The organism is Pseudomonadota bacterium, from assembly GCA_016195085.1.
Classification (GTDB): Bacteria; Pseudomonadota; Alphaproteobacteria; order SHVZ01; family SHVZ01; genus JACQAG01.
The window spans coordinates 55103-111096 of the sequence record JACQAG010000038.1; the positions used below are offsets into that span (position 1 = coordinate 55103).

A 55994-nucleotide genomic window follows, 5' to 3' on the forward strand; every position below is an offset into this window, starting at 1 on the left:
GGCATGACCGGGCTGCTGCCGAAGGCGGTCATCTCCATGTATCTCTGCTTCTTTCCGGTGACGATCGGCATGGTCAAGGGCTTGCGCGCACCCGACCCGCTCGAGCTCGACCTCATGGCGACATATTCCGCCTCCCCTCAGCAGGTCTTTTGGAAGCTCCGCTGGCCGTCCTCCCTCTCCTATCTCTTCGCCTCCCTCAAGGTCGCAATCGCCATCAGCCTGGTGGGCGCCATCGTCGGCGAGCTGCCGACAGGCGCCCAGGAGGGTATCGGGGCGCGGCTCCTGAGCGGCTCGTATTACGGCCAGACCGTGCAGATCTGGGCGGCGTTGCTGATGGCCTCGCTCCTCGGCCTGGTCCTCGTCGCCGCGGTCGGCGGGGCGGAACGCGTGACCCTCTCCCGGATGGGAGGGCGGCGATGACCCGTCCGAGCATCGCCGCTTCGCTCGCTTTGCTGGCCCTTTCCTTCGCCTTTCCCGTCGGCGAGGCGGCGGAGCAGTCCATAGGCTGGGGCTCGCAACCGGAGCTCCTGCTGGCCGCGCTTGTCCCGGTTGCGGCCGCGATCGCGCTTGCCGCCTTTCGCCGGCAAGCAGCGGTGATGGGCGGGCTCGCGGCCGGCGGTGCCGCGATCGGCGTGGTGGCGCCGCTGGCGCTCTTGCAGGCCGGTGCCACCGTCGGCTGGGCGCCGGGGTTCTGGCTCTATGTCGCCGGTCTCCTCGTGCTTGGCTGGCAGGCGCTCGAGCATCTATCGGAGGCAAGAGCCCCCGCTTGGGTCGGCACGCTCTTGGTGCCGGGCCTCTTTGGCCTCATGGTGCTCACTCTCTGGCAGGTGCTGGTGGATGCATTCGCGATCCCCGCCGTCCTGCTGCCCGGCCCGGCCAGAGTGGCGCAAGCGCTCGCCGGCAATCTCGGCCTCTTTTGGCAGGACTTTCGTCAGACCTTCCTCAAATCGGTGCTGGCGGGATTCGCCTTCGGTTCCGGCGGCGGTTTCCTCGTCGCGATCCTGGTGGAGCGGAGCCCGTTCCTTGAGCGCGGCCTTTTGCCGCTGGGCTCGCTGGTGAGCGCCATACCGATCGTCGGCGTGGCACCCATCATGGTCATGTGGTTCGGCTTCGACTGGCAGTCGAAGGCGGCCGTGATCGTGGTGATGACCTTCTTTCCGATGCTGGTGAACACCTTGGCCGGCCTCCATGGCGCGGGGGCGATCGAGCGCGACCTCATGCGCTCCTATGCGGCCGGATACCGGCAGACCCTCTTCAAGCTCCGGCTGCCCGCAGCACTCCCCTTTATCTTCAATGCGCTCAAGATCAACTCGACCCTGGCGCTGATCGGCGCGATCGTGGCCGAGTTCTTCGGTACGCCGGTCGTCGGCATGGGGTTCCGCATCTCGGTCGAGATCGGCCGCATGAACCTCGACATGGTGTGGGCAACCATCGCGGTTGCGGCACTCGCGGGCTCGATGTTCTATGGCATCTTGGCGCTCCTGGAGCGGGGGCTGACCTTCTGGCACCCCTCCTACCGCGAGCAGGTTCGGTGAGAGATTTCGGTTACGAGGCACAGGGAAGGACAAGCACATGAGAAAATTCGCGATCTTGGCGGGCGCGGCGGTCGCGTTCGCCAGCCTCCAGGCGGAGGCGCAAGACAAGCTGACTTTGCAGCTGAAATGGGTGGCGCAAGCGCAGTTCGCCGGGTACTTCGTGGCGAAGGACAAGGGCTTCTACAAAGACGAGAAGCTCGACGTCACCATCAAGCCGGGCGGCCCCGACGTCGCCCCCCCGCAGGTGATCGCCGGCGGCGGCGCCGACGTGGTGATCGATTGGATGCCCTCGGCCCTGGCAACCCGCGAGAAGGGCCTGGCGCTGGTCAACATCGCCCAGGTGTTCAAGCGCTCCGGCATGATGCTGACCTGCCGCAAGGACAGCGGCATCAAGACGACGGCGGACTTCAAGGGGAAGACGCTGGGCGTGTGGTTCGGCGGCAACGAGTATCCGTTCCTCTCCTGGATGGACAAGCTCAACTACAAGATCGGCACCGACATCACCGTGCTGAAGCAGGGATTCAACGTCGATCCGATCCTGCAGAAGCAGGCCGCCTGCGTCTCCACCATGACCTACAACGAATATTGGCAGGTGATCGATGCCGGCATGAAGGCGGACGACCTGCAGGTGTTCAAATACGAGGATCAGGGTGTGGCCACCCTCGAAGATGGCCTCTACACGCTCCAGCCCAAACTCAACGACCCGGCCATGGTCGAGAAGCTCGCGCGCTTCCTCCGCGCCTCGATGAAGGGCTGGGACTATGCGATCAAGAACCAGGCCGACGCGGTCAAGATCGTGCTCGACAACGACACGACCGGCGCGCAGAAGGCGCCGCATCAGACCCGGATGATGGGCGAGATCGCCAAGCTCGTTGCCGACCAGCCGAAGGGCCTGGGCTATCTCGAGCCCGATGACTTCGAGCGCACGGTGGCCGTGCTCTTGAAGGGCAGCTCCGATCCGGTCATCACCAAGAAGCCCGACGGCGCCTGGAGCCATGCGGTCTGGGACAAGGCGTTCAAGAAGTAAGGCTGAAGACCCTCACCCTCCCACGCTGCCGCGTGGGTCCCTCCCTCTCCCGTGGTACGGGAGAGGGGCCCTCCGACTCCCTCTCCCGCCCGGGGAGGTCAAGGAGGGGGTGATCCTCACCCCCTCCTAAAAGTCCACCCCCAGCGGGAGAGGGCCGGGGTGAGGGTCGTTTCTTTTCGTTACTCCGCCGCCCGCCGCGGCACCGCGCGGGGCGCCTTCAGGCGGGATTGCTTTTGCACCGCTTCGAAAACCGCCGGGAAGGTCGGCCGCGGAATGTGGCGGCCGGCGCCCTTTTTGGCGTCAAGCTTGCCGTCGGCCCACACCACCTCGCCCTGGGAGATCGTGCAGGCGGCAATGCCCTGCACGGTCAGCCCTTCGAAGATGTTGGCGTCGACCTTCTGGTGATGGGTCTTGGCCGAGATGGTGCGGCTCGACTTCGGATCCCACAGCACGATATCGGCATCGGCACCGAGACTGATCGAGCCTTTGCGCGGATAGATGTTGAAGATCTGAGCGGCGTTGGTCGAGGTCACGCGCACGAATTCGTTTGCCGTCAAACGCCCGGTGTTGACCCCGTAATGCCAGAGGATCGCCATGCGATCCTCGATGCCGCCGGTGCCGTTCGGGATCTTGGTGAAGTCGTTACGCCCCGCCGCCTTCTGCGGCGCGCAGAAGCAGCAATGGTCGGTGGCGGTGGTCTGCAGATTGCCCGATTGCAGCCCGCACCATAAGGCCGCCTGGTGCTCCTTCGCCCGGAAGGGCGGGCTCATCACATGGGCGGCCGCCACGTTCCAATCGGGATGCTGGTAGACCGAGTCGTCGACCACGAGGTGGCCGGCCAGCACCTCGCCGAAGACCCGCTGGCCCTCATTGCGGGCCCGCGTAATCGCCTCCAGCGACTCCTTGCAGGAGTTATGGACGATATAGAGCGGCACGCCCAAGACCTGGGCGATGCGGATGGCGCGATTGGCGGCCTCGCCCTCCACGGCGGGCGGTCGCGACAAGGGATGACCTTCCGGACCGGTGATGCCGGCCTTGATCAGCTCCTTCTGCAGATGGAAGACGAGCTCGCCGTTCTCGGCATGGACGGTGCAGAGGGCGCCCAGCTCCCGGGCCCGGGTGAAGCTGTTCACCAGCACCTCGTCCTCGGCCATGATGGCCCCCTTGTAGGCCATGAAGTGCTTGAAGCTGTTGACGCCGTGCTGCTTGGTCAGGATCCCCATGTCGCGGTGCACGCTCTCGTCCCACCAGGTGACGGCGACGTGGAAGGAATAGTCGCCGGCCGCCTTCTCCGCCCAGCCGCGCCACTTCTTGTAGGCGGCCAACAGATTCTCCTTCGGAGCCGGGATGACGAAGTCGATGATCATCGTGGTGCCGCCGGCAAAGCCCGCCGCGGTGCCGGAGAAGAAGTCCTCGGAGGCGGTCGTGCCCATGAAGGGCAGCTCCATATGGGTGTGCGGGTCGATGCCGCCCGGCATCACCAGGAGCCCGCCGGCATCGACCACCTTGGCGCCGGACGGAGCGTCGATCTTGGGCGCGATCGCCTTGATCAGGCCCTGATCGGCCAGCACATCGGCCCGATAAGTCTGGTCCGCGGTGACCACCGTCCCGCCGCGAATGAGCGTCGCCATGTCTCCGCCTCCTTCGTCTGTCTGCGTGTCTTGCTCTTACTTATTGTCATGCCCGGACTTGATCCGGGCATCCATCCTAGCGTCGTAAGATGGATTGCCGGGTCAAGCCCGGCAATGACGAATTTTAGGATCCTAGGGCTTCCGCCGGTCGAGCTGGCGGGCGAGCTCGGCCTCGTTCGCGCGCATGAGCTTGCCATCGCGCACCAGCACCGCCCCGTCGACGATGACGTCGCGCACGCAATGGGGGCCCATGGAATACAGCAGGTTGGCGGCGAGGTCGTGGCGCGGATTGGCCGAGAGACGCTTCAAGTCGAGGACCACCAGATCGGCGCGCTTGCCGGTCTCGATGCTGCCGACGACGCGATCGAGACCGAGCGCGCGGGCCCCCTCGATCGTCGCCATCCTCAGCATGGAGGTAACCGGCAGGGCGGCCGGGTCGTCGGCCTTGAGCTTGCCGACCAAGGCCGCCAGCCGCGTCTCCGCCAGCACGTCCATGGCGTTGTCGCTGGCGGCCCAATCCGTGCCGATGCCGATGGCAACTTTACCGGCGAAGCGAGAGAGCTGGATGGTGCGCCCCTCGATCTTGATGTTGCTGCCGGGACAATGGGCGATCGAGATCTGATGGCGCGGCCAGGCCTCGATCTCCGCCTCCTCGAGATAGAGGCAATGAGCGGCGACGACATGCGGGCCGGTCAAGCCATTCTCGAGGAGGGAGGCGAGCGCGCCGGAATAGCCGCGGGCGCGGAGCTGAGCCACCTCCGCCTCGTTCTGCGCCAGATGCACGAAGACCCGGGATCCGAGCCGTTCGGCGGCACCGGCGCAGCGGCGCAAGAGCGCATCCGAGCAGGTATTGGGCGCATGGGGCGCGATGCCGGCGCTGATGCGGGCCGCGGGGCTCGCCCCCCAGCGCTCGAACACCGCATCCGAGGTACGCCAGTCCGCAGGCCCCTGGCCTTCCGTGAGCGTCGGCCCCAGGACCGCGCGAATGCCCGATTGCTCGATCGCCACGCCGATCCGGTCCATATAGCCGAAGCGGTCGGCGATGCAGGTGACGCCATGGAGCAGGAGCTCGTGGCAGGCGATGCCGGCGGCGAAGACATAGTCCTCGACGCCGAGCCGGTCCTGGCGGGGCAGCGTGTAGTACTCGGACCAGAAGCTGCGGGGCTTGTCTTCGGCCACACCGCGCAAGATGCCAGCGCAGCAATGGGTATGCGCATTGACGAAGCCCGGCACCACCAAGGCATCGCTGCAGTCGATCACCTCCGCCTCGGCGGCACGCTCGCTCCCGGGCGGGGTGATGGCGATAATGTCGGTGCCGTCGATGTGGAGGTCGGCCGCATCCAGGAACCGGTCGCCGGCGTCCATGGTGAGCACGGCCGCACCCGACAGCACCAGCGTCATATCGCCTTCGGCCGGTCGGCGACCGCGGGATGATCGTCCTTACTTACATAGTTCGGCCCGACCCCGCCGGGAGCGCCCCAGCCGGTGACCTCTGGACCGAAGAACTCGGCATTCACCGCCTTGAACGGACGCTCGGCTTCCGGCAGATCGTCCTCGTCGTAGATCGCCTCAACCGGGCAGACCGACAGGCAGACACCGCAATTGATGCACTCATCGGGCTGGATGTACATCATGCGCCCGCCCTCGTAGATGCAGTCGACGGGGCAGACATCCTGGCAGGCGCCGTCCTTGACGTCGATGCAGGCCGAGGCGACGACGTAGGTCATGCGCCTACAGGCCCCGCCATTGTGGCCGGCGCTTCTCCTGGAAGGCGCGCACGCCCTCCTCCTGGTCGGATGATTTGAGCGCGGCCATGAGCTCGGGCAGGCGCAGCGCCTGCGCCTCCTGGGGAGAGAGCTTGCTCCCGGCCTTGACCATGCGCTTGATCGCCCTGACCGACAGGGGCGCGCAGGCGAGGATGTCGTCGACCCAGCGCCCGACCGCTTGGTCCAGCTCGGCCGCCGGCACCACCTCGTTGACCAATCCCATGCGGAAGGCCTCCGCCGCGGCGATGCGCCTTCCGGTCAGCAGCATCCCCATGGCCAGGACATGGGGGATGCGGCGCGGCAAGAGCGCGATACCGCCATCGAGCGCGAGGCGCCCGACGCGCGGCTCCGGCAGGCCGAAGCTCGCATGCTCGGCGGCAACGACGATGTCGCAGCCCAGCACCATCTCGAAGCCGCCGCCGACGGCATGACCGTTGACCCGGGCGATGACCGGTACATTGAGCGTGTCGCGGAGCGCGATGCCGCCGAAGCCGCCCGGGCGCGGGGCCGCCCAATAGTCGAGGCCGGAGACGCCGTTCGCCGCCTTCATGTCGGCCCCGGTGGAGAAGGCGCGCTCGCCGGCACCGGTCAGCACCACGACGCGGACGACGCGGTCGCGCTCGATCTCTTCCCAGAGCCGGATCAGCTCCGCCTCGGTCTCCTGGTCGACCGCATTCATCCGCTCCGGTCGGTCGATGGTGATGCGGGCGACCCCGGCTTCGAGCGCGTAGCGGACGCTCACGACAGCACCTTCTCGGCGGTGAGGCGGTCGATGCCGGCCGCATCGTAGCCGAGCTCCCGGAGGATGGCGGCGTTGTGCTCGCCCAAACCCGGCGGCGGGCATCGGAGCTGGAAGGCCGAAGCGTCCATGTGCAGCGGCGTGCCGATGAGACGCATCGGTTCGTTGCCGCCGCCGGTACTCGGGCGATCGAACGCCACCACCATGCCATTTGCCTGGGTCTGCTCGTGGTCCAAGGCCTCGGGCAGATTCTGCACCGACGCGCAGAGGAGATCCTGCTCCTCCAGGCGGGCCAGCCAATGGGCCGTGGTGTTGCTGGCGAAGCGCTCGCCGAAGCGCCGCTGCAGCTCGGATTTGTGCTGCATCTGGCCGGCGAATTTCGCAGTGCGCGGATCGGCGGAGAGATCCGGCAGGTCCAAGGCCTTGCAGATGTCCCGGAGCGGGTTGGCTTTGAAGGCCCCCACCAGCACCAAGGCGCCGTCGGTGGTGGCAAAGACGCCGGTCAGCGGGAAGGCGCCCCAATTCAGCTCGCGGCGGCGCTGCAGCCACATCGCCGCCTCCTGCATCTGCATCGCCAGCATGGAATCGTAGAGCGAGACCGAGACCTGCTGGCCCTTTCCGGTCTGACCGCGTTGCAGGAGTGCCAGCAGGATGGCTTGCACCAGATGCATGCCGGCGGAGTAGTCGGCGAGTGCCGTCGCATAGATGGAGTGCGGCAGCTCCTCGTTGGATTTCCGCGCCATCACCCCCGACAGCGCCTGCGCCAGAACGTCCTGACCGCCCTTGTGCGCGAGCGGCCCCGCCTGGCCGAAGCCGGAGCCGAAGGCGCAGATGATGCGGGGATTGATCCGGGCAAGATCGGCATAGCCGAAGCCCATGCGTTCCATCACGCCGGCACGGAAGTTGTTCACCACCACGTCGGCGGTCTTGATGAGATCGTAGACGATCCTCTTGCCGGCCTCGTTCCTGAGGTCGATCGCGAGCGAGCGCTTGTTGCGGTTGAGGCTGCGAAAGACCGGATTGTCGAGGCCGTCGGGGTCGTCGGCGATCGAGGTGCGCGACAGGTCGCCGCCGCCGGGCCGCTCGATCTTGATCACGTCGGCACCATAGTCGGCCAGCATCTGGGTAGCGCAGGGACCCATCATCACCTGGGTGAAGTCGATGACCCTGACGCCGGCGAGGGGCTGCGCCATGCCGTTTGACGGATGCTGGCTCATGCCGCCCTCTCCGCCTCCTCGGGGCCGGCATTGGCGGCCGGCACGTCCCCGGGGTCGGCACCCTGGGCCTTCAGCTTCGCCTGCAACGCCTTGACGTCGACGCGGTCGACGGTGATGCCGGCGGCGAGCGCCATGCTGGCCGCGAGCCCGGTTGCCTCGCCCATCGCCATGCAGGGCGGAATCTCCCGGGACATGCGCTGGGCGGCCGACGTGGCCGAGTAGTGGCGCCCGGCGACCAAGAGCTGCGCCACGTTGCGCGGCAACAGCGTGCGATAGGGATAATAGTAGTCGCGCCCGCGGGCGACGCTGTCGCGGAAATGCCGGCGGTTCATGACGTCTTCCTTGGTCATGACATAGACGCCGTCCAAGAGCCGGGTCTGGCGGATGCCGAGCTGGGGTGCCACGTCGATGACATAGGCATCCCTGAAGCCCGGCAGCTTGCCGCGCACGAACTCCACCAGTGCGGCGATGCGGTGCCTGCCCTCGAAATCGGCCCGGGTAAGATCCTCGATCTTGAGCCCGTCATAGCCGGTCATGTGCGGGCAATTGCACCAGACGATGCCGGGCAGCGGCGTCTTCAGCCACCACTTGTCCCAGGAGCCGCCGAGTACTTTCTTGGCTTCGCGGTCGATGGCATTGAAGGCTTCCGGCTCGCCATACTCGAAGCGCTCGGCCTCCTCGGTGTCGACGCCGCCGAGGCGAAACACCGTCGTCACCATGAAGCTGCCCACGGTAAAGGGTGCCCCGGCCGAGGCGGCGACATCGAGGTCGCCGGTGGCGTCGACGACCACATCGCCCATCACCGCCTGGCGTCCTTCCTTGCCGTCGACGACGACGCCGGCAATGCGTCCATCCTCGACGATCGCCTTGGAGAACCAGCTATGCAGCCGCAGCTTGACCCCGGCTTCGGCGATCATGTCGTTGGAAACCCGCTTGAAGCCATCGGGGTCGAAGGCGGCGGCATAGCAGATCGGCTGCGGCTTCGCCCGCGAGGTGAAGTCGAACACGCCCCAGCGCGACCATTTGCGCCACATGGCGGGATCGGAGCGGCGATCGGATTCCGGCGGCGCCACGGCGAGGCCGAGGCGGTTGAGGCGATCGATGAGCTCGGCGCAAAGCCCGCGGACGCTGATCTCGGCGCCGTTGCACATGTCGTCGAGCACCAGGACCATGCCCCCCGAGGCGAGCCCGCCCAGATAGGGATAGCGCTCCAAGAGAACGACCGAGAGGCCGTTGCGGGCACCGGAGACGGCGGCTGCGATACCCGCCGGCCCGCCGCCGACCACCACCAGATTGGCGCGGGCCGCGACGGGCACGCGCTCGTTCGTCCGTTCGATGATGCTGTCGCTCGCTGTCATTGCTGGACTCCTTGTCCCCTAGTCGGTTCGACGCCTCAGCCGGCGGCGGGCACGTTCCATCGGACGACGCGGCGCTCGATGTAGGAGATCACCCCGAAGAACAAGGCCGAGAAGGTCGAGCCGACGACGATGGTGGCGTAGAGCAAGGCCGAGTCGAAGTTGTAGGTCGCCTGGATGATGAGGGCGCCGATGCCGTTGTTGGAGCCGATCCACTCGCCGACGATGGCGCCGATGACCGCGGTGGAAGCGGCGATCTTGAGCGCCGAAAAGAGATAGGGCAGCGCGTTCGGCACCCTGAGCTTGAAGAAGATCTCGCGCTGGCGGGCCGAGAGCACCTTCATCAGCTCGAGCGCCTGCGGGTTCACGTCGCGCAGGCCCCTGGTCATGTTGACCAGGGTGGGGAAGAAGCAGATGAGCGCCGCAATGGCGATCTTCGGCTCCATGCCGTTGCCCAAGAGGAGGACCAGGATCGGCGCCTTGGCCACGACCGGGATGGTGTTGATCATGACCGCGATCGGGAAGAAGGCCTCTTCGACCAGCTTCTTCTGCACGAACACGGTGGCGATCAGGATCGCGGTGAGATTACCGAGGAGAAACCCAAGCACGGCCTCGATCGCGGTGGGCAGCAAATTCGCCATCAACAGATCGAAGCGGGCGGCCAGCACCTTCAAGACCGCCACCGGCGAGGGCGCGATGAACGGCCTGATGCCGAAATACGCGACCGCCCACCACCAGATGAGGAGGAGTGCGATCACGGCGGCGACCGGCAGCAGGCGCTCGCGCCAGACCAGCAGGCGCTGCCGGGCCTGGAATTCCGCCTGCGCGGCGGCGTCCTCGACGAAGGGCAGGCTCGGGTCCAAAGTGCGGTCGGTCATCAGCAGGTCTCCAGCACGCGGCGCAAATGGCCCACGAGGCGCACGAACTCGTCGGTCTCGCGCACCGGCAGCCGGCGCGGGCTCGGCAGCTCGACGGCTACCAACTCCCGCACTCGGCCCGGACGCGCGGCCAAGAGCAGCACCTCCTGGGCGAGGAAGGCCGCCTCGTAGATGGAATGGGTGACGAAGATCACCGTGGTGCCGGTCGAAGCCCACACATCCAGGAGCTCCTCGTTCAGGCGGTCGCGGGTGATCTCGTCAAGGGCGCCGAAGGGTTCGTCCATCAACAGGAGCTTCGGCCCCGAGACCAAGGCGCGGGCGATGGCGACCCGCTGGCGCATGCCGCCCGACAGCTCGTGGGGATAGGCATGCTCCCAGCCGGAGAGGCCGACCATCGCCAGGAGCTCGGTGGGCGAGCGGGCCCCCTCGCGGGCCCCGCCGCCGCCCACCTCCAGCGGCAGCATCACGTTCCCAAGCGCGGTGCGCCAGGGCAGCAAGGCCGCGTCCTGGAAGACGAAACCGATGTCGCGGTTCATCCGCGCCATCGCCGGACGGTCGCCCAGCACGCGGAGCGAGCCCGAAGACGGCTGCACCAGATCGGCGATGACGCGGAGCAGGGTCGACTTGCCGCAGCCGGACGGCCCGAGCAAGGTCAGGAAGCTGCCCCGCTTCACCGTGAGGCTCACATCGCTCAACGCCGTGACCGAGCCGCGCTCGGTCACGAAGCGCACGCCCACCCCCTCGCACCGGACGGCGTCCTCGACCGGGGCGGACGGGGCGACGCGCGCGCCCGCGATCGCTTCAACCGAGGGACTCATCGCGAGCGGATCCCGCAATAAAACATGCAGCCCCCTCTGACTCCCTCTCCCTTGGGGAGAGGGCTGGGGTGAGGGGCAGACGTGCCGCGAGCCATCTGCCGCCAGACCTTGCGCAACCGCTTCCCCTCACCCCGACCCTCTCCCCAAGGGAGAGGGAGCCCGAGGAGCGGACCCCAAGGGAGAGGGAGCCCGAGAAATGGCATGCGCCGCTATCCCAGCTTCGGCCGCGCGTCCTTGGTCGCCTCCAGGATGCCGGTGGTCATCACCTCGGCCAGCTTCGGCGGCCCCGCCGAGAACTGCTTCAGCTGGTCGTAGAGGTCGATCTGCTCCTGCCAGACATTGGGCTCGAAGGTGCCCCACCCTTTCATCTTGGTCGAGCCGGTGAAGACGAACTTGTTCAGGACAGGCACGGCTTCCAGCTCGTCCGGCTTGACCAGGTTCGGATACTCTTTCAGCAGGAGCTCGACCGATTTCTCGGGGTTTTGGTAGGCGTAGGCCCAGCCGCGCGCCGCAGCCCGGGTGAAGCCCTGGACCATGCCGGGGTTTTTTTGCAGCGTATCCTGGGTCGCATAGTAGGGCAGCGCGTAGAGCTTCACCCCGTGATCCCAGAGCCGCATGGTGACGAAGTTGTTGCCGAGTGCGCGCAAGGTCGTGGTGTTGGTGATCCAGCCGGTGACCGCGTCGACCTGGCCGGTCATGACCGGCGTCAGCTCCGAGCCGATGACCACGACCTCGACATCCTTCTCGGCGATGTTCTGCTTCTTCAACAGGGCGGTGAGCAGGATCTTGCCCGTCGCCTGGATGCCGATCTTCTTGCCGATCATGTCCTGGGGCGTGCGGATCGGCTTGGCGGGCAGCGAGAAGAACGCGTAAGGATGCTCTTGCGCGCCCACGGCGAAGCATTGCACCGGGATTTTCTGCGAGGCCGCCAGCATCAAGGACGGGCTCGAGGAGACCTGGCCCAGCTCGAAGCGTCCGGAGGCGACGATGGCCACACCGTCGATGTTGGGTCCGCCCGGCTGGATGGCGAGGTTGATCTTCTCTTCCTCGAAGTAACCCAGCTGCTTGGCGACGATCTCGCCCAGCTGATTGTCGCCGGCGAGCCAACCCAGCTGCAAATTGACCGTGGCGGTCTTGGCCTGGGCGTGGACGAAGCGCGGCATGCCCGCGAGCGCCAGCCCGGTCGCCGCCCCGGCCGTCTTCAGCACCGCACGACGCGAAAGCCGATTCCTCTTGATCATCGGTGACTCCCCTGTTCGGAAGAGTGATGGGTCGATTGGGCTCGACCCGAAGAGACGACCGCCTCGCGCCCGCTTCTGCCCGGCGTCATAGGCCAGCGCCCGGGCTTTCGCCCGGGGGCATTGTGCGGGCTCGGCCATGCTCTCGAAAAGCAGAGATTTTCGCCTGTGGTGATGCTATTTTGGCATCATCTGGGGAGTGCCGGAACGCCATGCATGCCGCGGTGCTGCGCTATGTCGACGAGGTCGCCCGGCTGGGCTCGATCCGGCGGGCGGCGGCGCTCCTCAACATCGCCTCCTCGGCGGTCAACCGGCAGATTCTAAAGCTCGAATCCCAAATCGGCACGCCCTTGTTCGAGCGGCGGCGGAGCGGGGTCAAGCCGACGGCGGCCGGCGAGGCGCTATTGCGCCACATCCGCGAAACCATGACCGATTACCAGCGCACCCGGGCCGAGATCGCCGGCCTTTCGGGCGCGGTCACCGGCGAGGTCAGGATCATCGCGCTCGAATCTCTCCTCCTGCGGTTCATGCCGCTCGCCATCGAGGAGCTGTCGGCCCGCTATCCCGACGTCACCTTCACCGTGCTCTCGGTGGATCCGAGCGGCATCGCCGAGGAGCTGCGCTCGGGGCGCAGCGACTTTGGCGTCTTGTTCGTGGACAAGCGCCATCGCGGCATCGACGTGGCCGCCGAGATCCGCACCTCGATCGGCGCGGTGATGGCCCCCAGCCATCCGCTGGCCGGCCGCCGAAGGCTGACCTTGACCGACTGCGCCGCCTACCCGGTGGTCATGCTGCATGACCGCTGGCTGCTGGATGCCATCATGGCGACCGAGTTCGCCAAATCCGGAGCCCGCCTCAGCCCACGGATCATCTCCAACTCGACCGAGTTCATGCGCCAGGTGATGCTGGCCGGGCTCGGCATCGGCTTCTTCACCCCCGTCGGCTTCATCGAGGAGATCCGCCGCGGCCAGCTCGTGCATGTGCCCTTGGCCGAGCCCCGGCTCGGCGACAGCCAGATCGGCATCCTGGTGCCCAGGGCCAAGCGCCTGTCGCCGCCGGCGCGGCTCGCCCTCGAGCATATCGGCCGGCGCCTGAAAGAGTTTGCGGGCGAGCTCGCGAGCGCACGGCCGACGCCCGCCGACGTGCCTCGGAGCCGCGCCAGCGCAACGCGGCGCCCGATGGCGAAGCTCGCCCGACCGGGGGCACCCTAGTCAACGCTGCCGTCGGATGCCGCAGGGGGCAAGATTCGGCGCCGCTTCACGCCGTGGCCCTCTGCGACAATCGGCAGCCGTGTAGAGCCTGCGGCCGCCCGCCTATAGTCTAGCGATCGCGTCGGCGATCGGCCGTATCGGAACTGCCGCCGTCGCCCATACAATCCTTGGGGGGGACCAATGGGCAAAAAGCACAAAAAGACCAAGCACGACAAAAGAATTGGACGGCCGAAATCGGGCAAGCCGGCGGCGGTGGCAACCCAGGTGCAGGGCGAGCTGGCGCGCAACGTCAAAGAGAAGGCCCGGGTCGAGGAGGCCTGGAAGATCATCGGCCGCCCCGCGCGGCGCAAGCCCGCAAAAGGGTACAAATACATCGACGAGCTCGTCCATTTGCAGTTCGAGCTGATCAAGCTGCAGGAGTGGGTTCGCGTCCAGGGCCTGAGGGTGGCGGTCCTCTTCGAGGGTCGCGACGCCGCCGGCAAGGGTGGGGTGATCAAGCGCATCAGCGACTCGCTCAACCCGCGCATCTGCCGCATCGTCGCCCTCGGAACGCCAACTGAGCGCGAGCGCGGTCAGTGGTATTTCCAGCGCTACGTCGCGCAGCTGCCGGCCAAGGGCGAGATCGTGCTCTTCGACCGCAGCTGGTACAACCGGGCCGGCGTCGAACGGGTCATGGGGTTCTGCACGGACGAAGAATACGAGGAGTTCCTGCGCTCCTGTCCGATGTTCGAGGACATGCTGATCAGGTCGGGCCTTCATCTCGTCAAGTATTGGTTCTCGGTCAGCGACAAGGAGCAGGAGAAGCGCTTCCGCGAGCGCGTGCGCAATCCCATCAAGCGCTGGAAGCTCAGCCCGATGGATCTCGAGTCGCGCAAGCGCTGGGTCGAATACTCCAAGGCGAAGGACATCATGCTCGAGCACACGGACACCAAACGAAGTCCGTGGTGGGTCGTCGACGCCGACGACAAGAAACGCGCCCGGCTGAACTGCATCGAGCATCTCTTACAGCGGATCCCCTACCGCGACATGATGCCGGTTGAGATCGAATTGCCGCCGCGCCAATCCGACACGGGATACAAGCGGCCGCGCAAGTCGACCCAACGCTTCGTGCCGTCGCTCTATTAGCCCTAGGAGCGCCGCCGCCGCTTCGGCAGGAGGATCGCCATGGCATCCGAAGTCGACCGCGCCCCCGGAGATGAAGACGGGACGCAATATGCCCATGTCGATCGCCAGCTCGCGGCGAAGAGCTACCGGGCGCTGCACAGCCGGGCACGGACGTGGCCTCTCACCATGCGCCCGGCCAACCGCTGGGACTGGTTCATGGCGGCTCTGGGTACGGCGATCCTGGTCGCCATCCTCATCGTCAATCTGATCTAGACCCTGCGGCTCCCCTATTGATCGGCGGCCGGCCGGGGTCTATAAGCCTGCGCTCCGGCACGGGGCGTAGCTCAGCCTGGTAGAGCGCTTGCTTCGGGAGCAAGAGGCCGGAGGTTCGAATCCTCTCGCCCCGACCATTCCTCGCAAGGACCCTTGCCGGCCCAGCCGGAGCGTCATGGGCCGCAGGGGCCCTTCGGCATCACCGAACGATCGCGTGCCACCGCCCAGGTCTATCTATGCTGCTCGCCGCGGGACCAGACGGCTGATCTGCTTCCCGACGGCATCGCGAGCCAGCTCGAGGTCATACTGCGCCTGCATGCCGATCCAAAACTCGGCCGTGGTGCCGAAGTACCGCGCCAGCCGCAGCGCCGTATCGGGCGTGATCGCGCGTTTTCCGCGAACGATCTCACCGAGCCGAGCTTGGCCGATCTTGAGCGCCTTCGCCAGCGCGTACTGGCTCATACCCAAGGGCTCCAAATAGTCACCCTGAATGACCTCGCCCGGATGCACTGGCGGGAACGCCTTACGACGCTTATTCGTCATGGTAATCGCAGACCTCGACATCGTAGGCGTCTCCATCGTGCCAGCGAAAGCATACCCGCCATTGGTCATTCACCCGAATGCTGTACTGGCCCCGTCGCCTGCCCCTTAGGGCCTCCAGCCTGTTCCCGGGTGGTGATCGCAGGTCACCGAGCAAACGAGCATTGTTCAATTGCAGCAACTTCCGGTTCGCGACCCGGAGAATGTCGACCGGAACGCCTTTGGCGGGTTGGCGCCGCCAAGCTGCCTCGGCTAGGAGGTTCGCGAAGGATCGGATCACTCCGAGATAATACTATCGGCTCCCGATAGCATTGGCAACATGACCATCGGCTGGGAAGCGACCTTCGATCCTCGTCTCCGGCACGGCGCGCAGCTCAGCGTTCCGGCGGCAAGATCTCCTGCACGCACACCTCGCCGATAAGGTGCTCGCGGCGTATGTCCTTGAGGTGAGCGCGCTTCTGCTCGGCCGTCAGCGAGGCTCCGACCCCTTGCGTCATCGCCAGCACCACCGAGCGGTCGCTCATATCGAGCCAGAAGCTGCGCCGGACCAGCTTGCCTTCGCCGTCGCGGACGAAGGGATCGTTGGTGCCGGCGCTTAAATCGGGTTTGTAGAATTCGGGCATGGGCTCTTCTAGCACGGTTGGCGCGTCCTCACCTCAGCTCCAGTCGATATAGGGGCCGAGGCCGCGTTTCTTGATTTGGCCGCCGATGATCGCCCGCTGGATCTCCGACGTGCCCTCCCAGATGCGGTCGACGCGAATGTCGCGGTAGAGGCGCTCGACCGGGTTCTCGCGCATATAGCCGCGGCCGCCCAGGATTTGCAGCGCCCGGTCGACGACCCGTCCGGCCATCTCCGAGGCGTAGAGCTTCGCCGCCGAGGCGCGGGCATGCACCAGCTTGCGGTCGAGGCCGCGGTCGATCTCGGAGGCCACGCGATAGACCAGGCTCTTGGCCGCCATGATCTCGACCGCCATGTCGGCCAGCATGAACTCGATCGCCTGAAACTCCCGGATCGGCCGGCCGAACTGCTGGCGCTCGGCGGCATAGGCGTTGGCGGTCTCGGCCGCGCGGATCGCCGCCCCCAGGCAGTTGGCGGCGATCTGCAGACGCGCCTCGACGAACCAGTCCTTGGTGAGCTCGAGCCCCTCACCTTCCCTGCCTAAGATCCTGGATTGGTCGAGCTCGACCTCCTCGAAGAGGAATTCCGGGTGCTCGAACACATAGGTGTGCATGAATTTCGGCACCCGCTTGACGCTGACGCCGGGCAAGGACTTGTCGACCAGGAACAGGGTCGGCCGGTTGGCGTCGCCGTCGACATGGGCGTGCACGATGAGGTAGTCGGCAACATCGCCGCTGGTGACGAACCACTTCTCGCCGCTGAGATAGTAGCGGTCCTGGCGCCGTCGTGCCGTGGTCTTGACCTGACGCGGATCGGAGCCGGCTCCGGGCTCGGTGATGGCGTAGGCGCCGCGGCGCCTGCCTTGGCAGCTTGGCACGAGATAGTCGCGGACCTGCTCCGGCGTGCCGCGCTTCAGTGGCAGCGCCGGGTGCCAAACCACCGCCCAGAGCGCGCCGGTGGCCTTGCCCAGCTCCTCGTTGACGAGCGTCTGCTGCAGGATGGAGAAGCCCTGCCCGCCATGCTGGCACGCATGGTTGACGGCATTGAGACCATGATCGATGACTGCCTGCTTGAGCCTGGCCTTGGTTGCTTCCGGCAGGTGGCCATTCAGCTCGAGCTCCAGCTCGACCGGAAACAGCTCGGTCTCGGCGAACCGGCGCGCCCGCGCCTTCAGCTCCAGATCGGCCTTGTCGATGCTCAGATCCATCATCCTCTCCCCCAGTACCGACTTTCGCAGAAAGTCGGTACTGGTCGCTTCAAATGAGCAGCTGATTCACGCGCAATTTCGCGAGTCGGCCACGACCCGCGAAATTGCGCGATCAGGTGCTTACCGCGTTCGGCACCACCAAGGCGTCCACCACCACGGCACCCTTCGGACCGGCGATAACCGGGTTGGCATCGATCTCGGCGACACGGTCCCCGAAATCGGCCGCCATCGCCGAGAAGCTGGCGATCAGCCGCGCGAGCCCATCGACATCGGCGGCCAGGCGACCGCGGGCACCGGCCAGCAGCCGCATGAGCGGCTCCAGCCGTTCCAGCGCGCGGCGCGCGGTCGCTTGACCGAAGGGTGCCAGCTCATGGGTCACGCACCCGATCACTTCGGCCAGTACGCCGCCCATGCCGATGACGACCACCGGCCCGAACTGCGGATCGAGCTTCATGCCCAGCATCACCTCGACCCCGGGCGCGGCCATGGCGGCGATGAGGACACGGGGGCCGAGCCGCTGGGCCATGTCGTCATAGGCGGCGCGAAGCCGGGGGGGATCGGCGAGGCCGAGCCGGACACCATCGGCATCGGTCTTGTGCATGATGCCTGGTGCCGCGGTCTTGAGCGCCACGGGATATCCCAGCGCCGCCGCGGCGGCTTCAGCCGAAGCGGCGGTCTCGGCCAGGCGAAAATCGATGGTCGGGATGCCGTAGCTCGCCAGGAGGGCCAACGACTCCGCCTCCTCGAGCGGAGCGTACTGCGTCCATGGCCGCCCCGCAGTCTGTGCTGCCGGAGGAGCCAAATCATCGGCGCGCGACAGGTAATCGCGATACGCCAAGAGATGGCGGATCGCCTTCAAGGAGGCGGTCGTGCCGTCCAGCACCGGGATGCCGAGCGCATCGAACTCCCGCACGATCGCATCGTGGCGAAGCTGGGTGTAGCTGGTGGCGATCGCCACCGGCTTGGTGGTCGCGCCGATGAGTCGCTTGTGCGCCTCGAGATAGCCCTCATGCACGTAGTAGCCGGTTCTGAGGTCGGCGAAATGCACCAGGAGGGCGGTGTCGGGATCGTCGTGCAGCGCCTTCATGCAGTCATGGAATACGCCGACGAAGTCGCGGCCGGTGCCCCAGGCATCGAGCGGATTGCGGGGCTCGAGCCCGTGATCCAGCCTCGCCGCCAGTGCGGCCCGTGTCCCTTCGCCGATCCCAGCAAAGGGAATGCCGTTGTCCGGTGCCAGGTCGGCGATCATCTCGCATTCGCCGCCGGAATCGAGAATGGCGCCGAGGCCGCCAGGAGCCGCCGGACGTCCTTGCTGGAACAGGAGCAGGCTCGCCGCCAGCTCATCGACGGTATCGACACGCAGCACGCCGTAGCGGCGAAAGAGCGCGTCATGGGCCGCATCGTCGCCGGTCAAGGCGCCGGAATGGCCGAGCGCCATGCGCTTTGCCGCCTCGGTGCGGCCCACCTTCAAGACCACGACCGGCACCCGGGCCCGTGCCGCCTTGTCCAAAGCCGCCACAAAGCCGGCGGGATCGCGCACCGCTTCGATGAAGAGACCGATGACCCGGGTGCTCTCCAGCTCCAGGGCATAGTCCATGTAGTCGGCGACGGAGGTCACCAGCTCCTGGCCGGGCGAGACGCAGATGTTGAAGCGGAAGCGCGGATCGTTGTGGGCGAGCGCGCCGAAGATCGAGCCGGAATGGCTGATGAAGGCAATGTGGCCCGGACGCGCCTCGCGCTCGGCCGGGAAGCCCACGGCCCAGAAGCGATCGGCATCGTTGTAGAAGCCCATGCAATTGCCGCCGCAGATCGCCATGCCCGCCGCCTTGGCCTTGGCGGAGAGCCGCTCCAGCAAGGGCGGCGTCCCGTCATTCTCCAGATAGAGGCTCGCAAAGATCGTGGCGGCTGGCACCCCGTGCCGGATCGCATCGTCGAGGGCCGCCTCCAGTCCGGCATTGGCCACACTCAGCACCACATGGTCGACGGGTTCGGGCAGTGCCGCCAGCGAGGGGTAGCAACGAAAGCCCTCGACGCTGTCGTATTTCGGGTTGACCGGATAGACCGCACCTTCGAAACCGCCGCGCCTGACCATGCGCAGCATGTCGTTGCCGGGCGAATTGGGCCGCGGGCTCGCGCCGAGGAAGGCGACGGCGCGGGGCGACAGCAGCGGGGCGAGCCTATGCGGCTTCATGCGGAGGCAAGGTCGTGGGACCAAGACGGAGAGGGAGGCCCGCCGCAAGGCAAGGCGACGGGCCTCGCAGGGACGCGGGATCAGCCGAGCAGCATCTTGTTCCAGTCTTCCTCGTACTTGCTCATATAGACGCCGGCTTGCTCGTCGCTGAGCAGCATCATGTTCTTGAGATTGTCGGGATGCATGACGAGCTGCCTCGCCTGCTCGGGTGTCGCCTTCTTCGCTGCCGCTTCCAGCACCGGTCCGTAGACGCCGATGCCGAGCAAGCGGGTCTGCGCCTCTTCGGTCAAGGCCGAGTTCAGGATCTTCATCGCCAGATCCTTGTAGGGTGTCCCCTTGGTCACCACCCAGGCGTTGCCCCAAGCGATGCCGTCCTTCCAGGTGAAGTCGATCGGCGCCTTCTCCTTCAGCGCGTCGAACAGCCGGCCGCTCCACACCGAGCACATCGCGAGCTCGCCTGAAGCCAGAAGCTGCGGCGGCTGCGCGCCAGCCGTCCACCACACGTTCACATGCGGCTTGATCTCGGCCATCTTGGCGATCGCCTGCTTGGCCTTCTCGGGCGTGACCGGGTACATCTCGGACTCCTTGACCCCGGCCGCCAGCATCGCCGCCTCGTAGTTGTAGTACATGAGCTTGTAGAGGCCGCGTGCGCCCGGGAAGTTCTTCACGTCCCAGAAGTCCTTCCAGGACTGCGGCCCCTTGCCGTTCGGAAAGGCCTTGCTGTTCCACGCGATCAGCGTGGCGCCGGTGCTGGTGTAGACCCCATGGGTGTGCACCCAGCGCTTATCGACGGTCTTGGCGTTGGGGACGAGGCTGTAGTCGATCGGCTCCAGGAAGCCCTGGTCGCGGCCGATGAAGATGCTGCGGCCGCCGACATCGACCAGATCCCATTCCACCGCTTTGGCCTCCGCCATCGCCTTGATCTTCGCCTGGGTGGTGGGCGATGCGTTGACGATCTGCGTACCGAAGAGCTTTTCGGCAGGATCCATGAAGGCGTCCTTCTCCATGGCCGAAAGCGCGCCGCCCCAGGAGCAGAAGGTGAACGGGCGGCCCTGCGCCGCGAGAGGCCTGAGCCCCAGCGCCGCCGCACCGGCAGCGGTACCGGCAGCGCCCAAGAACAGCCGACGTGTAATCATGTCATGCCTCCCCTTTCGAGATCGTTTCCGCGCGCGACAGGGCATCGTCAGGCAAGATGCGAACGTCGTCGGGGGCCCACTCGATGCCCACCGTCCCGCTCGGGATTTGGCCGTCGCCGGCGAGGCGACGGCAGAGAATCATCTGACCATGGGGCAGGCGCAGGCGCAAGGTCACGAGGCCGCCCAGATAGATGCTCTCCTCCAGAACGGCGGCGACGGTGCCGGCGGTTTCCGTCACCAGCCGCACCGACTCGGGACGGATGAGGGCGACCGCGGGGCCTTTCCGAAGGCCGTCGGCGGCGATGCCGTCGATCTCGCGCGCTAGTCCGTCGAGCCGGATGCGCGCCCGGCCGCGACCGACCTCCGTCACCATGCCGCTGAGCAGATTGGACTCGCCCAGAAACCCGGCAACGAAGGCGCCCTGCGGTTGGCGGTACAGCTCTTCCGCCCGGCCGAGCTGCTCGATCGCGCCCTCGCGCATGATGGCGATGCGATCCGACATGACCAGGGCTTCCTCCTGGTCATGGGTCACGTAGATCGTGGTGCGCCCATGCTCGCGATGCAGGCGGCGGATCTCCAGCTGCACATGCTGGCGGAGCTGGCGGTCGAGAGCGGCAAGCGGCTCATCCATGAGCAGCACATCCGGCTCGATCACCAGTGCCCGCGCCAAGGCGACGCGCTGCTGCTGCCCGCCCGACAGCTCGGCGATCCGGCGCCTTCCATAGCCTTCGAGCCGGACCAGCTCGAGGGCCGTGTCCGTCCGGCGTTTGCGCTCCGCACCTGGAGTGCCGCGCGCGCGCAAGCCATAGGCGACGTTGTCGGCCACGGTCATATGCGGGAACAGCGCATAGTTCTGGAACACCATGCCGACATTGCGCCGGCGCGGCGGCAATTCGGTCACGTCCCGTTCGCCGACGATGACGCGTCCGCTCGTGGGTGCCAGATAGCCGGCGGCGATGTTGAGCAAGGTCGTCTTGCCCGACCCGCTCGGCCCCAGCAATGTCAAGAACTCGCCGGCGCGAACCTCGAGCTCGGTGGCGAGCAGCGCCCGCACCGCGCCGAAGGAGCGCGATACACCGGCGAAGCGGATCGACTGGCCCCGGCCGCTCATGGGGGGGCACTCATGGACTAGCGCTTGCTCCAGCCCGGGGCGCGGCCAGGCGGAATAGGACGAACAGCACCACCGTCACCAGGATCAAGAGGGTGGAGGCGACCGACAAGATCGGGGTGAATTCAAGGCGAACCACCTCCCACATCTTGACCGGCAGGGTCTTCGTCTGGACGCCGGCGAGGAAGATGGAGAGCACGACCTCGTCGAATGAGGAGATCAGCGCGAATACCGCCCCACCCAGCAAGCCGGGCAGGATGGTCGGCAAGGTGACGGTCAGGAACACCCGCGCCGGCGAGGCGCCCAAACCTTCGGCCGCGCGCAACCAGCTGGGATCGAGCGCGCGCAGGCTGACGCTCACATTCAGCACCACGAACGGCATGCATATGAGCACATGGGCCAAGGCCAAACCGCTCAAGGTGCCGGTCAGCCCCCAATAGCGCCCGATATAGTAGAGCGATACCGCCAGCACGATGACCGGCACGATCATCGGACCGAGGATGAGCCCGAGCAGGATCGCTCTCAGCCTGCCGGTCATTCGCGCCAGGCCGAGTGCGGCGGCGGTGCCGAGGGCGACCGACACCAATGCTGCGATCGTGGCGACCTCGATGCTGGTTGCGAGCGAGGTCAGCCATTCGCGATCGGCGAAGAAGCGAAGATACCAGCGCGTGGACCAGGTCTCGGGCGGCAGCCGGATGAACGAGCCGTAGTTGAAGGAGGCGGGCACCACGGCGAGGATCGGCAGCAGCAGGAAAGCGAGCACGCTCGAGCCGAAGACGTGCACGGAAGCGCGCGCGAACCGCCCCTCTCCGGACATCAGCGCGCCTCCAGGGCGGCATCGAGCTTGACGAACCTGGTGGCGCAGGCGAGCAGCGCCAGGATCGCCACCAGCAGCAGGATCGAGGCGGCGCCCGCCAGCGGCCAGGCCAGGCGTTCGTTCACCAGGTTCTCGATCAGCATGGCCACGGTCATGTTGTTGGGCCCGCCCAGGAGCGCCGGCGTGACGAAGAAGCCGAGCGACAGGAGGAAGACGAAGGTCGCCGCGGTGCCGATGCCGGGCATGGTCAGAGGCAGGTAGACTCTGGCGAAGGTGAGAAAGGGCGAGGCGCCGAGCCCGTCGCTCGCCTGCAGCAATCGCTGGTCGACCCTGAGCATGCCGGCATAGATCGGCAGAATTGCGTAGGGCAGCAGCACATGGACCATGCCGATGAGCACGCCGGTATTGTTGAAGAGCAGCGTGACCGGCTGAGCAATGAGGCCCACATCCACGAGGGTGCGGTTCAACGGTCCGTTCTTCTCCAGGAGCAGGATCCAGGCGAAGGTTCGAATCAAGACGCTGATCCAGAGCGGGAATAGCACGCCGTAGACGGCTAGGGTCAGCGCCAATCCCTTGAGCCGCGCCAGCATGTAGGCGGTGGGATAGCCTAAGAGAACGGCGATCGCCGTCACCGTCGCTGCCAACACCAAAGTGCCGCGGAAGACCCGGAGATACAGCCACGAGCCCAAGATCTCCCAATATGTGGAGAACGGGCCGTCGGGCGCGGACAGACTCAGCTTCAAGAGCAAGCCCAGCGGCACCAAGAATGCGGCGGAGAGAAAGATGACGGCCGGCGCCAGCAGCGCCATCGTGACCAGACGCCCGCGCGCCGCCGCCGTCAGCATTCGCGCCTGAGTCTCATGGCCCGCGCCGGAAGCGGGCGTCGCGCCATTCGATCGCCGCCTTCAGACCCTGCTCCTTGCGGATCCGGTTGAATTCGGTGCGTTCCGGTCCGGCTCCGGCCTCGATCAGCACGCCGGCATCCACGGCGGCGAGCAGCGCCTGGCGCATGTTCATCATCTCGTAGGTGCGATTGAGGGCACGCTTGGTGAGCGCGACCGACAAGGGTGCCGCCGCCGCCACGTCGCGTGCCATCTGCATGGCCTTGTCGAGCTCTTGGCCGGCAGGAACCACATGGTTGACGATGCCGAGCTGGAGGGCCCGGCCGGCATCGATCTGATCGTTGCCGGTGAGCAGCAGCTCCTTTGCCGCCTTAGGTCCCACGCACCAGGGGAGCAGCATGGCGACGATGCTGGAGCCGAAGCGCACTTCCGGCTGACCGAAGCGCGTTCCCTCGGCCGCAACCGTCATGTCGCAGCTCAGCGCCATCTCGAACGCGCCGGCCAGGCAGAAACCATGCACGGCGGCGATCGTCGGTTTGGCGCAATCCCAGAACTGCATCAAGAAGTCGAAGTCGTATTCGATCACGGCGCGCCACTGCTCGACGCCTTGGATGTTGCGCTGGGCCGACTCCTTCAGATCGAAGCCGGCGGAGAAGGCGCGGCCGGCGCCGTGAATGACGATGGCGTGGATGTCGGGCCGGCCGGCGAAGCCGTCGAGCGCGACCGACACTTCCTGCATCAGCACCGAGTTGAGCGCGTTCAGCGCCTGCGGCCGGTCGAGGGTGATGACCCCGACGCCGCCTTCCGCACGCGTTTTGATGCAGGTTTCCGCCATGCCCCCCGCGCCCTTGCTGGGCGATCCTACGGTGGCGGCCTCTTCAGGCGCAAGGCGCCGGGTCGTTCACGGATTTCGCGCCGATCCGTCGGCTTTGTCGTCGTCCAAGTGGAAGCGCCTGAGCCCGGTCAGGGCGAGGATGCTCAAGAGGATGAAGACGGGAACCGTCCTCAAATAGCGGCCGGCCAAACGGCCGGGCTCGCTCGCCAGGCGAAATACCCATTCGAGGCCGGATCGTTGCATCCACCGCGGCGCCTGCGGCTTGCGGCCCGAGAGGAAATCGAAGGCCGCACCCACCCCGACCATGGCCGCCGCACCGGCATGGGGGAAATGCCGCGCCATCCAGCGCTCCTGCTTGGGCGAGCCGAGGCCGACCCAGACGATCTCGGCGCCGGCGGCTCGCATCGCCTCCAGCGAACGCTGGTCGATGCCGGCCTCAGTGTCGGCGGGTGGCGGGGCGTAGATGCCGACCGGCTGAAATTCGGGATAGCGCTTGCCCAAGGCCGACGCCAGCGCTTCGGCTACGCCCGGACCGCCGCCCAGGAGAAAATGCCGCTTCCTTCGCAGCGTTTCGTCGGCGATGACAGCAGCCATGAGGTCAGGTCCGTAGACCCGCGAGACCTCTCTGTAGCCGAGCGCCCAGCAGAACCAGACCAGCGGCATGCCGTCGGGTGTGACCATGCCCGCCTGGTTGTGGATCGCCTTGAACTCCCGATCGTGCTGGCTCAGCACCACGCCATGGGCATCGCGGATGCAAACATAGCCGCCCCTTCCGGATTCGACCCAGGTGCGGATGGTCCGGACCGCGGCCTGCATGTCGACGCGGCTCACGCCTACGCCGAGCACATTCGCCCGCGGCGGCCTCTCTACGCTCAATAGGCTTCCTTGCCGCTGATCATGGCGATCGCCGTCAGCATCAGGATGCGGAGATCGAAGAGCAGCGACCAATGGGCAATGTATTCGAGGTCGAACTCGACGCGTCGCTGCGCCTTCTCGACGGTGTCGGCGGTGCCGCGGTAGCCCGCGACCTGCGCCCAGCCGGTGATCCCCGGCTTCATGCGATGGCGGGCGGCGTAGTTGGAGACCACCTGGCGATAGTCGGCGGTGGCAGCCAGCATGCCGACCGGATGCGGCCTCGGGCCCACGACCGACATGTCGCCCTTCAGCACGTTGAAGAGCTGCGGCAGCTCGTCCAGGCTCCAGCGGCGCAGAGTCCGGCCCAAGGGTGTGACCCTGGGATCGCCTGGTTCGGTGCGCTTGACGCCGCTCGGATCGGAGCGCTCGACGTACATGGTGCGAAACTTGTAGACGGTGATGATGGTGTCGTTGAAGCCGTTGCGCGGCTGCCGGAAGAGGATCGGACCCGAGGATTCCATCCGGATCAGCAGGGCCACGATCAGCATGATCGGCGACAGCACGAAAGTAATCGCGCAAGTGAGAACCAGATCCTCGATCCGCTTCATCAGCACCTGCCGGTCGGTGAGCGGCCGCCGGCCGATCTGCATGAGCGGCACGCCATAGGCGCCGACCGCGCTGGTGAAGTGCCGGTGCAGCATCCTGGTGGCGAAGGCGACATTGATGTCGACCGGCAAGACGCTGAGCTTCTCGCTCAGCTTGATGATGCGCTCCTCGCTCGACCACGGCAGCGCCAGCACGATGGAGTCGACGCGGTGCTCGCGGGTGTATTCGATGAGCGCCTCGACATTGCCGATGAACGGCAGATCGGCGAGTGAGGGCCGTCGGTTGCCTCCGCGCTCGTCGAACACGCCGACGATCTCCGCATCGGCGCCGCCGTGCTGCCTGATGTCCTTGATGAGCTCGTCGGCCATCTCGGTCGCGCCGACGATGACGATGCGGTCCTGCCAGCGCCGCTGTCTGCGCCAGCGCGCCACCACGACCGCCACGCCGAGCCGGACGGCGATGATGAGGACAGTGGACAAGACCAGCCACAGCAAGGTCCAGCCGCGCGACCAGAACTCGGTGGTCTTGGTGATGAACCCGACCAGGAGCCAGCCGATCGCCATGACGCTGAGGGCGACGAGCGCCCGTTGCGTCATATAGATGACGTTCGACAGGCGGTCATAGCGATAGGCCTGCAGGGCCTGGGCGATGGCGAGATAGCCCAACGCCGAGATGGTCGCGGCGGCGAAGTAGAGGGCAGCTTGCTCCTCGGCATCGAGCACGCCCGCCACATAGACGTAGAAGGCGATGGCGGAGGCGGCGAGAACCGCAAGCCCATCGGCGAGCCGGACCGCATCGGCCAGGAGGCGGCGGGAAATTGGTTTCATGCCTGCAGCACCTCGGGCATCGGGAGCATGGACTCCGCCCGGGGCCGCCCGACGCCGGCGAGCGCCTGGTCGAGCAGCACGGCGGCGGCGGAGGGCTCGAGGCGGTCCATGCAGAGGGGCGAGGAATAGATGCAATAGTCGCTGCAGGGGCGGCACGGCATCGGTTCGACCGCGTAGACGGCGTGCGGCGGCGGCGGCGCGAACCGCTCGAGCGATCCCGGGCCGAAGAGGGCGACTACGCGGCAGCCGACCGCCGCCCCGATATGCATGGGACCGCTGTCGGTGCAGAACAGCACGTCGGCCAATGTCAGCACGCGCTTGAGCTCGCTGAGCGAGCCGTTCCAAGCGACCGTCGGCGTATCCCGGCCAAGCGCGATGCTGGGGCTCCCCTCGGATTCGATCAGCAAGATCGCACCGGGCCGCATCTTGAGGCCGCGCAAGGACGCGCCGATGCGCTCGCCGCTCCAGCGGCGCGTGGCCTGTGCCGCCCCGAAGGCGAGAGCCAAGATCGGTCCGCCCCGATAACCCGCTTCTCTCAGACGCCGGACCAGCTCATCGGGCGGCGGCCGCACCGCCAGAAGCGGCAGGCCCGGCACATTCGTGCCGAGCAGCGCTGCCGCGGCCCGGGCCGCGAGAGTCCCGCGATAGAGCCCGGGCTCGAGCTTCGCCGATCGCTCGAACGGGTGCCGGCTCCGATCGACGCCGATGTCGATCGAAACCCAGGCTCTGCCGCCTTCGGCCGCGTAGCCGGCGTATTCCGCCGTCGCCAGGAGGCGTGCCAGCGCTGTCTCCCTGGGATCGGGGCGGAGGCCGATCAGCAGGTCGTACTCGGTACGGCCAAGGCTGCGGACCGAGCGGGCGAAGTCTCGCCATTCCTCGGACCAGAGGCGGTACTTGCCCCGATGCTTGGTCCAGGGTGGGACGAGAGTCTGATAACCATCGAAAAGCCGCTCATCGCCGAACAGGGCCTCGAGCCAGGGCTTGCCGATGGCATCGATCCTGGCCTCGGGATAGGCCATGCGCAACGCGTGCAGAAAGGGTATCGCGAGGACCGCATCGCCGATCCCCCAGAAGAGGAAGACCCCGATGCGCCGGCGCGGCGAGGTGCCGGACTTTCGCGCCGTCGCGGCGGCGACGGCATCGAGCACCAGCCGCGCTCCCGCATCGCGCACATGCCGCTTCAGCGGGATCCGGGGGACAGTGGTCACCGGAACCCCTTGGCATGCGCGATGCGCCGGGCGCGTTCCATTCCGCTTTCCGCCAACGGCAGCGCGGCACCGGCCCGGGCCTGAAAGAGTTGCCCGCGGGCTTGGCTCCGCTGCGGCTCTTGGCCGTCGTCGTCCGGGCCGTTGAGCCGGCAGGCGATCGCTGCAACGATCCACAGGGTCGCGGCATGCATGGGACGCTCGAGGAAAAGCGTGAAGGTGGCGAAACCGATCATCGAGACCAGCGCCGATGCGGCTGCGAAGGCATCGCCGCCGAAACTCGGGCGATGGATCGCCCGCGTCGCCAGCGCAATGCTGCCGAGCCAGGCGCCGATGATCAGCACGAAACCGAACAGGCCGAGCCGCGCCAGGATGGTGAGGTAGGTGTTGTGCGGCAGCCCGACGTTGAAGCTGCCCTCCTCGACCTCGTTGATGAGGGCTGCCGGCACCAGCGGCTGGCCGAAGCCGACGCCGAAGAGCGGGTTGTCGCGCCAAAGCTCGAACACCGCATCCCAGCGCAGCAGGCGAAAATAGAAATTGTCGTCCTTGGCGAGCGACATGCCGCCCTCGACCGCGGCGAAGAATGACGAGATCGCGTGGGCGAGACCGGATTCCGGCAGGAGGATCGGGGTGGCGACCAGCAGCAGGCCGCCGCCGGCGGCGAGCGCCACGAAGGCAAGGCGCTGGGTCGTCCGCATGCCCAAGAGGCTGAAGAGCGAGCTCAAGGCCATGCCCAGCACCGCCGAGCGGGTCTGAGTGAGCGCCAGGCCGAAGAAGGCGACCGCCGCCGCGCCGAGATGCAGCAGCCGGCGCTCGGTGTTGGAGGCGGCATAGGCCAAGAGCGCCATCAGCGAGAAGCCGATGATGCCGCCGACATCGCCGCTGCCGAAGGAGAGCGCCAGCAGCTTGCTGTCGGTCACGACACGGGTGGCGGTGTCGAACAGCACCTGGGCGCCGCTCTGGGTGTCGATGATGAGCGCCACCGCCAGCACCACCCCGCTATAGGTGAACCAGCGCATGGCCGCGGCGGCCTTTGCCCGGCTGTCGAGGACGAAGTAGGTGAGCGCGAAGACGATGCCGTAGGAGAAGATCGCCAGATCCCGGACGGCGAGGATTCCCCAATCGCCGAAAGCGATCAGCGTATAGAGGATCGAGGTGAGGAAGAGGAGCCAGAGCAAGAGGCCCGGCATTCGGGCAAGGCCGCCGGTCACCAGCCAGACGACCAAGGATCCCGTGCGGGTGATGGCAACCGTGAGCACCAGGGCAATCAGGAACAACTCGGTCAGGAACAACGGCACCGGGCCGATCATGATGCCGATCTTGGCGGCGCTCAGATGCCCGATCCGGGTGATCGCCAGATAGCCGACGATCAGCATGCCGCCGACGCCGAGCTCGCTCGTCGAGGCCGCCTCGCCCATGGGATAGGCGTGGGTCGCGGGCGACCGCGTGCGTGCGCCGATGGACTGGGCGGCAGTCACCGCCAGAATCCCGACCTGCTCGGCAGGCTCGGCATCGTCACCGGCCCGACATTTGCCGGATCATCCAGCTTCGGGGCGCGGCAGGTAGGTTTCACGATGGTGCTTGGAGACATTGGCGGCGTAGTCGTAGCGACGGAGATGGCGAAGGTCGACCTGGGTCAGACCGACGACCGGGTTCATGTGGCCGGATTGGATGATGGTCTTCAGCGCATCGAGCGCCATTTCGCGCGGCGTCTTCGCCCAGCGGATCAGGAACAACACCTTGTCGACTTCCTGCTGCAGGATGAGCGTGTCGGGAAACCGCTTCACCGGCGGCGTATCGAGGATGACCATGTCGTACTGGGTGGAGAGCGCGTGCAGCAGATTCCGCATGCGCTCCGAGCTAAGGAGGATGGGTGCGTCCACCAGCGTCTTGGTATCGCCGCAGTCGATGTGATCCAGCCCGGTCGCCCGGTCGGTGCCGAAGATCTCTCCGGCATCGGCGGCTCCGAGGAGATATTCCGCGAGGCCCGGAAGCGGGTCGGCCTCGCCTTGTCGTGAACGACGGCGCAGCCTTTGGCGGAGATCGCAGTCGACGGTGATCACCCGCTTCTCGCCGACCGCGTAGGTCACCGCCAGGGCGCGGGAGGTGAACGTCTTGCCCTCGCCGTCGAAGGCGGAGGTGACCAAGATGCTGCGCACGGGACGGTTCGGATCGGGCGACAATGACAGGCTGACGCGGATATAGCGTACCGCCTCGGCGAATTCGGTCCGGGCGCGCAGAATGCGGCGCATGTCGCCCAAGCGCCGGGCCTGGTCGAGAGGCTTCACCCAGGGCAGGCTGGCGACCGTCTCGAGGCCGGTCAAATTCTCGATCTGCTGGCGGTTGCGGAAGCCGACGTCGAGCAGATCGAGCACGAAAGCAAGCAGCACGCCGAACATGGCGGCGACCGCGGCGGCCACGGTCACCAGGAGCGGCTTGTTGGGAAAGAACGGATGGTCGGGCGGGATCGCGCGGGAGATGACGCGGACTAGCGGCGTATCGATCCGCCCTTCCATCGCATTCACTTCGCGCATGCGGTTCAGCATGGTCTCGTAGATCGTGCTGCTCGTCTTCAAATCGGCTTCGAGCAGGCGCAAGGTCAATTGCGACTTGCCTTGCTGCTGCAGCTCCTGGGTGAGCTCGCTCACCTTGGCGGCAAGCGCTGTCTCCTGATCCTTGGCGAGGCGGGCTTGGTTTGCCGCAGCGGCAACCAGGCGGCGCATCTCGGCCTTGATCTTGGCGTGGATGTCGTCGAGCTCGGCTTGCGCCTGCTGCAGCCGGGGGTGCGCCTCCCGGTACTGGGTGGCGAGCTCGGCGAGCTGGCGGGCCGCCGCCGTCTCCTGGTTGCGGAGCTGCTGGATGCCGGGAGCATCGAGAGCGATCTCGGAGTCTTCGAAGCGCCCGCCGCCATCGATGAGCTGCTGGAGCTGGCGCGCGCGGCCGTCGAGATCGGCGCGGCGGATCTGCGCCGTCATGAGCTGCTGGTTGTATTCGACCATCTGCCGCTGCTGGGCGGTGTTGCCGTTGAGGTCGAGGATCCCCGCGCTGGCCCGGAACTCTTCGAGGCGCTGCATGACGTCGTCGACGCGCGTGCGCGCCTCCTGCAGGCGGCCGGCGAGCCAGGATGTCTCCCTGGTGGCTACCCGGCGCGCTTCGGTCACCTGGTCTTCGATGTAGGTGGCCGCCAGGGTATTGGCGACGGCGGCGGCCAGGCGCGGATCGTCGGCGATGAAGCGAATCTCGATAACCCTTGAGCGGTCGCCGGCGCGTACGGTGAGATTGCGGAAATAGGTCTCGTAGACCCGGTTGGCGAGCTCGCCGGTCGGCGGCGGCTTCGGTTCCTCGGCCTTCGCCGGGGCGAGATACTGGCGGTAGCCCTGCGGCAGAAAGAGGCTGAGATGCGCCTGCAAGTCCTGCCGCCATTCGCCGAGCCGCACGCCCAGCGAGCGCGATCCGGTGAAGAACGGCGAATTCCCGAGATTGAGCACCTTGACGATGCGGTCGGCGAGGTTGAGGGAAGTCAGGACCGCCGCCTCGGTCTCGTTGGAAAAGAGATCGCCCCCTCCGCCGCCCAACAGCGACGCCAGGCCCGAGGCGGGCGAGCGCGATTGCGGTGCGTCGAGCACGAGCTGCGTCTCGGCGCGGTAGAGCGGATCGATCTGGTTCACGATCATCGCCGCAATGCCGGCGATGAGCACGGCGAAGCACAGCACGAACCAGCGCCGACGGCGGAGGACGTCGAAGACGAACTGCAAATACTGACGCGCGGGATCGGTGCCGATCGTCGCCGGCGCCAGGGGTGCCGTGAGCGGTCCCAGCCCCTGGCTTTCAGCCGGCGTCGAAGGCCCTGCACGGGCGATCGGAGCGACGTTCGTTGACATGTGTCCGAGGCCTCGCTGATGGTCCCGACGAGCCGTCAGGCACAAGTCCGCCATGGGTCAAATATGATTTGCCGGAACTTTTAATATAATGCTGACGAAAAGTTAAGCATCAATCACCGAAGGCGCTATACTTCGCGGGCTCGGCCTTAACTTGGTCGCGGGCATCATAATCCACAAATTTCCCCATTGCTAGAATAGCTTGCCGCATGCCGCCATCCTCCTGGTCGATTTCCGAGCCGCCTCCGGCCGCAAGCGTCAGAGCGAATCTTCTCGCTCTCGGGACCTCGGAGGTCTTTGCCAGGGTCGCCCAGCTCCTCAGTCTGGCGATCTTGGCGCGCGTGCTCGGCCAAGAGGGCATGGGCGTGGTCGGCACGGCATGGGCCATATATCAGCTGGCGGTGCCCTTCGTGCAGTACGCCCCCGAGCTGATCGGCACCCGCGAGGTAGCACGGGGCGTCGAGGCGCGCGCCGCCTTCGTCAGCTTGACCTTGGTCAAGCTGCTGATTGCGGTCTTCGCCTGCCTGCCGATCGCCGTGTGCGCGGCGTTCTTCCTGGACGCCGACCCGGCAGCCCAGCTGCAGGTCGCCCTCCAGTGTCCGGTGCTGTTCGCCGTCGCGCTCAGCGGTGTTTGGGTCTTTCGCGGACAGCGCCGCCTGTGGGCCTATGCCGCCGTCCGCATCGTCAGCTCGGCGGCCTTGCTCGCTGGCCTCTTCTTCGGCCTCGGGCTGGTCCCGCTCCCCTGGGTCGTGCCCGTGGCGGAGACATTGACGGGCCTCATCGGCGCGGCGATCGCCTACGCGTTGCTGATGGGCGCAGAGCCGCTGCAGCGGGTGGTCGCCGAAGTTCGCGCCTCCTTGCCGGAGCTGCGCACCCACGTCGCCGAAGCAGTTCAATTCGGCCTCGGCGCATTTCTTGCCGCTGCGATGTGGAGCGCGCCGATGCTGGTCGCTCGGGTGTTCCTGGATCCCGGCGAGCAAGGCGTGCTGGCGGCGACCATCCGGCTGATCCTCGCGGTGAGCTCGCTGTTCCAGCTGGCGCTCCAGGTGTTCCACCCGGTCCTGGCGTACCGCTACACCCATGATCGCGAGTCCGCGAAAAGCCTCGCTGCCGCACTCGTCGTGCAGGTATTCGCCGTGACGATCCCGGTTGCGCTCGCGGTGGCTCTGCTGTCCCCGTGGATCGCCGGCTCGCTGCTGGGCAGCGAGTTCGACCGCGCCGCGATCGTGCTCACGGCATTGGCGCCGACTCTCATTCCCACCGCCGTCAGCTCGGTATTCGGTTACGCGCTCTTGGCCGATGGCCGCTACCAGCTCTACGTCTTCATCTGTGCGGGCGGTGCCGCCGCCTCTGTCCTCGGCTGCTGGATCGCGTTCTCCCTGTTGCCCGATCCCGAAGCAGCGGCGGTGCTGGCGCCGGTCATGACGCTGGTAGCGCTGGTCCAGGCCTTTATCGTCTGGCGGCTCGATCTCGTCAGCTACGCCCATGTCAGCTGGCGGCAGCTGGCGCCCTCGCGCATTTGGCAGATGCTGAAGGAGCGCTAGGAACCGGCCATGCGACTCGTCGTCCTCATGTATCACCGGATTGCGCCCGACATTCCGCGCATGCGCGGCGACTTGGCGGTGACGCCGGACCGATTTGCGCGGCAAATGGCTCGTCTGCGGCAAGATGGCTTCACCGCGCTGCGGCAAGACGACGTGGTCGCATGGCTCCGCGGGCAGCGGGAGCTGCCGGCACGTCCCGTCGTCGTCACCTTTGACGACGGCTATGCCGACAACCTGATCCACGCGTTCCCGGTGCTCGAGCGTCTCGAGATCCCAGCCATCACGTTCCTGGTCACGCAGCGGCTGGGAGGCCAGAACGACTGGGACTCGGGCAAACTGCCGACGCGACAGCTCATGGGTGCGAGCGACGTCGCCGCCTGGGCCGCGCGCGGGCTCGAGTTCGGCGCGCATGGCCGTACGCATCGCTCGCTCGTGGGTCTGGACGCCCCGACGCTGCGCGCCGAGGTCGACGGTTCCCATGACGACCTTGCGAAGCTGCTCGGACGCGCGCCGATTGCCTTTGCCTATCCAAATGGCGACGTCGACGTGCCGGCGCACGAACACGTCTCTCGGCGTTTTGCCTTGGGCTATGGCGCCCATGAAGGCGCCAACTGGGCCGAGACAGATCCCTGGGAGCTGCAGCGCACCAGCGTGTTCGGGTTCTACCCGACACTCGAGTTCCGATGCCAGATCCGGCTGGGCTGGAGGCCGGGCAATCGGCTGCGAAACGCCTTCGTGCGCTTGGCCCGCCCGCTCCAGTTCGCCTGAGGACCCCTCCCGATCCTTGCGAGCCGGTTAAGCTCGGCCCGAGTCAGAATGGAAGCAGAGCGACCACCGGCGCCGGCAGCAACCAACCGAACAGCAAAGCCACGATGAAGGCGCCGAAGATCCGGCTGGCACCTGGAAACGCCTTGGCTTCGCGAACCATCCCGAAATAGGTCGAGGCGGGTGCGATCATTCCAATGATCAGGCCGGCCACGGCGTCCCCGGCAGGGTGCGCCCGGACCGCGACGCGCGCCAACGCGACCGCCGAGGCAAGCGCCAGGGCACCGAACGGCATATAGCGCCAGGCGCCGCCGCCGGTGCGGGCCAGCGCCGTCGCCACCGAGCCGTAGAGCGCCGCCGCAAGCGCGGCATGACCGCTCGGAAAATATTGGCTGGTGAGCGCGCTGTCCGGCCACAGCGCATCGTCCGGCGTCGCGACCAGCCATTTCAGCATCAAGGTCGCCGCGGCGACCGCGCTGACGCCGAGGACGAATCCCTGAACCGTGCGCGACAGGCCCACCCCCTGCATCCACGCAGCGAACAGCAGCACCGTGGTCACGCAGAGCCCAGGGCTGCCGAGTTCGGCGATCGCGTCGATCATGGGGGGATTGGTCCTACGGCTCCGGGGCGTATCGCGGCCACACCCCTTAGTAGAATAATATCATCAATCGTCCGATGAATCCCAGCGTCCGAGCGATGGCGGGGTTGCTGCGGGGCTTGATTTGGGCCAATACATCCTGGCATCGCGGCTGCAACGGTGATCGCTGGTTGATGTGCATCGCAATTTCCCGGGTCCTGGTGTGCTGCGCCCTCGCCCTCGGCATGGCGGCCTGCGGCATCAATTCGATCAACCTGCCACCGCCGCCGGCGGAGCCGCCCGCCTATCGGCTGGCGGCTGGCGACAAGGTCGCCGTGCAGGTCTTCGGCCATGCCGATCAGTCCGGCCAGTACGAGGTCACGGCCGACGGCACGTTGTCGCTGCCGCTCATCGGCTCCGTGCCGGCGCGCGAGCGCACCGTGGACGAGCTATCGGCGGATTTGCGCACCCGCATGGACCGCTTCATCGTCAATCCGCGCTTCACCGTCGAGGTGGTGACCTACCGGCAGATCTTCGTGCTGGGCGAGGTGAAGAGCCCGGGGGCGTTCCCCTACCATGTCGGGCTCACCGTGCAGCAGGCGGTCGCGCTCGCCGGCGGCTTCAGCTACCGGGCGATCACCGACAAGGTGGTCCTGACGCGGCTCGCCGAGGGCGGAACCCGCGACTACGGCGCCGCGCCGAAGGATCTCGTGCTTCCCGGGGACACTTTGACCGTCATGGAGCGGGTGTTCTAGTCGGTATTTCGCGCGCAGAGCGGGAGCAGCCGCGTGTGCTAAATACGGGACTAGTCGGCGCGATAGGGAAAGGGCTGGTAGCGCGGCCCGAAGGCCCATTCGCCGAAGGCATGCCAGCTCTTGGCTAGGTACGCCCGAACCACCAGGGCCTGCTTGGGCGCGATCACCATCGCGATCGGCAAGACCAGCGCCAGCAGCGGCCAGGCCCAGATTATGTGGCGGCCGAAACGCCCCATCGGATTGAGCCCGGCAAGCCGCAACAGCCTGATGCGCGTGCGTCCCTCGGAACCAAATCGACCGATGAACCAGCCCGGGCGCAGGCGCTCCACAGGCACCCTCAGCCGCGCGCGCGCATCATGGGCGAACAGCACGCGATAGCCGCTACGCATGAACACCAGGCAGAGATCGCTCTCTTCGCCGCCGAGATCGCTGCCGGCGACACCGCGGCCAGGATCCGCCTTGCGTCGGCCCAAGGGATAGTTCTGGGCACGCCTGTCCCCGCACCAGAGCTCGGTGCAGCGGCCCCGGCGCACCGCGAGCGCGACACCGGTCGGCAGGATTGGAAAGATCGCGTCTTCTACACCCGTCTGCCGGCCGCCCTCCCAGACGGCGAATTGGCTCAAGAGCCGCTGCGGCACCCAGGTGGGAACTTGAACGGACGGGTCCAGCTCGACGCGGCCGCCGACCACGCCGATCTTCGGATCGCTCGTCCAGACCTCGAGGATCTCCTCGAAAAAGGCGTCGGTCGGGACAGCATCGTCGTCGATGAAGATGCACAGCTCACTGCGCGCATCGAGCAGTCCGCGCCGCCGCGCATAGTAGACCCCGCGCCGCTCTTCGAGCACCCAGCGAAATTTTGGGTGGCGTCCGGCCAATTCGTCGAGGATGGCGTGGGAGCCGTCGGTCGACCCATTGTCGACCAGTAGCACCTCCGACTTGGGAAACGGCGCCAAGGCCTCGATGATGGCCCCGACCGTATCGCGAACCGCGTCGACCTGATCGAGATAGGAGACCAGCACCGTGAATTGCAGGTCGCGCATCAGCCCCCTTCCCGATGAATCACCTAGGCCGGTCGGCGTGCGCGGATGTCCGCCCCGGCCTTGAGGTTTTCGACGAACCAGCGATAGGTCTGCTCGAGCCCCTGGCGAAGCGGAATGCCTGCGGTCCAGCCCATGGCGCTCAAGCGCGAGACGTCGAGCAGCTTCCTGGGCGCGCCGTCGGGCCGGGAGCGATCGAAGCGGAGCTCGCCTTGGAAGCCGACGACCTCGGCAATGCTGTGGGCGAGCTCGCTGATGCTGACATCGGTGCCGGTGCCGACATTGATGTGCGACTCCGCCGAATAGTGCTGCAGCAGAAAGACGCAGGCGTCCGCCAGGTCGTCCACGTGCAGGAGCTCGCGGCGCGGCGTGCCGGTGCCCCACACGGTGATGCTGGGCAGCCCCGCTGCTTTGGCTTCGTGCGCCTTGCGCATCAGCGCCGGCACCACATGCGCCGTGGCCAGATCGAAATTGTCACCCGAGCCATAGAGGTTGGTCGGCATCGCTGCGATGAAATCCGCACCGTATTGCCGCCGATAGGCGGCCGCGAGCTTGAGCCCGGCGATCTTGGCGACCGCATACCATTGGTTGGTCGGCTCGAGCTCGCCGGTCAGGAGATGCTCCTCGCGCATCGGCTGCGGCGCCAGGCGGGGATAGATGCAGGAGGAGCCGAGAAAGAGCAGCTTCTTGACGCCGGCCTGGTGGGCGGCATCGATGACGTTGGTCGCGATCATCAGATTGTCGCGCAGAAACGGCACGGGCTCGCTGTCGTTGGCGAGAATGCCGCCAACGCGCGCCGCGGCGACGATGACGGCGTCCGGCCGCTCTTCGCCGAGCCACCGGCGAACCGCTTCCTGCTCGGTCAAATCCAGCCGCTCGCGGCCGACGGTCATGACCTCGCAGGATTCCCGGGCGAGCCGGCGCACGATGGCCGAGCCCACCAGGCCGCGATGGCCGGCGACCCAGACGCGCCGGCCCGACAGGAGAAAGGTCCGCTCAGTCATCGCGGTACAGCCGCTCCACGCGTTTGATGAGGCGCAGATCCGCTTCGACCATCTCGGAAACCAGGTCGGTGAAGCTGATCTCATGCCGCCATCCCAACCGGTCGCGCGCCTTCGTCGGATCGCCCTGAAGATGCGGCACCTCGGTCAGCCGGAAGTATTTCGAATCGATGCGCACGCGAACCGCGCCGCTCTTCTGCTCGACGCCGATTTCCTCGAGGCCGGTCCCCTTCCAGGAGATCGGCCGGCCGACATGGGCGAAGGCCCGCTCGACGAACTCGCGCACGCTGTGGCTCTCGCCGGTCGCCAGCACGTAGTCGTCGGGCTCAGGCTGCTGCAGGATCGACCACATGCCCCTGACGTAGTCGCGCGCATGCCCCCAGTCGCGGCGTGCGTCGAGGTTGCCGAGGTAGAGGCACTCCATCCGCCCGAGCTCGATGGCCGCCACCGCGCGGGTGATCTTGCGCGTGACAAAGGTCTCGCCGCGGGTCGGGCCTTCGTGGTTGAAGAGAATGCCGTTGGATGCGTGCATCCCGTAGGCTTCCCGGTAGTTGACCACGATCCAATAGGCGTATTGCTTCGCCACCGCATAGGGGCTGCGCGGGCGAAACGGCGTCGTCTCGCGCTGCGGAACATCCACCGCATCCCCGTACAGCTCCGAGGTCGATGCTTGGTAGAGGCGCACGCGCTTGGCCATGGCTAGAATGCGGATCGCCTCCAGCAGGCGCAGCGTCCCCAGGCCATCGGCATTGGCGGTGTATTCCGGGGTCTCGAAGCTCACCTGCACATGGCTTTGCGCGGCGAGGTTGTAGATCTCGGTCGGCTGCGTCTCCTGCACGATGCGGATGAGGTTGGTCGGATCGGTCATGTCGCCGTGATGGAGAAAGAACCGCACATCGCGCTCGTGGCGGTCTTGATAGAGGTGATCGATCCGAACCGTGTTGAAGGACGACGAGCGGCGCTTGATGCCGTGCACGACATAGCCTTTGGCGAGCAGCAGCTCGGCCAGGTAACCGCCGTCTTGGCCGGTAATGCCAGTGATGAGCGCGACCGGACCAGTCATCGCATACCGCCCCTCAAGCGTGCCACCATCGGACAAACCTATGATTAATCATTCTAGGATAGTCATGGCCGAGTGATGTCGGCGGGGCTGCCAAGCCCGTGGTCCTGCTTCGGGTTCGCAGGTAATATACAATATCGGTAAAATTGCAATCTATTGCATGCGAGCTTGATTTCCTGCGTGGTCCCGTCATTCTGCTGACGGTGAAACAAATGACGTCCATGGCCGTGCGGCTTCTGCGCCGGGTTTGGCTTTGCCTGCTGCTGGTTCCGGCCAACGGCGCGCTGGCCGGCGATCTGGCCGCCGTCCAGCCAGCCCCCGACCTTACCATCCACTACGATCTTTACACGGGCGGGCTGCACACCGTCGGCATCGAGGCCAAAGCTCATATCCAAGCCGAGCGCTATGCGTTGACCGCCGACGTCAATTCCGTCGGCCTCATCAATTGGTTCTTTCGCTATCACGCGCGCCACGAGGCCGGCGGCAAGCTCACCGAAGGCGGCATCCGCCCCGAGCTCTACGCCAACGCCGGCGAGTGGAACGGCGGCGGGCGCAGCGTGACGCTGAGTTACGGCGACGCCGGCCCGATCGAGGCCGAGGTGCGGCCGACCCCGGAGAAGGACGAGCGCGATCCCGTGCCGGCCCATCTTTGGATCGGAACCGTCGATCCCTTGAGCCTGGTGCTCGCTGTCAACCGCCGGACGGCAAGCGAAGAGCCTTGCGCCGTCACCGTCCCGGTGTTCGACGGCAGGCGCCGCTACAATCTGCATTTGGAGCCGGTCGGCCTCGACCGTCTGCCGGCCAACCGCTACTCCTCCTTCGCCGGCGCGGCTCTGAAGTGCCGGGTGATCTATGAGCGGGTGGCAGGCGACCCCCGCAACCCGCAATGGCAGCTGCGGAAGCCCCCGCAGACCACCGTGTGGCTGGCGCGATTCGGGCGAAACCGGATCTGGTTGCCGGTCAGGCTCGAGACCGAATCGATTTTTGGCGCAGTCGTGGGACACATCACCCATGTGGCGGCCGCAGGCACTCCCCATCCCCTCGACTAGCGCCGCCGCCCTGGCGAAGCGGGGCTTGTTGCTGGCGCTCCTCTCAGCCCCGCTGATGGCCTGCGAGAGCGCGCGCGATGCATGGCGCAGCGTCTCCAGCACCGCTGAGGAGACCTGGGGCAGCCTCGCCGGAACCGAGCCCAATCTGCTCCTGCAATCGCGCGAGGGGCGCGTCGAGATCGCTTCCCGCTGCCAGAGCAAAGCCCAAATCCGCTGGCCCAACGCGCAATCGGTCCGGTTCGCCGACGGCCACATAACCAATTCCGGCACCGACGGCGATGCGGAATATCTGGGCGCGGTCGAGGTCGTCACGCCCGCCGGCGGCCTGCAGCGCTTTCGCTTCGTCTGCACGGTGCAGCCCGACGGGGTGGTCGGGCTGAGGTTCCTCTAGACCACATGTCCGTCGTGGGGCGGGTGACCCGCCCCACAGTATGCATAGTCGAGGGTTGCGCCGGATGGGCCGGTGCCGAGCCTCATGCATAGGAGACGGGTCATGGATGAGCTTAGCAAATACGTTGGATTGGATGTGCACAAAGAGCGGACGGTTGTGGCGCTCGCGGCCAGCGCCGGTCAGCGCCTGGCCGGACCTTACGACTTGGCCCAACGCCACGCGCTCATCGGCGGGGCCATTGCCGAAGCCTCGTTCAAGGATCCGCCGGCCCCGGTGCCTGACGTGATCGGCGTCTCCTACTACTCCGACGCTAATGCTTCGGTCATCGATACCGCCAAGCTCAAGGCCAATATCGACGCGCTCAGGCCGTTCCGGGAATTCGTGCGCGGCGTCGTGGAGGATTCCGACCGCTGGGTCGCCGGCAATCCGCCGCAGCCCCGCGTCGCCGCCTGTGCGCTCGATTGGCTGGACGCTTGGGCCGGTGCGGGCGCCCTGCTCGGACGCGTCAACAACCAAGGCGGCTACGAACGCAAATGGTCTCTCGCCGCTCTGGCCTTGAGCTATCTCAAGCTCGCCGATGCCGGCGACCTCGACCCGAACAAACGGCGGCGGGTGGAGGCTTGGCTTGCCGATATCGCCCGCCGGGTGATGCCTGACTATCAGCGCCCGAGCCGGACCGACAACCGCAACAACCACGCCTACTGGGCCGGTCTCGCGGTGGCGGCCGCGGGCGCCGCCGCCGGCGACCACGGCCTCTTCGACTGGGGCATCGGTCAGTATCGGGTGTTTCTCGCCGAGATCCATCCCGACGGCACCCTGCCGCTGGAGATCAATCGCAAGGCTCGCGCGCTCCACTACCACATCTACGCTTTGGCGCCGCTGGTACTGTTGGCAGAGCTCGGGCACGCCAACGGCATCGATCTCTACGCTGAGAGCGACGGTGCCGTGCACCGTCTAGTGGGACGCGTGGCGGCGGGGCTCGATGATCCGTCATGGTTCGAGGCACGCACGGGCATCCGCCAAGACGTCCGGGACAAGCTCGGCGCAAACGACATGGCGTGGGCCGAACCCTATTACGCGCGGTTCGGCACCGCCGCCTTGCTGCCTCACTTGCGGCATTTCCGTCCGTTGAGCGATCGCTCCCTCGGGGGCAACCTGACGCTCCTTTACGGGGTCAAGGATCTACCGGCGCACCCCTGAGACCGACCCGCTCTTGCTCGCGCCGAGCGGTGCCGCCATGCTCGGCTCTCCCATGGCCACCCGCCATCCACGCAAGCCTGCGAGCGCTGCCGGCCCGCCGGTGGAGCTCGTCATCGAGGCGCTGGGGGCGCTGGGCGACGGGCTTGCCCGGCATGGGGGTGAGCGGGTGTTCGTGCCCTTCGCGCTGCCGGGCGAGCGTGTCACCGCGCGGATCCTCGGACGTCGTGCCGACGGGCTCGAGGCACGCCTGATCCAGCTATCCGAGCCGGCGCCGACGCGCATCAAGCCCGCCTGCCGGCATTTCGGCAGCTGCGGCGGTTGCGCCGCCCAGCACCTGGCCCGGCCCGCCTATGCCGCGTGGAAGCGCCGGGTGGTCGAAGACGCCTTGGCGCGGCGCGGGCTCAAGGACATCGCGGTCGAGCCGCCGATGCCGATCGCGCCCGGAACCAGACGGCGCGCCGAGCTGACGCTCATGGGCACGCAGCGCCGGATCCTCGCCGGCTTCGCCCAGCACGCCAGCCACACGATCGTCGATCTCGCCGAGTGCCCGGTGCTGCTGCCCGCCATCGTGGCGCTCATCGAGCCGCTTCGTCAAAGCCTCGCCGGCTGGCTCAAGCCGGGGATGCGGGCGGAAGCGGCGGTTGTGGCCAGCGAGTCGGGTTTAGACCTCGTGCTGACCCTTCCCGCAGCGCCCGACTTGAGCCTCCGCGAGCGCCTGGCAGCGCTCGCCCAATCCCAGGATCTGGCGCGGCTGTCCTGGCGGCAAAAGCATGGAGAGCTCGAGCTGTTGGCGGGGCGCCGCCCGTTCGGAACCCGTTTCGGCGGGATCTGGGTGGCGCTGCCGCCGGGAGCGTTCCTGCAAGCCTCGGAAGCGGGCGAGGCGTTGATCCTGGACGAGGTCCTGTCCGGCATCGGCAGGGCAAAGAGCGTCGCCGATCTCTACGCCGGTGCGGGGACCTTGAGCCTGCCTCTCGCCCGCCAGGCGCGCGTCCACGCCGTCGAGGGCGATGCTGCCCTGGTCCAGGCGCTCGATGAAGCGGCACGCCGGCTCGGCGGCAAGCGCCTCAGCGTGGAACAGCGCGACCTCGCGACCGACCCGCTCACCGCTGCCGAGCTTGCCCGCTTCGAGGCCGCGGTCTTCGATCCGCCGCGGGCTGGCGCCCTGAGCCAGGCCCGAGAGCTCGCCCTCTCCCCGGTGCCCCTGGTGGTCGCCGTTTCCTGCCATCCCGGCAGCTTCGCCCGGGATGCGCGGATCCTGGTGGACGGCGGATACCGGCTCCAGCGCGTGGTGCCGATCGACCAATTCCTCTGGTCGGCGCATATCGAGCTGGTCGCCTGGTTCCGGCGTTAACCCTGACTTCGCTGGACAGCGGCGAAGCGACACCCAATCTTGGTGGCATGCGGATCCTTGCTGCCCCCCTCGCCGCCCTCCTTTGGCTGGCCTCGCCGCCGGCGGCGGCCGAGCCGCTCATCGGCGGCGCCACGGCGCTTTCCGGCGACATGATCCTCATCGGCGGCAAGCGCTTGGCATTGGCCGGAATTATTGCTCCGGCCCGCGAGCAGAAATGCATCGCCGGCGCGCTTCCCTGGCTCTGCGGCACGGCCGCCGTGCAGCATCTCGTCGGGCTCCTCAAAGGGCGCATCCTCACCTGCGAGGATCACGGCAACGATTCGCGCGGACGGCCGTCGGTCCTCTGCAAGACCGGGGACGGCCGCGACATCAGCGAGCAGATGGTCCGCGCCGGCTGGGCGGTCGCCGGGCCGGAGGCGAGCGAGGCCTACAAGAACGCCGAAGTCGCCGCCCGCGGCACGCACCAGGGCATGTGGTCGCGCACGCCCCAATGAACCGGGCGATGCGCATCGAGACCGACAGCATGGGATCCATCGAGGTCCCTGCCGACCGCTACTGGGGCGCGCAGACCCAGCGCTCGCTGGAGAACTTCCGTATCGGTGGCGAGCGCATGCCCGAGCCGCTCATTCGCGCGCTTGGCCTGCAGAAGCAGGCGGCTGCCCTGGCCAACAAGGCGCTGGGAACGCTCGAGCCGAAGCTGGCCGATGCGATCGCGGCCGCCGCCGGCGAGGTCGCCGACGGCAAGCTCCTCGAGCACTTCCCGCTTGTCGTCTGGCAAACCGGCTCGGGCACGCAGACGAACATGAACGCGAACGAGGTGATCGCCAATCGCACGAACGAGCTCCTGGGCCGGACGCTCGGCAGCAAAGCGCCCGTGCATCCCAACGATCATGTCAATCTCGGGCAATCCTCGAATGACAGCTTTCCGACGGCGATGCATATCGCGGTTGCCGGCGAGACGGTGGCGCAGCTGTTGCCGGCGCTCAGGCATCTGCAGCAGGCACTCGCGGCCAAGAGCACGGAATTCGCCGACATCGTGAAGATCGGCCGGACCCATCTCCAGGATGCGACGCCGCTCACCCTCGGTCAGGAGCTCTCCGGGTATGCAGCGCAGGTCGCCGATGCGATCACCGGGATCGAAATGACGCTGCCCGAGCTCTATCGCCTGGCGCAGGGCGGGACGGCGGTCGGAACCGGCTTGAATGCGCCGATCGGCTTTGCCGAGCGCTTCGCCCAGGAGCTGGCGAGGCTGACCGGGCTGCCATACGTGCCGGCGCCGAATTTCTTTGCCGCCTTGGCGGGCCATGACGCGCTGGTGCGCCTATCGGGCGTGCTCAATGCCGCCGCCGCGGCGCTCATGAAGATCGCCAACGATATTCGGCTGCTCGCGTCGGGTCCGCGCTCGGGCCTGGCCGAGCTCAATTTGCCGGAGAACGAGCCCGGATCCTCGATCATGCCGGGCAAGGTCAACCCGACCCAGGCCGAAGCTCTGACCATGGTCGCGGTCCAGGCGATGGGCAACCACGTCGTCATCACCATCGCCGGCGCCAGCGGCCATCTCGAGCTCAACGTCTTCAAGCCGGTGATCGTCTACAACCTCCTGCAGTCGATCCGCCTCTTGGCCGATGCCAGCCGGAGCTTCGCCGACAAATGCGTCGTCGGCATCGAAGCCAATCGCCCGCGCATCGCCGAGCTGGTGGAGCGCTCGCTCATGCTGGTGACCGCCCTTGCTCCGCATATCGGCTACGACAAGGCGGCCGAGGTGGCGAAGCGAGCCCTTGGCGAGGGGCGCACGCTGCGCGAGGTGGCGGTCGCTCTTGGCTACGTCACGCCCGCGGACTTCGATCGCTGGGTCAAGCCCGAGGCGATGGTGAGACCCGGGCGTTGAGCCGCTCCCGGCTCCGCAAGCGCTCGGTGCTGATCGCCGGCCACAAGACCAGCGTCTCCCTGGAAGATGCCTTCTGGCAGGCCCTGAAGCGGCTCGCCCTGGCGCGCGAGCAATCGCTCAGCCAGTTGATCGCCGAAGTCGACCGCGGTCGGGAAGGCAATCTCTCGAGCACGCTCCGCGTACTCGTGCTGGAAAGCCTGGAGCGACGCTAGCCTCGTCACTCGGCCACGAGCGCGGCCAGGGCCTCGATCGAAGCGGCTTTAAGCGCGATCGTGGGCCCGCCTCGCGCACCCAGTGCCGCGACCGCGACGGTACCGGCAAGAGACGCCTCGCGGCCCTTGGCGCCGAGCACGGCATCGAGCGCCAGGCGCTCGACTGGACCGGCCAGGTGGCCGGTGGCGCGGATCGGCCCGAGCCGCTCCGGCGCCACAAGCTGGCCGACACCGCTCAAGCGCAGGAGCTGCCCCGGATCGCTCGTCGCCAGTTCGAAGCCGAGATCGGCCGCCGGGCCGGAGGCGGACGCGGTGAAGGTGCCGGTAACGACCAAGCTGGCACCAGCGAGATCGGCGATCCGCGCCTTCTGCACCGTCACCTCGCCGCCGCGCACCATGGCCTCGATGCTGAGGTCGCGCAGGCTGAGGCCGTCGAGCGTCAACAGGTCGGCGCCGAAATTGAGATTGGCATCGAATTTCGGCAACCGCGTCAGCCAGGCGAACGAGGCCGCGGTCACGTCGCTTTGATAGGCGTCGAGATTCAGCCGATCGAGTGCCACGCGCAGCCCGAAGGCGGGTGGATCTTCAAGGAGAAGCGTCAAGCCGCCGCGCAGCCGCGTGCTGTCGACGCGGAGATCGACGCCGCTCAGCTGCGCCTCATCCGGCGTCAGGCTGAGCCGCGCCGAGAGCGAGGCGCGGCGGAGCCGGGTCGGCGCCGCCCCGGAGACGTCGATACCGAGCCAATTCATCGCCAGGCGCAGATTGTCCGAGTTGAGGTCGAGATCGAGATCGAGGCGGGGCGCCTCGCCGCGCGCGATCAGGGTCCCGAAGGCCGACAGCTCCGAGCCGCCGGGCAATTGCGCCGTCAGGTGCCTGAGCACCGCCTCGCCATCGGTGAGCGCGGCGGCGAGCTGCACCTGGCGCATGAGGCCGCCGCGCCAGGGCATGCTGTCGACCTTGAGCTCGAGATTGGCGCCAAGCCCGCGCGGCAGCTGGAAGCGGCCGTTCCTGGCCATCCGGCGCCACCCATCGATGAGCGGCTCCAGCTCGAGATGGGTGATCCTGATCGACGCATCGAGGCTCGGCGCCGCGCCGAAGCTGGCCTTGAGGCTTCCGTCGATGTCCACACCGGCGAGCTCGGCTTGCAGCTGGGCGAGCTCGACCGTGTCGCCTAGGGTGTGCAAGGCCGCGTCCATGCTGAACGGTTTCGGCAAGAAGGCGAAGGCGCTCTCCTCGAAGCCGCCGAGACGCGCCAGCGTCCCAAGGAAGCGCTCCGGGTCGCTCGCGGCCAGCGCCAGACGGCCGGAAAGCGCCGGCGTACCCGTGCCGTCGGCGAGCGTCCCGGAGAAGCGCGCATTGCCGGCGGCGGTGGCGAGCCGGAGCGCCAACCCGGCCGCTCCGGCTTCGCCCGGCGCCAGCGTTCCCTTGAGTTCGGCGGCGCTATCGCCGACGGTCGCGGTGAAGACCAGCTCGAAGGATCCGAGCGGAGCATCTCTGACGACTGCGCCCGCCAGCTTTTCTGCGCGCGGGCGCCCGGTCTTGGCGGCGGCGAGGATCATCCCGCCCTCGACGGCGACCCGGGCGAGCCCCGCAGGCCAGTTTGGCGCCAGCCCGTGCGCGAGCCCGCCAACAGCCAGGCTCGGCTCGATCAAGGTCACGGAGGACATCTCGAAGCTGCCGCCGAGGAGCGCTGCCACCACCGGTTTGAGGCGCACCAGGCGGGCGGTGAGGAGAGGGTTCTCCTCGCTCGCTCCGATGGCGACGGCCGAGAACGAGATGACCGGCGCCGGCAAGAACTCGATGGTGACGCCGCCGGTGATGCGAACCGGCTGTCCCAGCCAATGGCTGCCCGCGTCGGCGAGCGCCGGGCGGAAGCGGTTCCAGTCCACGGCAAACGGCAGGACCAGCACGGTCGCGAGCGCCAGCGCCAGAGCGGCAATGCAGGCATAGAAAGAGGCGCGCATGAGCGCGGGCACTCAGCCGATGGGACTCAGGTGCATTGACCTAGGAGACCACGGACCGCCGTCCGCCAGCAACCGTTCCAACTCCCGATCGTCATGACCGGGGGCCTGGCTAAAGCGGAGGGCGAGGCGGCGGCGAAGCGAAGCCGCGGCTAGTTTGCCTCGCCGAGCTGAACGTGGATCTGGCGCACGAAGGCGCGGAAGCGGGCGAGGTCGGCGCCTTGCAGCCGCTCGCGGGCATTGATGCGCGCCGTCGTCGGGTTGACCCGCTGATTGTCGACGAGCAGCTCGAAATACAGGTGATCGCCGGTCGCCAAGCCGGAGTGGCCCACCTTGGCGATGGCCTGGCCTTGGCGGATGCGAGAGCCCTCGGTGATGCCGGGAGCGAAGGAATCCAGATGCGCGTAGGTCGTGGCATAGCGCTCGCCATGACCGATGCGGATGTAGAGCCCGTAATTGCCGCGCCAGCCCATATCCTCAATTACACCCTCGGCGGCGGCCAAGACCGGCGTGCCGCGCGGCGCGCGGTAGTCGACGCCGCGATGCATGCGCCGATCGCCCAAGACCGGATGCATCCGCATGCCGTAGCCGGAGCTGACCTTGCCGCCGGAGATGGGTGTGATGAAGTGCGTCTCGTTCAGGACCCGGCCCTCGCCATCGAGGAACTTCGGCTCGCCGTCCCGGGGCGCGTAGCGGTAGACTTGGTGCTGCTTGCCTTGCGTGGTGAGCGTCGCGTAGCGAAGCTGGATGCGATCGGCTTGACGCCGGCTGGCGACAGCCAGACGCTCGTAGATCACCTCGAAGCTCGTGCCGCGGGCGACCCGCTTGGGAAGCGTGGGGTCGTGATCGAAGCCTTGGATCACCTCGCCTGCGATCCGCGCCGGCACACCGGCCGAGATGAGCGAGCCTCGGAAGCTGGTGGCGATCTCGCCGGTGACGCGTTCAACCATCAGGCTTGGCTTGCCGTTGACCTGAGCCGCGCGGAACCCACCATCCCCGGCGCGCACCAGGGTCAAGGACAGCTCGGGCTGGACCTCGAGATGGACGGCCACCAGCTCCGGCGACTCCCCGGCCTCATTCAGGGTAAGGGTCACGACAGTGCCGACATTGAGCCGGCGCAGATCGACGAAATCCTGAGCGGCCTCGATCGCCCTGGTGGCGGCTTCGCGGTTGACCCCGGCGGCCAGCAACACCTTGAGCAAGGTGTCGCCTTGCCCGAGGGTCAGCTCCTGCACCACGGTGAGGCTGCCGCCCGAGCCGGCTGAAGGCGATTGATTGGCAGGCTGGGTATCGCGCGACAGCGACAGCACTTGCTCGAGCGGAGCCCAGTCGAAAAACCCGGCGGAAGCGGGAAGGTAGACGGCAGGGGCAATGGTCAGAAAGGCGGTACCGAGACAAAAGGATAGTATTTTAGGAAATTGCATCCCTTGCATCACTCCCCCCGCCGCCAATGCTGTCCCCAGATCTGCTTGTTTTGTACCGCGAGCTCGGCTTTGACGCCTTATCCCTGGATTTATTCCAAATGCTCGTTTTCTTCTGTTTGTTCCTTAACCACAAATCGGCCTGTGGTCAACCCGCGAAAACTTAAGGCGAATGCCGGACGCACGCCCAAACCGGCCCGGAATCCCAGGCGCGTCGGCTCCTTGCCAATGGCCGACCGGCGATTGCGCGAATAGCCCGGCGCTTCGTCTTCGGTCTAAGATCGCCGACAAGAAGAATTAGGGAGGCGTGTGGGCCGGGATGGCCGCTCAACTCGAAGTCGATCGGGTCAAGGTCAGCTACGGCCAGACGCCAGTCTTGAAGGGAGTCTCGCTCACCGTCGGCGCCGGGGAGTTCGTGGCGCTGCTGGGCTCCTCGGGTTGCGGCAAGACCACGCTGCTTCGCGCCATCTCCGGCTTCGTTGCCGTCGCCGCGGGTGCCATTCGCGTCGGTGGGCGCGAGATCACCCATCAGCCGCCCGACAAGCGCGAGATGGCGATGGTGTTCCAGTCCTACGCGCTCTGGCCGCATATGAGCGCCGCCCAGAACATCGGCTACGGCCTCAAGCTCCGCGGCTGGACCCGTGCCGATATCGCCAAGCGAGTCGAAGAGATGCTCGCCATGCTGAAGCTCGATGGCTTGGGCGAGCGGGCGGTGACCAAGCTTTCCGGCGGCCAACGCCAGCGCGTGGCCTTGGGACGGGCCCTCGCCGTCAGCCCGCAGATCCTGCTCTTGGACGAGCCCCTCTCCAATCTCGATGCCCGCATCCGCGAGGATGTGCGCCACGAGATCAAGGCCCTCCAGCAGTCTCTCGGCATCACCACCATCCATGTGACCCACGATCGCGAGGAGGCAATGGTGCTCGCCGACCGCATCGTCATCTTGGATGCGGGCACGATCGCCCAGGTGGGACCGCCCGAGGAGGTCTACAACCGCCCGGTATCGCCGTTCGTCGCGGCCTTCATGGGGGCGGCGAACGCCATCCGCCTGACCGCGGCGGCGGCCGACGACCATGTCGTCATCGCCGCCGGTCCGCACAACCGCGGGGCGCGCTTGGCGCAGGCGGAGGTTCCCCGCGCCCGGGAGCGGCTGGACGGGCCGGTGCTGGCGCATTTCCGCAGCGAAGCCGCCCGCCTGGTCGATCCCGACGCCGGCGGCGAGGACGAGCTGGTGCTCCGCGGCACCATCGACCAAGCCTCCTATCCCGGCGGCTTCTGGCGCTATGGCGTCAAAGTCGGCAGCTTGCGCTTTCTCGTCGACGATCCGAGGCGGCTAACCGTCGGCTCGCCCGTCGGCATCCAGCTTCCCGCGCCCGCACTCCACCTCTATAGAGAGGTGGGATCGCCATGAATCGGTAACAGGAGGCGGTTAGTTTCCAAGCCGCCCACGACAGAGGAGGAACCCAGATGCTGAGACGTACACTCCTGCAATCCGTCATCGCCGGCGGCGCCGCGTTGGTGCTCGCTCAAGGTGCCGAAGCCCAGCAGAAGACCACACTCAACGTGATGACGGCCGGCGACCAGAACATGGTCGATTACATCACCGACTATCTCGGGCCGATGTTCGAGAAGCAGAATCCCAATGTGAGCGTGCGCGCGGTCGGCACCGGGCCTGGCGATGCCGGCTCGCAGAAGATCTGGGAGCGCCTGGATGCGCAGAAGAAGGCCGGCACCGCCACCTGGGACGTCGACGTCGCCGTCGTGCATCAGGCGATGGCCGGCCAGATGGTCAAGGAAGGGCTCTTGGACGCCTATCGCGACAAGATCTCGACCGGCAAGCTGGTGACCCGCGACACGGCGAAGAACTCGCTCGGCGCCAATGTCGATGGCTTCGTCATACCGATGTTCCATAGCCAGACGGCGATCGCCTATAACCCGGCCATGGTGGCGAGCCCGCCGAAGTCGCTGACCGAGCTCGTGTCCTGGACCCAGGCCAATCCGAAGAAGTTCGGCTACAACGGCATCAAGGGCGGCATGTCCGGTGTGGCCTTCGTCTTCGGCTGGGTCTACGCGAACGCGCCGAATGCAAAGCAGCTGATGGAAGGCCCCTACGACCCGGGGACCAAGGTCAGCATCGATGCGTCGCTGACCAAGCTCAAGGACTTCAACAAGAACGTGGTCATCACCCCGGGCAATGCCGGCACCCTCGACATGCTGAACCGCGGCGAGATCTCCATGGGTGCCGTGTGGGTCGACATGTTCTACACCTGGCAGGCGGAGGGAAGGCTGCCGCCGACCATGCGCCTCCAGCTGATCTCTCCCGGCATGCCCGGCCAGCCCATGTATTACGTGGTGCCGACCAAGGCCGCCAACAGCGAGGTAGCGCGCAAGTTCGTCGAGCTCGCCACCAGCCCGGCGGTGCAGGCCGAAGGCATCGTCAAGCGCTTCAACTGGTATCCCGGCATCGATGCCCAGAACCTCGAGAGCAAGCTCGACAAGGCGGTGTGGGACAAGCTGTTCAAGGACATCACCCCGCAGGAGCTGGCGCAGAAGGGCCAGCCCATGCCGATCGGCCCGTACTTCAAAGAGATCCAGGAGGAATACGAGCGCATCGTGCAGAACTGATCGCTCGCACGTTCTGAAACGCCGATTGCCCCCACCCCCGCCCTCCCCCGCGCAAGCGCGCGAGGGAGGGAGCTAGAGGCCTCCTGCGTACCCCCTCCCTCGCCGCAAGGCGGGGGAGGGTTGGGGTGGGGGCACTCGGCCTCGGTTGCAGCATGACCCCCACCCGCCTGCTCTCGCTGGCCCTCGTTACCCCGGCACTGGCGGTCGTGCTGGTGCTGTTCGTCTATCCCCTGGGCTTCTCGCTGGCGAGCGCGTTCGAGCCGCCCGGCGGCGGCTTCGGGTTCGCCAACTTCATCAAGGCCTTCGAGCTCTACGACAAGGACATCCTGTTCACGCCGGTGCTGATCGCGCTGTCGACTGCGATCATCGCCTTGGTCTCGGTCGCCATCGGCGGCTATCTGACCCTGGGCGGCAATCCGGTAGCGGTGGCGGTGCTGGCCTGGCTTTACCGCTGGCCCCTCTTCGTGCCCTTCATCGTGGCGGCGCAATGCATGCGCACCTTCCTTGCCAAGAACGGGCTCATGAACAACGGCTTGGTTTCCATGGGCCTCCTCGACACCGAGCAGACGGTGGGATTCCTCGATTGGCGCGGCATCGTCGCCACCTTCGTATGGAAGCAGACGCCCTTCGTCGCCCTCATGGTCGCCGGCGCCATGGCCTCGCTCGACCGTTCGACCATCGATGCCGCGCGCAATCTCGGCGCCTCGCGCCTGCGCATCCTCATCGAGATCCTGGTGCCGCAGATCCGCGGCACCTTGATGGTCGGCCTCATCCTCTCCTTCGTCACTATGATGTCGGTGCTCTCGGTGCCGCTGATGCTGTCGGGGGCGGCGCCGAACCTGCTCACCGTCGACATGGCCTACCGCATCAACGCTCAAGGCGACTACGGTGTCGCCAACGCGCTGGGCTTCATCTCCTATCTCATGACCGGCATCGTCGGCTGGATCTATCTCCGCCGTAGCCTGGAAGAGCGCACGCGATGAGCGCCGGGGTCCTGCGCTGGCTGCCGCGGACGATCGTGCTGGTGCTGGTCGCCATCATCATCTTCGGGCCCCTCGCCAATCTCGTGCTGTGGTCCTTGGCGGAGGCTTGGTATTTCCCGAACAAGCTGCCCTCCGAATGGGGCTTCCGCTGGTGGGAACGGGTGTTCCGTCCCCAGGGGCGCGCCATGGAGTCGCTCGAGGTCTCGATCGCGATCGCGCTTCTGACCGTGGCGACTTGCCTCGCCATCGCGGTGCCGGCGGGCCTGGCGCTCGCCCGCGGCCGGCTGCCCTGGCGGCCCCTGGTGATGCTGGCCTTTCTCCTGCCCCAGGCCTTCCCGAGCTTGCCGATCTACATCAACATCGCCCGCATCTTCTACAGCTTCGGCTTGAACGGCACGGTCGCCGGCGTCGTGCTGGTGCACACCGTGCACGGCCTCGTTTATGCCGTGTGGATCACCACCGCGGCCTTTGCCACCGTCGAGCCGGAGCTGGAGCAGGCGGCGCGCAACATCGGCGCCTCGGCCCTGCGCACCTTCTTCACCGTGACCTTGCCGCTGGCGGCCCCCGGCATCGTCGCCAGCGCCATCTTCGTGTTCCTGGAATCGCTGGACGAGTTCACCGGCTCCTTCTTCGTCGGCGCGCCGGAGGTGACCACGCTGCCGCTCCTCTTGTTCTCCGCCAGCATGGCCGGCAACTACCAGATCTCCTCGATCACCGCGCTCGTGCTCCTGGTGCCTTCGATCGGCTTCATGCTGGTGGTCGAGCGCTTCCTCAAGGCCGACGTGCTGGCCAAGGTCGGGACTTAGCCGGCGAGCGGCTACCGGAGCCCGCGATGGCTCCTATTCGCGGCGGTTCCTATCGAGAGGCGGTCCTGGCTTCCTTGATCACGCGGCTTGCACTTCCGCCGCGATCTCCGCGCCGCGCTCGATCTGCGTCACGGCCAGGTCATACTGCGTCTGCAGGTTCATGAAGAACTGCGGTGACGGGCCCAGCAGCCGATGCAGCCGGAGCGCGGTGTCCGCCGTGATCGCCCGCTCGCCGGCGAGGATGCGGGAAAGCCGGCTCTGGGGAATGCGCATGAGCATGGCCGCCCGCGTGGCGCTGAGCCTGCGTGCCTTCAGCTCCTCTGCGATCGTCTCTCCGGGCCTGACGGGAGGTAGGATTCCCGAGGCCGGCATCGCCAAGTCCGCGGTCTTGTCAGTGTGGGTCATGAATGTGCACCTCATAGGCATCGCGTTCACGGAACTCGAACAAGAGCCGCCACGGTCCATTGATGTCGATCGACCAGAACCTCTTGAGCTTTCCCTTCAGCTTATGCAGGCCGACCGAATTCAGCTTTGCGAGATCATCGAACGAAGTCGCGGCATTCAGCTGAGCCAGCCGGCGGCGGGCGAGCCCTTCGTCCATGCCGGAGAACTTGCTTCTTCCGCCGAGCGCAAACCTTCTCGAGCTTGAATCCCGGAAGGTTCGAATCATGCCCAGAAGGTAATGCCTGGGGGGCATTGCGTCAAGATTGCCGCCCGAGGATGCCAGAGCTGAACTTGACGTCGTGCAAACTCAGAAGGTTATTCGCGAAGAGCGTGGGGCCAGCGCCCGCCCCTAGACCGCGAGCGCCATGCCGCCGGTGGCCGGGTCGGCGGCGCCGGTGACCCGGCCGTTCTCGATCATGACCGCGTGCACGCGGGCCGCGATGAAGCTCTGCACGCTGTGGATGGTCTGGTAGCCCATCCGGCCCAAGGCCGCGCAGACCGTGCGTGGGATGCGGGCGCTCACATCGATGGCGTTGCCGGTGGCCGAGAAGTGCGGCGCGCTCACCGCTTCCACGATCGGCATGCCGAAGTCGATGGCATTCAGGATCACCTGCAGGATGCCCAAGGGGATGCTGGAGCCGCCGGGGGCACCCAGCACGATGTAGGGCTCGTTCCCCTTGAAGACGATGGCGGGCGCCATCGAGCTCATCCGCTGCTTGCCCGGCGCGAGCGACTGCGGGTGGCCGGGTCTGGGATCGAACATCGCCATGGCGCCGTTGTACATGAAGCCGAGGCCCTCGGTGATGACGCCGGACTGCATGCCCAAGGAATGGGTGAGCGTGACGGCATTGCCCTCGGCATCGAGCGCGGAGATGTGCGTGGTATCCGCCGCCTCCTTCGCCTCTGCGCGCGCGATATGGGCGCGCTCGCCCTTGGCGATCGCTTCGGCCTCGACCGCCGCCGCCGCGCGATCGATGATGCGCTCGACCGGCACCTGGATGAAGGCGGGATCGCCGATCAAGCGGTCCTTGACCACGCCGGCGCGCTTCATCACCTCGGCCACCACCTGGATGTATTCAGGGGTGTTGTGGCCGAGCCCTTTCAGATCGAAGCGCTCGAGCGTGTGCAGCATCTTCAAGAGCATCGGTCCGGAGCTCGCCGGCTGGGTCACGCTCACCCGGTGGCCGCGATATTCGCCCCAGATCGGCTCGCCGCGATCGACCATATAGGTCTCGAGGTCGCGCCGGGCCACACGGCCGCCATGGCGCTCCATGTCGGCGGCGATCTGCTCGGCGAGGACGCCCTTGTAGAAGCTGTCGGCACCTTCGGCGGCGATGCGCCTCAGCGTCCTGCCATAGTCCGGGTTCTTCACCACGGTTCCAATGGGATGCGGCGCGCCCGAGCTGGCGAAGAAGAGCGACGCACAGGCAGGGGTGAAGCGGAGCCGCTCCATGACCTCGACCCGACCCATGCCTTCGAGCGTGGTCCAGTAGGTGTGGACCGCCGGCGTCACTCGGTAGCCCTCCTCCGCCAGCCGGATCGCCGGCTGGATCACTTGCGCCCAAGGCAAGCGCCCGTGGCGGCCGTGCAAATCCTGGAAGCCCTTGAGCGAGCCCGGCACGGCGATCGACTGATAGCCGAGATCGTTGACCCTGCCCTTGAGCACGAAACCGAAGCCGTCGCGGGTCTCGTATTCGAAGAGATCGGCCCACATGTCGGGCCGGACCGAGAGCGGCGCCTTGGAGAGGAAGTTCACCACCTCATGCGTCTTTTTCTTCGGCAGATAGAGCTGCGCCACTCCGAAGCCGGCGATGCCGCACATCATCTGGTCGACGACGCATTGGGCAAAGGCGCAGCCGATGACGGCATCGACCGCATTGCCGCCGGCCTGATAAAGCAGCGCGCCGGCTTCGACCGCGTCGGGCTGCGGGGCGACGATCATGCCCCGCGCGAGGCCGCTCATATCTGCACCACCTTGCCGGGGTTCATCAGATTCATGGGATCGAGCGCCTGCTTGATGAGACGCATGACGCTGACCGCCTCGCCATGCTCGGCCTGCAGGAAGCTGAGCTTGCCGTAGCCCACACCGTGCTCGCCGGTGCAGGTGCCGCCCATGGCGAGCGCTCTCAGCACCATGCGGTCGTTGTGCTTCTCGGCGCGCCCCATCTCCTCCTTGTCGGCGGGATCGATCACATAGACCAGATGGAAATTGCCGTCGCCGACATGGCCCACCAGCGGCGCGTAGAGGCCGGACTCCTCCAGATCCTTCTTGGTCTCGGAGATGCATTCGGCGAGCCTGGAGATCGGCACGCAGACATCGGTCGGCCAGCCCTTGGCGCCGGGGCGCTGGGCGAGTGCGGCATAATAGGCGTTGTGCCGCGCCTCCCAGAGCTTGGTGCGTTCCTCCGCCTTGGAGGTCCAGCGGAAGTCGGTGCCGCCATGCTCGGAGGAGATCGCCTGCACCATCTCCGCCTGCTCGACCACGCCCGCTTTGGTGCCGTGGAATTCGAAGAACAAGGTGGGTGCCACCTGATAGTCGAGCTTGGAGTAGTTGACGCAGGCCTGCATCTGCTTCTCATCCAGGAGCTCGATGCGCGCCACCGGCACGCCCGATTGGATGGTCTCGATCACCGTCTGAACGGCCTCTTCGATGGTGGGATAGGCGCAGACCGCAGAGGAGATCGCCTCGGGAATGCCGTAGAGCCTGAGCGTCACTTCGGTGATGACGCCAAGCGTGCCCTCGGAGCCGACCATGAGCCGGGTGAGGTCGTAGCCGGCCGCGGATTTCCGCGAGCGCCTGGAGGTGCGGATGACGCGGCCATCGGCCAAGACGACGGTCAGGCTCAGCACGTTCTCGCGCATGGTGCCGTAGCGGACCGCGTTGGTGCCCGACGCCCGAGTGGCCGCCATGCCGCCCAACGAAGCATCGGCGCCGGGATCGATGGGAAAAAACAGGCCGGTGTCGCGAAGGTATTCATTGAGCTGCTTGCGCGTGACTCCCGCCTGCACGGTCACGTCGAGATCGGCGGCGTTCACCTCCAGCACCTTGTTCATCTGCGAGAGATCGATCGAAACCCCGCCATGGAGTGCCGCCACGCCGCCCTCGAGCGAGGTGCCGGTGCCGAAGGGGATCATCGGGACCCTGTCGCGCGCGCAGAGACGGACGATCTCGGCCACCTCCTCGGTCGTGTGGGCGAAGGCGACCGCGTCCGGCGCCATCACTGGGTGATAGCTCTCATCCTTGCCGTGCTGGTCGCGCACCGCCGGGCTGGTGGAGAGACGGTCGCCGAGCAATTGGCGCAAGGCCTCGATCGCCCGGCTCTTCGGCTGGGGTTGTGCGGTCATGAGCGAGACTCCTCGAATCCGTGCGCAAAGCTAGCAGGTTGCGGCTGTCTTCGCATGGCCGGCGTAGTTCAAAATTGTCATGGCCGGGCTTGACCCGGCCATCCACGTGGCTCGGTCTTACGGA

General features: G+C 66.9%; 54 protein-coding genes and 1 tRNA gene (1 of these 55 cut by a window edge). 21 read left to right on the plus strand and 34 right to left on the minus strand.

Going from position 1 to position 55994, the window contains the following annotated elements:
* The 3 genes in view from HY058_11440 to HY058_11450 are tightly spaced (at most 37 nt apart) and all read left to right on the plus strand, a layout consistent with a single transcriptional unit that may run on beyond the window.
* Positions 1-420, plus strand: the 3' portion of a protein-coding gene (locus HY058_11440; protein MBI3497907.1) for an ABC transporter permease. 510 nt of this gene lie to the left of the window's left edge; 420 of the gene's 930 nt are visible here — the last part of the coding sequence; the start codon falls outside the window, past its left edge; its stop codon occupies positions 418-420.
* Complete coding sequence (locus tag HY058_11445) at positions 417-1535, plus strand: ABC transporter permease (protein ID MBI3497908.1); 1119 nt, start codon at positions 417-419, stop codon at positions 1533-1535. The genes HY058_11440 and HY058_11445 overlap by 4 nt, the downstream gene beginning before the upstream one ends.
* Before the next feature lie 37 nt (positions 1536-1572).
* Positions 1573-2562 (plus strand): ABC transporter substrate-binding protein, encoded by a 990-nt coding sequence (locus tag HY058_11450; GenBank protein ID MBI3497909.1) that lies wholly within the window; start codon positions 1573-1575, stop codon positions 2560-2562.
* A 179-nt stretch (positions 2563-2741) separates the two neighbouring features.
* On the opposite strand, the gene hydA is transcribed toward HY058_11450, so the two are convergent.
* The 9 genes from hydA to HY058_11495 all read right to left on the minus strand — a co-directional run bounded on the left by hydA (position 2742) and on the right by HY058_11495 (position 12207).
* Complete coding sequence (gene hydA / locus HY058_11455) at positions 2742-4193, minus strand: dihydropyrimidinase (GenBank protein MBI3497910.1); 1452 nt, start codon at positions 4191-4193, stop codon at positions 2742-2744.
* 132 nt (positions 4194-4325) lie between these two features.
* Positions 4326-5594 (minus strand): amidohydrolase family protein, encoded by a 1269-nt coding sequence (locus HY058_11460; protein ID MBI3497911.1) that lies wholly within the window; start codon positions 5592-5594, stop codon positions 4326-4328.
* Positions 5591-5920, minus strand: coding sequence for a 4Fe-4S binding protein (locus HY058_11465; protein MBI3497912.1), 330 nt, complete (start codon positions 5918-5920; stop codon positions 5591-5593). Before HY058_11465 ends, HY058_11460 begins: the two co-directional genes overlap by 4 nt.
* Before the next feature lie 4 nt (positions 5921-5924).
* The gene (locus HY058_11470) at positions 5925-6701 is read right to left on the minus strand and encodes an enoyl-CoA hydratase/isomerase family protein (protein MBI3497913.1); all 777 of its coding nucleotides are present in this window, start codon (positions 6699-6701) and stop codon (positions 5925-5927) included.
* Positions 6698-7891, minus strand: a complete 1194-nt coding sequence (locus HY058_11475) for a CoA transferase (protein MBI3497914.1) — start codon at positions 7889-7891, stop codon at positions 6698-6700. The genes HY058_11470 and HY058_11475 overlap by 4 nt, the downstream gene beginning before the upstream one ends.
* Before the next feature lie 20 nt (positions 7892-7911).
* The gene (locus tag HY058_11480; GenBank protein ID MBI3497915.1) at positions 7912-9273 is read right to left on the minus strand and encodes an FAD-dependent oxidoreductase; all 1362 of its coding nucleotides are present in this window, start codon (positions 9271-9273) and stop codon (positions 7912-7914) included.
* Positions 9274-9308: 35 nt separating this feature from the next.
* Positions 9309-10148 (minus strand): ABC transporter permease, encoded by an 840-nt coding sequence (locus HY058_11485; GenBank protein MBI3497916.1) that lies wholly within the window; start codon positions 10146-10148, stop codon positions 9309-9311.
* The gene (locus HY058_11490; protein ID MBI3497917.1) at positions 10148-10966 is read right to left on the minus strand and encodes an ABC transporter ATP-binding protein; all 819 of its coding nucleotides are present in this window, start codon (positions 10964-10966) and stop codon (positions 10148-10150) included. The genes HY058_11485 and HY058_11490 overlap by 1 nt, the downstream gene beginning before the upstream one ends.
* A 209-nt stretch (positions 10967-11175) precedes the next feature.
* Positions 11176-12207: an ABC transporter substrate-binding protein gene (locus HY058_11495; protein ID MBI3497918.1), complete on the minus strand. Its 1032-nt coding sequence runs from the start codon at positions 12205-12207 to the stop codon at positions 11176-11178.
* 209 nt (positions 12208-12416) lie between these two features.
* Between HY058_11495 and HY058_11500 the strand changes: the two genes are divergently transcribed.
* The 4 genes from HY058_11500 to HY058_11515 all read left to right on the plus strand — a co-directional run bounded on the left by HY058_11500 (position 12417) and on the right by HY058_11515 (position 14929).
* On the plus strand, positions 12417-13415 hold the full coding sequence (locus HY058_11500; protein ID MBI3497919.1) for a LysR family transcriptional regulator: 999 nt from the start codon (positions 12417-12419) through the stop codon (positions 13413-13415).
* Positions 13416-13691: 276 nt separating this feature from the next.
* Positions 13692-14540 carry a polyphosphate kinase 2 gene (gene ppk2, locus HY058_11505; protein MBI3497920.1) on the plus strand — a complete coding sequence of 283 codons (849 nt, stop codon included), beginning with the start codon at positions 13692-13694 and terminating at the stop codon, positions 14538-14540.
* Between the two features lie 39 nt (positions 14541-14579).
* Positions 14580-14792: a hypothetical protein gene (locus HY058_11510; protein ID MBI3497921.1), complete on the plus strand. Its 213-nt coding sequence runs from the start codon at positions 14580-14582 to the stop codon at positions 14790-14792.
* A gap of 60 nt (positions 14793-14852) precedes the next feature.
* Positions 14853-14929 (plus strand) — tRNA-Pro (locus tag HY058_11515).
* 97 nt (positions 14930-15026) lie between these two features.
* On the opposite strand, the gene HY058_11520 is transcribed toward HY058_11515, so the two are convergent.
* The 15 genes from HY058_11520 to HY058_11590 all read right to left on the minus strand — a co-directional run bounded on the left by HY058_11520 (position 15027) and on the right by HY058_11590 (position 31461).
* Complete coding sequence (locus HY058_11520) at positions 15027-15335, minus strand: HigA family addiction module antidote protein (GenBank protein ID MBI3497922.1); 309 nt, start codon at positions 15333-15335, stop codon at positions 15027-15029.
* Positions 15325-15612, minus strand: a complete 288-nt coding sequence (locus HY058_11525; protein MBI3497923.1) for a type II toxin-antitoxin system RelE/ParE family toxin — start codon at positions 15610-15612, stop codon at positions 15325-15327. The genes HY058_11520 and HY058_11525 overlap by 11 nt, the downstream gene beginning before the upstream one ends.
* 94 nt (positions 15613-15706) lie before the next feature.
* Positions 15707-15955, minus strand: a complete 249-nt coding sequence (locus HY058_11530; protein MBI3497924.1) for a hypothetical protein — start codon at positions 15953-15955, stop codon at positions 15707-15709.
* Between the two features lie 33 nt (positions 15956-15988).
* Positions 15989-17158 carry an acyl-CoA dehydrogenase family protein gene (locus HY058_11535; protein MBI3497925.1) on the minus strand — a complete coding sequence of 390 codons (1170 nt, stop codon included), beginning with the start codon at positions 17156-17158 and terminating at the stop codon, positions 15989-15991.
* Between the two features lie 112 nt (positions 17159-17270).
* Positions 17271-19349 (minus strand): acetate--CoA ligase family protein, encoded by a 2079-nt coding sequence (locus HY058_11540; GenBank protein ID MBI3497926.1) that lies wholly within the window; start codon positions 19347-19349, stop codon positions 17271-17273.
* An 80-nt stretch (positions 19350-19429) separates the two neighbouring features.
* Positions 19430-20485 carry an ABC transporter substrate-binding protein gene (locus tag HY058_11545; GenBank protein ID MBI3497927.1) on the minus strand — a complete coding sequence of 352 codons (1056 nt, stop codon included), beginning with the start codon at positions 20483-20485 and terminating at the stop codon, positions 19430-19432.
* 1 nt (position 20486) lies between these two features.
* Positions 20487-21596 (minus strand): ABC transporter ATP-binding protein, encoded by a 1110-nt coding sequence (locus tag HY058_11550; GenBank protein ID MBI3497928.1) that lies wholly within the window; start codon positions 21594-21596, stop codon positions 20487-20489.
* Between the two features lie 10 nt (positions 21597-21606).
* Positions 21607-22410, minus strand: a complete 804-nt coding sequence (locus HY058_11555; protein MBI3497929.1) for an ABC transporter permease — start codon at positions 22408-22410, stop codon at positions 21607-21609.
* Complete coding sequence (locus HY058_11560; protein ID MBI3497930.1) at positions 22410-23228, minus strand: ABC transporter permease; 819 nt, start codon at positions 23226-23228, stop codon at positions 22410-22412. The genes HY058_11555 and HY058_11560 overlap by 1 nt, the downstream gene beginning before the upstream one ends.
* Before the next feature lie 40 nt (positions 23229-23268).
* Positions 23269-24087, minus strand: coding sequence for an enoyl-CoA hydratase/isomerase family protein (locus tag HY058_11565; GenBank protein ID MBI3497931.1), 819 nt, complete (start codon positions 24085-24087; stop codon positions 23269-23271).
* Between the two features lie 66 nt (positions 24088-24153).
* Positions 24154-24903 carry a WecB/TagA/CpsF family glycosyltransferase gene (locus HY058_11570; protein MBI3497932.1) on the minus strand — a complete coding sequence of 250 codons (750 nt, stop codon included), beginning with the start codon at positions 24901-24903 and terminating at the stop codon, positions 24154-24156.
* Between the two features lie 56 nt (positions 24904-24959).
* On the minus strand, positions 24960-26375 hold the full coding sequence (locus tag HY058_11575) for an undecaprenyl-phosphate glucose phosphotransferase (protein MBI3497933.1): 1416 nt from the start codon (positions 26373-26375) through the stop codon (positions 24960-24962).
* Positions 26372-27583: a glycosyltransferase family 9 protein gene (locus HY058_11580; GenBank protein ID MBI3497934.1), complete on the minus strand. Its 1212-nt coding sequence runs from the start codon at positions 27581-27583 to the stop codon at positions 26372-26374. The genes HY058_11575 and HY058_11580 overlap by 4 nt, the downstream gene beginning before the upstream one ends.
* Positions 27580-29058: an O-antigen ligase family protein gene (locus HY058_11585; GenBank protein MBI3497935.1), complete on the minus strand. Its 1479-nt coding sequence runs from the start codon at positions 29056-29058 to the stop codon at positions 27580-27582. Before HY058_11585 ends, HY058_11580 begins: the two co-directional genes overlap by 4 nt.
* A 60-nt stretch (positions 29059-29118) precedes the next feature.
* Positions 29119-31461, minus strand: a complete 2343-nt coding sequence (locus HY058_11590) for a polysaccharide biosynthesis tyrosine autokinase (protein ID MBI3497936.1) — start codon at positions 31459-31461, stop codon at positions 29119-29121.
* 206 nt (positions 31462-31667) lie between these two features.
* Between HY058_11590 and HY058_11595 the strand changes: the two genes are divergently transcribed.
* Positions 31668-33002, plus strand: coding sequence for an oligosaccharide flippase family protein (locus HY058_11595; GenBank protein MBI3497937.1), 1335 nt, complete (start codon positions 31668-31670; stop codon positions 33000-33002).
* A 9-nt stretch (positions 33003-33011) separates the two neighbouring features.
* Positions 33012-33770: a polysaccharide deacetylase family protein gene (locus HY058_11600; protein MBI3497938.1), complete on the plus strand. Its 759-nt coding sequence runs from the start codon at positions 33012-33014 to the stop codon at positions 33768-33770.
* 43 nt (positions 33771-33813) lie between these two features.
* Here HY058_11600 and HY058_11605 read toward each other — a convergent pair whose 3' ends face one another.
* Positions 33814-34368, minus strand: coding sequence for a phosphatase PAP2 family protein (locus HY058_11605; GenBank protein ID MBI3497939.1), 555 nt, complete (start codon positions 34366-34368; stop codon positions 33814-33816).
* Between the two features lie 170 nt (positions 34369-34538).
* Here HY058_11605 and HY058_11610 point away from each other — a divergent pair, with 170 nt between their 5' ends.
* Positions 34539-35099 carry a polysaccharide export protein gene (locus tag HY058_11610; GenBank protein MBI3497940.1) on the plus strand — a complete coding sequence of 187 codons (561 nt, stop codon included), beginning with the start codon at positions 34539-34541 and terminating at the stop codon, positions 35097-35099.
* A gap of 50 nt (positions 35100-35149) precedes the next feature.
* On the opposite strand, the gene HY058_11615 is transcribed toward HY058_11610, so the two are convergent.
* The 3 genes from HY058_11615 to gmd are packed head-to-tail and all read right to left on the minus strand — an operon-like array spanning position 35150 to position 38200.
* On the minus strand, positions 35150-36139 hold the full coding sequence (locus tag HY058_11615; protein ID MBI3497941.1) for a glycosyltransferase: 990 nt from the start codon (positions 36137-36139) through the stop codon (positions 35150-35152).
* Positions 36140-36162: 23 nt separating this feature from the next.
* Entirely contained in the window at positions 36163-37119 is a 957-nt protein-coding gene (locus HY058_11620; GenBank protein MBI3497942.1) for a GDP-L-fucose synthase, read from the minus strand.
* A 13-nt stretch (positions 37120-37132) separates the two neighbouring features.
* Positions 37133-38200 (minus strand): GDP-mannose 4,6-dehydratase, encoded by a 1068-nt coding sequence (gene gmd / locus HY058_11625; protein MBI3497943.1) that lies wholly within the window; start codon positions 38198-38200, stop codon positions 37133-37135.
* A gap of 218 nt (positions 38201-38418) precedes the next feature.
* Between gmd and HY058_11630 the strand changes: the two genes are divergently transcribed.
* The 7 genes from HY058_11630 (at position 38419) to HY058_11660 (ending at position 44288) form a co-directional block, all read left to right on the plus strand.
* The gene (locus HY058_11630; GenBank protein ID MBI3497944.1) at positions 38419-39246 is read left to right on the plus strand and encodes a DUF3108 domain-containing protein; all 828 of its coding nucleotides are present in this window, start codon (positions 38419-38421) and stop codon (positions 39244-39246) included.
* On the plus strand, positions 39209-39637 hold the full coding sequence (locus HY058_11635; protein ID MBI3497945.1) for a hypothetical protein: 429 nt from the start codon (positions 39209-39211) through the stop codon (positions 39635-39637). The genes HY058_11630 and HY058_11635 overlap by 38 nt, the downstream gene beginning before the upstream one ends.
* Positions 39638-39739: 102 nt before the next feature.
* Positions 39740-40837: an alginate lyase family protein gene (locus HY058_11640; protein MBI3497946.1), complete on the plus strand. Its 1098-nt coding sequence runs from the start codon at positions 39740-39742 to the stop codon at positions 40835-40837.
* Between the two features lie 52 nt (positions 40838-40889).
* Positions 40890-42188, plus strand: a complete 1299-nt coding sequence (gene rlmD / locus HY058_11645) for a 23S rRNA (uracil(1939)-C(5))-methyltransferase RlmD (protein ID MBI3497947.1) — start codon at positions 40890-40892, stop codon at positions 42186-42188.
* Positions 42189-42235: 47 nt separating this feature from the next.
* Positions 42236-42682, plus strand: coding sequence for a thermonuclease family protein (locus HY058_11650; protein ID MBI3497948.1), 447 nt, complete (start codon positions 42236-42238; stop codon positions 42680-42682).
* Complete coding sequence (gene fumC / locus HY058_11655) at positions 42679-44076, plus strand: class II fumarate hydratase (protein ID MBI3497949.1); 1398 nt, start codon at positions 42679-42681, stop codon at positions 44074-44076. Before HY058_11650 ends, fumC begins: the two co-directional genes overlap by 4 nt.
* Entirely contained in the window at positions 44073-44288 is a 216-nt protein-coding gene (locus tag HY058_11660; GenBank protein MBI3497950.1) for a ribbon-helix-helix domain-containing protein, read from the plus strand. Before fumC ends, HY058_11660 begins: the two co-directional genes overlap by 4 nt.
* Positions 44289-44293: 5 nt before the next feature.
* Here HY058_11660 and HY058_11665 read toward each other — a convergent pair whose 3' ends face one another.
* Both HY058_11665 and HY058_11670 read right to left on the minus strand, forming a co-directional pair.
* Positions 44294-46252: a hypothetical protein gene (locus tag HY058_11665; GenBank protein MBI3497951.1), complete on the minus strand. Its 1959-nt coding sequence runs from the start codon at positions 46250-46252 to the stop codon at positions 44294-44296.
* Positions 46253-46401: 149 nt separating this feature from the next.
* Positions 46402-47673: a peptidoglycan DD-metalloendopeptidase family protein gene (locus tag HY058_11670; GenBank protein ID MBI3497952.1), complete on the minus strand. Its 1272-nt coding sequence runs from the start codon at positions 47671-47673 to the stop codon at positions 46402-46404.
* Between the two features lie 316 nt (positions 47674-47989).
* On the opposite strand from HY058_11670, the gene HY058_11675 reads away from it, so the two are divergent.
* The 4 genes from HY058_11675 (at position 47990) to HY058_11690 (ending at position 52081) form a co-directional block, all read left to right on the plus strand.
* Positions 47990-49078 (plus strand): ABC transporter ATP-binding protein, encoded by a 1089-nt coding sequence (locus HY058_11675; protein ID MBI3497953.1) that lies wholly within the window; start codon positions 47990-47992, stop codon positions 49076-49078.
* A 56-nt stretch (positions 49079-49134) separates the two neighbouring features.
* Complete coding sequence (locus tag HY058_11680; protein ID MBI3497954.1) at positions 49135-50292, plus strand: extracellular solute-binding protein; 1158 nt, start codon at positions 49135-49137, stop codon at positions 50290-50292.
* 152 nt (positions 50293-50444) lie between these two features.
* On the plus strand, positions 50445-51275 hold the full coding sequence (locus HY058_11685) for an ABC transporter permease subunit (protein ID MBI3497955.1): 831 nt from the start codon (positions 50445-50447) through the stop codon (positions 51273-51275).
* Positions 51272-52081, plus strand: coding sequence for an ABC transporter permease (locus tag HY058_11690; GenBank protein MBI3497956.1), 810 nt, complete (start codon positions 51272-51274; stop codon positions 52079-52081). Before HY058_11685 ends, HY058_11690 begins: the two co-directional genes overlap by 4 nt.
* Before the next feature lie 78 nt (positions 52082-52159).
* Here HY058_11690 and HY058_11695 read toward each other — a convergent pair whose 3' ends face one another.
* The 4 genes from HY058_11695 to HY058_11710 all read right to left on the minus strand — a co-directional run bounded on the left by HY058_11695 (position 52160) and on the right by HY058_11710 (position 55870).
* Entirely contained in the window at positions 52160-52453 is a 294-nt protein-coding gene (locus HY058_11695; GenBank protein ID MBI3497957.1) for a HigA family addiction module antidote protein, read from the minus strand.
* Positions 52454-52472: 19 nt separating this feature from the next.
* Positions 52473-52751, minus strand: coding sequence for a type II toxin-antitoxin system RelE/ParE family toxin (locus HY058_11700; protein ID MBI3497958.1), 279 nt, complete (start codon positions 52749-52751; stop codon positions 52473-52475).
* Positions 52752-52874: 123 nt separating this feature from the next.
* Entirely contained in the window at positions 52875-54467 is a 1593-nt protein-coding gene (locus tag HY058_11705) for a gamma-glutamyltransferase family protein (GenBank protein MBI3497959.1), read from the minus strand.
* A 17-nt stretch (positions 54468-54484) separates the two neighbouring features.
* Positions 54485-55870, minus strand: a complete 1386-nt coding sequence (locus HY058_11710; protein MBI3497960.1) for an FAD-binding protein — start codon at positions 55868-55870, stop codon at positions 54485-54487.
* Positions 55871-55994 lie beyond the last annotated feature (124 nt).

What these genes read in the sequence shown, in the direction of transcription:
- HY058_11465 (MBI3497912.1), bottom strand. Translation starts at nt 5,920, where the DNA reads ATGACCTACGTCGTCGCCTCGGCCTGCATCGACGTCAAGGACGGCGCC.
- HY058_11530 (MBI3497924.1), bottom strand. Translation starts at nt 15,955, where the DNA reads ATGCCCGAATTCTACAAACCCGATTTAAGCGCCGGCACCAACGATCCC.
- HY058_11570 (MBI3497932.1), bottom strand. Translation starts at nt 24,903, where the DNA reads ATGCAGGCCGCGGTCCGGACCATCCGCACCTGGGTCGAATCCGGAAGG.
- HY058_11450 (MBI3497909.1), top strand. Translation starts at nt 1,573, where the DNA reads ATGAGAAAATTCGCGATCTTGGCGGGCGCGGCGGTCGCGTTCGCCAGC.
- HY058_11460 (MBI3497911.1), bottom strand. Translation starts at nt 5,594, where the DNA reads ATGACGCTGGTGCTGTCGGGTGCGGCCGTGCTCACCATGGACGCCGGC.
- HY058_11630 (MBI3497944.1), top strand. Translation starts at nt 38,419, where the DNA reads ATGGCCGTGCGGCTTCTGCGCCGGGTTTGGCTTTGCCTGCTGCTGGTT.
- HY058_11615 (MBI3497941.1), bottom strand. Translation starts at nt 36,139, where the DNA reads ATGCGCGACCTGCAATTCACGGTGCTGGTCTCCTATCTCGATCAGGTC.
- HY058_11535 (MBI3497925.1), bottom strand. Translation starts at nt 17,158, where the DNA reads ATGGATCTGAGCATCGACAAGGCCGATCTGGAGCTGAAGGCGCGGGCG.
- HY058_11495 (MBI3497918.1), bottom strand. Translation starts at nt 12,207, where the DNA reads ATGATCAAGAGGAATCGGCTTTCGCGTCGTGCGGTGCTGAAGACGGCC.
- HY058_11695 (MBI3497957.1), bottom strand. Translation starts at nt 52,453, where the DNA reads ATGCCGGCCTCGGGAATCCTACCTCCCGTCAGGCCCGGAGAGACGATC.
- HY058_11540 (MBI3497926.1), bottom strand. Translation starts at nt 19,349, where the DNA reads ATGAAGCCGCATAGGCTCGCCCCGCTGCTGTCGCCCCGCGCCGTCGCC.
- gmd (MBI3497943.1), bottom strand. Translation starts at nt 38,200, where the DNA reads ATGACTGGTCCGGTCGCGCTCATCACTGGCATTACCGGCCAAGACGGC.
- HY058_11445 (MBI3497908.1), top strand. Translation starts at nt 417, where the DNA reads ATGACCCGTCCGAGCATCGCCGCTTCGCTCGCTTTGCTGGCCCTTTCC.
- HY058_11475 (MBI3497914.1), bottom strand. Translation starts at nt 7,891, where the DNA reads ATGGCGCAGCCCCTCGCCGGCGTCAGGGTCATCGACTTCACCCAGGTG.
- HY058_11690 (MBI3497956.1), top strand. Translation starts at nt 51,272, where the DNA reads ATGAGCGCCGGGGTCCTGCGCTGGCTGCCGCGGACGATCGTGCTGGTG.
- HY058_11680 (MBI3497954.1), top strand. Translation starts at nt 49,135, where the DNA reads ATGCTGAGACGTACACTCCTGCAATCCGTCATCGCCGGCGGCGCCGCG.
- fumC (MBI3497949.1), top strand. Translation starts at nt 42,679, where the DNA reads ATGAACCGGGCGATGCGCATCGAGACCGACAGCATGGGATCCATCGAG.
- HY058_11575 (MBI3497933.1), bottom strand. Translation starts at nt 26,375, where the DNA reads ATGAAACCAATTTCCCGCCGCCTCCTGGCCGATGCGGTCCGGCTCGCC.
- HY058_11710 (MBI3497960.1), bottom strand. Translation starts at nt 55,870, where the DNA reads ATGACCGCACAACCCCAGCCGAAGAGCCGGGCGATCGAGGCCTTGCGC.
- HY058_11650 (MBI3497948.1), top strand. Translation starts at nt 42,236, where the DNA reads ATGCGGATCCTTGCTGCCCCCCTCGCCGCCCTCCTTTGGCTGGCCTCG.
- HY058_11510 (MBI3497921.1), top strand. Translation starts at nt 14,580, where the DNA reads ATGGCATCCGAAGTCGACCGCGCCCCCGGAGATGAAGACGGGACGCAA.
- HY058_11520 (MBI3497922.1), bottom strand. Translation starts at nt 15,335, where the DNA reads ATGACGAATAAGCGTCGTAAGGCGTTCCCGCCAGTGCATCCGGGCGAG.
- HY058_11665 (MBI3497951.1), bottom strand. Translation starts at nt 46,252, where the DNA reads ATGCGCGCCTCTTTCTATGCCTGCATTGCCGCTCTGGCGCTGGCGCTC.
- HY058_11485 (MBI3497916.1), bottom strand. Translation starts at nt 10,148, where the DNA reads ATGACCGACCGCACTTTGGACCCGAGCCTGCCCTTCGTCGAGGACGCC.
- rlmD (MBI3497947.1), top strand. Translation starts at nt 40,890, where the DNA reads ATGGCCACCCGCCATCCACGCAAGCCTGCGAGCGCTGCCGGCCCGCCG.
- HY058_11545 (MBI3497927.1), bottom strand. Translation starts at nt 20,485, where the DNA reads ATGATTACACGTCGGCTGTTCTTGGGCGCTGCCGGTACCGCTGCCGGT.
- HY058_11480 (MBI3497915.1), bottom strand. Translation starts at nt 9,273, where the DNA reads ATGACAGCGAGCGACAGCATCATCGAACGGACGAACGAGCGCGTGCCC.
- HY058_11640 (MBI3497946.1), top strand. Translation starts at nt 39,740, where the DNA reads ATGGATGAGCTTAGCAAATACGTTGGATTGGATGTGCACAAAGAGCGG.
- HY058_11605 (MBI3497939.1), bottom strand. Translation starts at nt 34,368, where the DNA reads ATGATCGACGCGATCGCCGAACTCGGCAGCCCTGGGCTCTGCGTGACC.
- HY058_11500 (MBI3497919.1), top strand. Translation starts at nt 12,417, where the DNA reads ATGCATGCCGCGGTGCTGCGCTATGTCGACGAGGTCGCCCGGCTGGGC.
- HY058_11705 (MBI3497959.1), bottom strand. Translation starts at nt 54,467, where the DNA reads ATGATCGTCGCCCCGCAGCCCGACGCGGTCGAAGCCGGCGCGCTGCTT.
- HY058_11700 (MBI3497958.1), bottom strand. Translation starts at nt 52,751, where the DNA reads ATGATTCGAACCTTCCGGGATTCAAGCTCGAGAAGGTTTGCGCTCGGC.
- HY058_11685 (MBI3497955.1), top strand. Translation starts at nt 50,445, where the DNA reads ATGACCCCCACCCGCCTGCTCTCGCTGGCCCTCGTTACCCCGGCACTG.
- HY058_11490 (MBI3497917.1), bottom strand. Translation starts at nt 10,966, where the DNA reads ATGAGTCCCTCGGTTGAAGCGATCGCGGGCGCGCGCGTCGCCCCGTCC.
- hydA (MBI3497910.1), bottom strand. Translation starts at nt 4,193, where the DNA reads ATGGCGACGCTCATTCGCGGCGGGACGGTGGTCACCGCGGACCAGACT.
- HY058_11590 (MBI3497936.1), bottom strand. Translation starts at nt 31,461, where the DNA reads ATGTCAACGAACGTCGCTCCGATCGCCCGTGCAGGGCCTTCGACGCCG.
- HY058_11555 (MBI3497929.1), bottom strand. Translation starts at nt 22,410, where the DNA reads ATGTCCGGAGAGGGGCGGTTCGCGCGCGCTTCCGTGCACGTCTTCGGC.
- HY058_11595 (MBI3497937.1), top strand. Translation starts at nt 31,668, where the DNA reads ATGCCGCCATCCTCCTGGTCGATTTCCGAGCCGCCTCCGGCCGCAAGC.
- HY058_11610 (MBI3497940.1), top strand. Translation starts at nt 34,539, where the DNA reads ATGTGCATCGCAATTTCCCGGGTCCTGGTGTGCTGCGCCCTCGCCCTC.
- HY058_11675 (MBI3497953.1), top strand. Translation starts at nt 47,990, where the DNA reads ATGGCCGCTCAACTCGAAGTCGATCGGGTCAAGGTCAGCTACGGCCAG.
- HY058_11670 (MBI3497952.1), bottom strand. Translation starts at nt 47,673, where the DNA reads ATGCAATTTCCTAAAATACTATCCTTTTGTCTCGGTACCGCCTTTCTG.
- HY058_11600 (MBI3497938.1), top strand. Translation starts at nt 33,012, where the DNA reads ATGCGACTCGTCGTCCTCATGTATCACCGGATTGCGCCCGACATTCCG.
- HY058_11565 (MBI3497931.1), bottom strand. Translation starts at nt 24,087, where the DNA reads ATGGCGGAAACCTGCATCAAAACGCGTGCGGAAGGCGGCGTCGGGGTC.
- HY058_11550 (MBI3497928.1), bottom strand. Translation starts at nt 21,596, where the DNA reads ATGAGCGGCCGGGGCCAGTCGATCCGCTTCGCCGGTGTATCGCGCTCC.
- HY058_11635 (MBI3497945.1), top strand. Translation starts at nt 39,209, where the DNA reads ATGTGGCGGCCGCAGGCACTCCCCATCCCCTCGACTAGCGCCGCCGCC.